Genomic DNA, 48,472 nt, shown 5'->3' on the forward strand with positions numbered 1-48,472 from the left:
CAGCTGCAGCGCGGCGGACAGCGCGCGCAAGCTGCCTGCCGCCGCCCGGCAGGCAGGCGGCCCGGCGGCGAGCAGCTCCTGCGCCTCGCTCAGCAGTGCCGCTCGCCCGCTGAGCCGCATTGCCACTGCGTTCACGAGGGCATCGTCCACTGCCGGCAAATCTTCGAACCCGTTCATATCCACTCTTTCAACACATTCCTGCAAAGATTTGTTCGGAGAACTATTCGCGGCCGCAGCGACGGAACGTACAAGCAGCCGAACAGCTTTGTCATCCCGGTCAACAATGCCGCCCTTACTTCCTATTCTCCAACGCTCGGCAGCATCTGCCGCAATGCCGAGCGGAAGCGGATCCCGCCACAACAGTATTGGACCGGTATCGCCTCCCTCACTCTCTTTGCCCGCTCGTCCTCCCCCAACCTGCCCGCTGCCGACTTTGTGCCCTTTGCCTTTCCCTCCATCATTCGCCTCCCGCTCTTTCCCGCTTCGGTAAAGGTGAATCTCCTCTCTCCCCTCCGCTGGACTTCTCCGCTCTTGCCGCAAGGTTCGCCAATAAGCAAAATCAGCCTCAATCGCAATAGACCAATGAACCTCCCATTTTCCCCGTTCGTGTATAACATACAACCTCGCTCTCATCTGCTAGCCCCTCTCTTCAGAGCAGTTGAACTCATCCATCCGAATCGCATGCCGTGAACGCCGCCATTAACGCCGCAAACGATTCACGTCATGAAACCATCCTTGAATTCGTCCCTGAAACGCCAAAAAGCACACTCCCCCGCCGAATTGGCGTAAGGAGTGTGCTTCACATCCCGTTAATCATAAACTATAGCAACTGCTTTCCCATTCATTGTAAAACAATCCTGCCGAAGCAGCAAGCGCGTTCATCATCCTCAACTTAGAATAACGGAAGCTTCGCAAGATCTTCCGGACGGTTCAAATCAACGAATACCGCATGCCCGGAACGGATAATGGACTCTCCCGCATGAGCATAATGACCGCCTGCACGTTCATGCGAGCTGGAACGGACAATTCGGAATTTATCCGGAGAAGAAGTTTCGACGGGGCAGCCATCCTTGGCCGCGAACCGGCCGACGATCGCTAACGTTTCTTCCGACGCGCCGCAATCGATGACGGTTATGCGGACATCTGTGCCAGAACGATGGGAGAACCAGTGAATCGAACGAATAAACCATTCCATTCGCGTCTCGTTATTTCGCGCGTACAATACATAATGCCGACTACGGCCCGTATTTCTGCGTATTCCATAATAACGGATTAGGTGCACCGACAACGCCGCAAGCACGTAGCTGCCGAGCACAAGCACGATGAGTGAAACCATCTCGGCCACCTCCTTATGCGACAATATATGCGCCGTACTGCCCATCGGTTACGGGCGAACTGGACAACAATCACCGAATAAGGCCGCTATCGGCCTTGCCGCTTCATCCTCATGCTCCTAAGTACGAAATCGAATGTTTGCTAAAGCAAGCTCATGCTCTCTCCATCTCGCAGCAGAAGCGCCTAGAATGATCTAGGCGCCCCATATTCCAGGTACTGCTTTGCATAGCCTTCGCCGAACGTTAACTCATTCCTTCTCTACTGCTCTATCCTTGCGGTCACCGTAACCTCGGCAAAGACAGCTCGTTCGCTACATCTCTTCCCTAGCCGTCTGCTTCCGCTTGCCGCCCAGCATAAGCTTCACTCCGCCCAATATGAACGCCAGCGAAACCAGTCCCGTCTGGACATAATTTTTAATTTCATACGTCAGGGAGAAGTCGTTGTAATAATCTTGAATAAGATCCACGCCTACTTGATCAAATATATAATAAGCGCCCAGCAGCAAAAGTCCGACGCCTACCCAACGCTTGCGGTTCATCAGCCCATCGACGATCGGTCTATCAACTAGCGGTTCATAGCCCGCTTCCGCACGTGATACCTGCTGAAGCGCATCAAACAAAGAGTAGCACCAGAGCAACGGCAGAAACATAAGGAACAGCGACAACCGGAGTGTATCAAGCAAATAGAAGGCCAGGAAAAAAGCAGCCATCAGCTGGAACCCTCTCCGCTGCAAGCCAAGATACATATGGCCGGCTCCCGGCAGAATCGACAATAGAATCGCGACCCAGCGGCTGCGCTTGCCATTCTCACGATGGCGCTCCCAATCCTCCAGCACCGACCGGTCCTCCAGAATCTCGCCCGCTTGCTTGCGCCCCTGCATCCTTACGGCATCGAACATGCTGTAAATCCATATGATCGGAAGCGCCCCCAGAAAGACCAGGAAACCCGATTGGTGCGACAGCACGCTGACGAACAAGATCATCATGAAGAGGCCGAAGAAGCCGACCATGAACGTCATCCCTCTCTGCAGCAGTCCGATTTGGAGATGACCTAGACCCGGCAGGAATGACAGCAATATCGTATAAAAACGTTCATTCGCATGCTGCGCACTGTTTCCATAGGACTGCCCGCCAGCATATCCGGACCAGCCGCCCACTCCACCGAATGCGCCCCCTGCATACGACGGTTCGCCGTTCATCTCCCCAGAACCGGCCCACGAAGCAGCCGTGCCTTCCCCAGCTCCATGCCCTGGCATGGGGCCGTTGCTAAAGCCAGTCCCCGCTCCAACGCCTGCCGCCCATCCCGCCGAATTGCCCGGGCCGTTATACAGTGCTTGTTGTCCGTGTACTCCCAAACCTGGAACCCGAGTGAACCGGAATAAACCGATCATAAGATCCGCCATCTGTACACACCACATGCCGAAGCCGATCAGCATACATACGATAAACGGGTCCCCGTCCCCCGACTCCATTGCCATCAGGATTCCAAGCACAATGAATCCAATAATGATCAGTGGGTATACAACCGTTCTTCCTTTTCTGCCTATCAAATAATGTCCAACGCCCGGAATAAACCCGAGCAACAGAATCGCTATCGGATTCATGATCCCATCCCTTTCTCATTCGAACTGTCTGCTGCACTTCCGGCAGCCTTCTCCGTCCATTGCTCCAGCAAGCCGACCGTATGATTCATCACTCTTTCCGTATAGGTCACTTTGTCCGATTGCTGCAGGGCCGTTTCGCCGTTTCTATATTCATGATGCTGCTCCGCGGATGCAGGAGTTCCCGCATCGATCGCTTTCCACAAGCCAGTCGACATCAGCAACAACGTGACGCACACTGCAATGGCGTAATGCAGAAAAGCTCGCCTGCGTTCACCGTCTCTTGCACGGCTTTTTAATCTTCTCTCATATTCGCCAGGTCTGCCTTCATCCGGCTTGGTGCCGCCTTGGCCATGCCCGGTTGCTGATCCCGTCGGCTTAGCTTCGTTTGCTCCGCATGAATAGACAGGCACCTCAACTACAGCTTCCATTACGGCATTCGTCACGCTGTCCGCACGCAGCCGGTTCATTAACGGGAATACCGCCTCATCAAGCGATGACAAAACATGCTCCCATCGCGCGAGACAGATGTCGCAACCGTACAGATGCTCCTCTGCTTGCTCCCGCTCCGAATCCGTCATCTCATCCAACAGGTATGCCCGCCATTGCTGTTCATCGCGATGCGTCATGTGCCATCCCCTTTCTCCCACTGTGACCGCAGCCACTGTCTGGCCCGGTACAACCGGGACTCCACCGTCTTCAATTCCACCCGTTGAGACGAAGCGATCTCTCTCTGGCTTCGTTCCTCGATATAGTAAGCATGAACCGTATTGCGCTGTCCCGCATTCATCTCCCCAATCAAGCCGTGAAGCCTTCTATCCCGTTCCTTGCGAATGAGCGTCTCCTCCGGTCCATCCGCCTGCGCCGCCATCCACTCTGCAGCTCCTTCCGCTTCCGCCGCAGCTTGCTCCTTCAGTGAAGTCCGCCGCTTTTCCCGGCGGCGCTCATCAATCGCTGCGTTAACCGCTATGCGCGTCATCCACGTCCGGATGCCATCTAATCTGCAATCAGGAAGAGAGAGATAGATACGCAAGAACGCCTCCTGCACAGCATCCTCTGCCTGTTCCTCATTGCGTAGCACCGCATATGCAGCTGCATACATCGACTGGCGATGCCGCTCGACAAGCTGCCGGAACAACGCTTGTTCTCCTTCAAGCACAGCACGAATAATGTCCTCGTCTCGAATCTCTCTCCCCCCTCTCCATTGAATAGACGAACGAGACGGCAAAACCTCTGCATGCCGGCAACATTTTTTTGCCCCATATACAAATAAAAGCCGTCCCCGGACAGCTTGCCTGCCCGTTGACGGCTCTTTACAGCTCTTACATGTACGTTCATACTCTGTGCCTATGTTACAAAGTCACCCAGCCGAACTTGATCGAATGAATAACCGCCTGCGTCCGGTCGTCGACCTCCATCTTTTGCAAAATGCTGCTGACGTGGTTTTTGACCGTCTTCTCGCTAATGAACAAATATTCACCGATCGTCTTGTTGCTCTTGCCTTCGGCCATAAGCCTCAGTACCTCGGCCTCGCGGCGGGTAAGAGGATTATCCTCGCTTGCAACGAACTTCACGCCCGCTTCCTTGCCTGCAGCTGCAGCGGATACGGCTCCCATCTCATCGAGGTACGTCATCCGGCGGAGCTGATTAATAAGCTTGCCCGTTACCTTCGGATGAATATACGAGTATCCGTTCATAACCGAACGAATGGCGTTAATGAGCGCCTCGGCCTCCATATCCTTCAGCAAGTAGCCGGTTGCGCCTTTGCGCAGCGTCTCGAACACGTAGCTCTCATCATCATGAATCGATAAAATAATGACTTTAATTTCCGGGAACATATCGCGGAGCCGCTCGGTTGCCACGACGCCGTTCTCGATCGGCATATTAATGTCCATCAGAACGATCTCGGGCTGCGTATGATTACAGAACTCCAACACTTGAATTCCATTATGGCATTCTCCGATAACTTCTAAATCCTCTTCCATATTTAGAATCCGTTTCAGCCCTTCACGGAAAAGCTGGTGATCATCCGCAATGAGAAGCTTGATCCGGCGTTTTTCGCCCGCTGCTTTCTGGTCCATCGTCATCTTACTCCTTTCTCTCCTGTGCGTTTACGGGAATGATGATCGAAATCTTCGTTCCCTGATCCTTAGCCGATTCGATCTCCAGCCTCCCCTCCAACAGTTCGGCGCGTTCCCTCATTCCGATCAATCCGAAATGGGAGCCTTGGTGCTGCGCAGCCAAATGTTCGCTCGACTCCACCTGGAAGCCGACTCCGTTATCCGCCACGAGAATTTTCACCAATTGCGCCTGATACGTCATTTCGAGGGACACATACGTTGCATTGGCATGTTTGATCACGTTGGTAAACGCTTCCTGGACTAGTCGGTAAATCCCTGCCTCCATTGCCGAAGGCAATCTGATTTCCCGCCCGATCGTTTCGAATTTCGTCCGAATCCGTGTTTTTTCTTCAAAGTCCTGCACGTATTTCCGCAACGTCGGAACTAATCCGAGGTCGTCCAATGCCATCGGTCGCAGATTGAAAATAATTTTTCGGATTTCCTCCAGACCAGAGCGTACCTGTGCCTTCAAGTCTTTTAATTCGTGCTGCACCATCTCAAATTCCTGCTTCACGATCATTCTTTCTGCAATTTCCATCCTAAGCACTAGATTCGCTAGTGATTGAGCAGGACCGTCGTGAATGTCGCGGGCCATCCGTTTGCGTTCTTCCTCTTGAGCCACAATAATCTTCAGCCCGATTAGCTGTCTGTTCTTGGCCGATTCCAATATCCGCGTCACTTGATTCAAGTCGCCGGACAAATATTCGAGCACGACGTTAATTTGGGAATGGATCGTTTGAGCTCTCTCAATAGACATATCGACATTCCGGACCCGTTTTTGCAGATCATCCCGGCGTGCCTTGAGCTGCTGTTCCTTTTCCGCATACATCATTTTCTCGACTTGGATCTGTGTTGCTTTATCATAGGCGTTTTTAATGTCTTGTTCATTAAATTTCACGAAATCGCGGCTAACCTCCGTCAGCCGAATACGGGCCATCCGGTACTGGTTTTCCAGTTCGTCGGCCTTATCGATGACTTCGCCCGTCTCCTGTATTACGGTGTCCAGTTCGAGCTCCAATGCTTGAAGCTCCTGGCGCGCGGATTCGCATATTTCGAATATCTGAACCTTCGAGTCTTCCATGACTCGTATCGCATTGCTAATTACGTTATTAATATCGTGTATTCGATTATCCATCCGCACCGGGGTCCTTTCTATGTAGGAGGGCTAGCTCTATTATAGCAAATCTGCCCCCCTCCTAGAAAACCATATATTCCCTTGCCGTGGCAATCGTGCTTCTTACCTATTGTTGGCCCGTTTGTGCTATGCGTGACATTACTTAATCGTTACCGTCTTCGTCGTTTGCTCCCAGCCTACTGACAATCCGAGCTGCTCCGAGATGAGGCGAAGCGGCACTAGCGTCCGGCCTCCGCGCAGAATCGGCTCCGCAGCCGCGGGCTGCCGCACACCGTTAACGACCAGGTCGGTGCTGCCGATTCGCAGCTCCAGCATCGTATTTCCGCGAATGACCGTCACTTTCTTCTGCGCTTGATCCCATTCGACTTGCGCCCCCATCGAGTCCGCGATGAACCGGAGCGGCAAGTACGTTACACCGCTGAGCGCGATTGGCGCTGCATCCAGTTTCACCGTATTCCCGTTGACTGTTGCTGCCGTTTTGTTAATCGTCAACTTGATCGCTGGACGTACCGTCTCCGGTACAGCCGGCGGGTACAGCATCGTCATATCATCGATGATTACGGAACCTTGAACCGCCCGCTCATCCTGTCCCTGCGCGATATTGGCGACGTACAACCGCTTAACCGTAACTGGCGATGTGAGGCCATAACTGGTCAGATCGACCGTCAACGTTTTCCATCCGGTCCAATCAATCGATTTGGCCAGATCGATATAGCTTAGCTTGCCGTTGGCGTCTTTCACCTCCATACGGAGCCAGTTAAAGCTCTGGTCGCCGTATACGTCAAGCTTGAGGCCGGTCGGCGTTCCGCTTACCGGTCTGCCGCTGTCGCCAAGCGCCGCATAAGCAGCCAGCGTCTTGCCCGAACCGATGCCGCTTGTGAAATCATACGTCAGTTGCAGCCCCTGAGAGGACGCTGCCTTGCCTTCAAGTCCGGTAACAACCACAACGCTGCCTGACGCGCCTTCCGTTCCTTGGAACGTAATGCCGTAGCCGACTTTCTCGAACGTCTCCCACATCGTCGCCGCAGAGCCTTTCGTCAGCGTCAGCATAGCCGGGAACCCGTCATACCGGGCAATGGCATATCCGGCAGCCGCATTGTCGCTCACGCTCTTAACCGTGAAACCGCCGTTGCCCGCTTCAGCAGTGAATCCTTTATACTCCCACTTAACCAATTCGGAAGGAATTGTATAATTATGTCCGTCTTTTGTCGTAATTTTTAACGATGCAGTAATTTTGGCACCTGGGTCTAACGTCGCGCCCGATGCATCGATTGACATGCTCGCAATTTGATCGGCGCCGATGACCGTTACCCCTTGCTCGCCAGTTACGCCTGCCGCTGTCACCTGCACTTTGCCGGATCCAGACTTCAGCGCCGTCAAAGAGCTTCCCGTGAACATGCCCAGCGAGCCATCCGTTTTCCACTGCGCCTGCAGAGTCGAAGCGTCGACTGGATTATAGTAGCTGTCATATGCCTTCACCGAGTAAGGTACGGACTGGCCAATGAACAGAACGGTTGGGCCGCCCGGAAGCAATCCAGCCAGCTTGCCCTGTGGAGCCGTGCTGAATACGCCAATGCCGTTGGCTACCGGACGCAGGTAAGTGCCGCCCGTTGTCGGATGAGCCGTTTTCAAGTCAAATTCGCCAAGAGGACGCTCCACCATCGTCGTTGAGCCGCCGCCGTCCATGTCCACGCCTTTCCAGACGCCTAGCGCAACCATGGACTCCTGCAGCTCCTTCAACGACATGCCGTTGCGCGTAGACGTTCCTTCAGCCGTCAGAATGAGCACCTTCTTCGAATCCTTCGTATACCCGACTGCCGTCCGGTACACGGCACTTGCGCCGCTTACGCCGCTAATATCGCGGGAGAACGTTGCCGCCTTGCCTTGATCGACGAGAATCGTATGGCCGCCGACCATCATTTGGAATGAAGCTGCGTCCGTCTTAGCGCCAGTCGTCTGCGAGACGAGGCTGTAATCGCTCGTAACCGGCGAGCCAACCTGCAGATGCTCGCGGATGAATTTCGCACCTGTTCCATGTGCACGCAGAATATACCCGTCTGCCGGCGGCTGCATCGGCAGCGTGGTACCGTCATCGACAATCTGCTGAACGATGCCGCCCTGCACGAGCACCTCCGTTGGCGTGGAGCTGCTGTCCTGCGGACGCGTAGCCGCTGTCCAAGCGCTTGTATATACGTAAATCGAGTTCGTATGGCTATAGCCTTTATCCGGCTCTGTACGGTAAGCCGATTCGTTCATCCCCCTGATCGGGAATGTCGTACCGTCCGCCGCCGTCACCAAGCCGTCAAAGCTGTACAAATCAATCGACGGCACTTTATCCTTGGTTAGTCCAAAGGCATACATGCCCTTCAGTTCCATCGGTCCCGACATCATCGTGCCGCTCGTAATTTGCGGGCCCATCGGCGAGTGCTCCGTACCGCTGCCCGTCTGGAATACGTCACCGTTAATTGCGGCTACTGCGCCAGTTTCCTTTGCCATATTCAATACGTTGTTTAAGTTGGTTACCGTATTATTTTTACCGCTGATCGCGTTCAATTGAACATAAGGGTTCGTTAGATCAACCTCGATCACATGCAGGTTAACCGTCCCGCTGCCCGTCGAAGGCGTCCACTCGTAGTCCAGCCGGTTAACGCCTGATGCGATCATGTTCTGCTTCTGCAAAGTAAGCTTCGCGTTGGCTGCTTGAATAACGGCCGCCGCCGTTCCGGACGTCGACGCCGCTTGCGATTGCTGGGCTTGCACCGTTTCCGCGTAAACAGCTGGCGTTCCGAATTGGAGCGTCTGCAGCAGCAGCGCCCCTCCCAATGTAACAATAATGAGCTTGGAAGCTCCTCTATTATTCGTCTGACGATTCTCGTTGTTGCTGGATCTCATCTTGATTTCAACTCTCCCATCCTAGAACTCTACTTCATTATAGACTGCCGGCTCGATAAAAAGTTACAGGTGATAGAATAACTCTATCATCCTATTACCCAATATTAGAAAACCTCTATCGATGTTTGTATAAAGAATGACTAAAAAAAGACTATCTCCCATCGATGCCACTAATGCAGCATGTCCAGGAGATAGTCTTGAAGTTCGTTCAGAGAGACAACCGATTAGGATTGCAAGAATCCGACGTAGGTCAGCATGCGTTGAATCATGATCGCCGCTTCCGCGCGCGTCGTATTCGCTTGCGGTACGAACGTCGTCGATGTAACACCTGTCATGAAGCCCGTATAGACCGACTTCGCAACATCTTGCTTCGCCCATGTGCCGATTTGTTTGCGGTCCTTGAAGCGTTGCAAGTACGTATCGACCGACTGCGGCAGCGAGACCGTTGCGCCTGCATAAGTAGCAGCGCGATTCAACATTGCAGCCGCTTCTTGGCGGGTAATAAAGCTGTTCGGCTTGAACGTGCCATCCGAATTGCCCGTCACGATGCCTGCCTTCGATACAGCGCCGATATAAGCGGCAAGCGCCGTACTCGTATTCAGATCGGAGTAGGCTCCGGCTGCAGTCTTGTCACCGGACAAGCCAAGTCCGCGTGCAATAAACATGGCGAATTCGCCGCGCGTGATTGGTTTATTCGGTTCGTACTTCGTCGTCGTGCGGCCTTCAACGATGAACTTGTTCGCAAGCAGCAGAATGCTGTTGCTTGCCCAGTGCGTGCCAAGGTCGCTGTAGCTGACGTTTCCTTTGATGACAGCGAAATCGCCGTTTCCTTTGCGCATGAACGAAACTTTAGATCCGGTGTTGCCGTTCGCCGCTACTTTCGTCGGCACATACGACAGCACATTCGTTGCCGGATCGACCCATACGACAGCTGTCTGGCGCGCCGTCATCGTAGTCGTCGTATTCACGCTGACGGTCACGTACTTGCTGAATGACGGCAGCTCTTTCGCTACACCAGCAACCATTACATTCGCCTCAATGTGTATTGGGCTTACAAACGTAACGACACCGGAACGATTCAGCGCACTTGTCAGGCTCGCGGTCAGATTCGGAGCTGATTGATCAATCTTGATGACGAGATAGCCCGTCGTTCCGCCAACGTTCAGTATCTTCATAATCTGATTGTAATCAAGCCCCGAGCACGGAATCTCATACGTGATTTCGCCGTACTTGATGATGATTACAGGAGATCCGCCAACATTTTTGGCATTTTCCAGCGCTTGCAGCGGAATGGACGCCAATCCCGCCTTCTCCGTAGCCGGAATGCTCAGCAGCACTTTCGGCGAATCCGCTCTTATCGCACGCGCCGCCTTGAAGCCATTATTCAAGCTCTCTTCAATAACGGTATACATGTTCGCCGATTGTCCGCCTGGCGAAGTAGATGAAGTGACTGTGTAATGAGCCGATTGAAGGATGATTGCTCCTTCCGGCGTCGCTTCAAAGTTGCCGTTTGCCGTCCCGCCAGATGATCCAGTGTTGGTACCCGTGCCCGATGGAGTCACATTAATGACAGACAGATTGCTGAACGACCCCATCAGAACGCCGGACGAATTACGAAGCCCGCCTGAATCGGACGTATAGCCAATCGTCACTGAATTCGTCGATGTAATAGCCGTATAAAGCGTCAGAACGACTTCCGAAGTACTTACCGATACGGATGCGACTGGTGCCGACGTTCCGTTGATTTTGACCGAGAACTGGCTCACTTTCGGAACATAAGACGTGTTTAGCGTTTCACCGAATACGATTGTCAGCGAGGAACCATTGATTATCGCCTGTCTTGTGCCCGATGTAGTACCGCCCCCCGACGTGCCATTCACGGAAGCTTGCAGTCCGCTGAAGCCAACCGCTGTATTGCCGTTCAAATCACGCAAGCTGTTCGAGCCCGGAATATAGGACACAAGGACCGTCGCGGTGCTCACAACCGAAGCAGACAACGTCAATACCACCTGATTGTTCACTAGCTCAACTGCCGTGACCGTTCTTGCTTGTCCATTTACGACTACAGAATAGGATGCTTTGCCCGGAATCGCTGTCGTATCCAATCCTTCATTGTATGTCAGCGTCAACTTGCTGCCGCTAACGGACGCCGACTGGACGACCGGGGCCGTCTTATCGGACGCATTCTTCAGATAGAAATCGATGAACGCTTGAAGCGCGTTGCCATTAGAATCCACGACCGGATAGGAGCCTTGCGAATAGCTGATCGATACAGCCGTACCTTCAGTTACAGTCGTCCCTAATGTGAAATAAAGGTAGTTACCTCCTGTGTGGACTTCGGATACATAAGTCGCATAGCCGTTCAGTTTGACCGTGAACTGACTCGTGGCATACGTATTCGGTTCAGCCATCGTCTGATTAAAGTTCAGAATGACGCTGTTGCCGTTCACCGTTCCGCTAACCGGCTTCGGTAATGTCGTATCCAACGTGTTCGTAATTGAGCGCGACGTAAGATTCACTGCCGTATTGCCGGACAAATCTTGAATCGCCTTATCACCTTTCGCATAAGTCAAAGTGACGGTTTGTCCGAACAATACCCCGTTAATTAACGTGAGTGAAACTGTCGTCCCCGACACGGCTGTCGCAATAACTGCGCGTGCCTCGCCATTCACCGTAACATAAAAGCTGCCCGGCTGCGGCACGACGTTCGGATCGAGCTGCTCGTTATACGTCAACACGATTGTGGAAGATCCGGACATCGTTGCATTTGTCAGCGTTGGTGCCGTTTTATCCGTTCCAATCGTGCTGAACGCCCATTGCACTTGATTTTGAATGCCGGCGAACCGATTGCCCGCAAGATCCACAATTGCGTTGTTGCTAATTTCAACGTAATAGCTCGCCGACGAAGCGAGCGATACTTGGGGCGTAATTATTACTTTGCGTGAATCCGTTGCATCCACTGCTATGGTTGCCTCAATTGCAGTTGACTGTGTGCCAGTTTTGCGGATCATGACACTGCCCGCAGGCTGCGCGACACGTACCGGCTCGTTAAACATGATGAAGATCGGCGCTTGCACGCCGACACTGTTCGTCCCGTTGGCCGGCGTTAGCGTACTAATGACCGGAGGTGTCGTATCACTCGATACACGGAACGACCAATCCGTAGCATTCGATATTCCGTTATAATAGTTGCCCGCCATATCACGGAATGCTTGCTCACTAATTTGGACATAGTAGGACGTGTTCGCTACGAATGCCGAATGGTCAATCGTAATTTTGTTCGTCCCTCCGCCCTTCACACTTGGCGATGTGACCGGAATGGACTGGAATACCGCGTTCGTCAGACTATTCTTGATCGTTATCGTACCGCCGCCCGGATATACTGACTCGTTGAATGTCATGACGAGACTCGCTGATTCCGACGCCACGTTGCTGCCGTTACCCGGAGACAATTCATTAACGACAGGTCTCGTTGTGTCGACTGCCATTGCCGTCGAGAACGTCCAATCCGATGCAGATACGATTCCTTGATAGCCTATATTGTTGTCATTCTTGAAGATACCCGGATCAATTAATACATAATAGCTGTTATTCGGTTCAAACTCGCTGTGCCCGATTGAAACGACATTGCCTGCAATCGATACATATCCCGAGTTCACATCGATCTGTTGGAAGACGCTGTTGTCCCCGATACGTTTAATCGTTATGTTGCCCGAGCCGCGCGACAAGGATGTTGCACCTACAACCGTCAATGACAATGCATCTGTACGGTTTACTCCAACCGAATTGTTGGCAGGAATTTTATTTACAGTCATCGGTGCGGCAGTAGTTGTAAAGCTCCAATATCCGCTTCCTGTATAGCTGTTGCCTGCCCCATCCTTGAACGTCCCAGCTGGCACACTAACCGTGTAGGTGCTCGATGCTTGCAAAACGCCTGGATTAATTGTGATCGCATTCGTACCGCTTCCGGTTACGGTTGCGGCGCCTACATCAATCGTTTGCGTGTCGCCGCCCGAGCGGGTCAATGTAATATAACCGCTTGCAGCGTATACTGGCTCGTTGAATGTAATTTTCAACCATGCCGCTGTCGAAACATCGGAAGCTCCGGAAGCCGGTATGAACTCTGTTGCATATGGAGCTGCTGTATCGGTACCTGCAACGTTAAACCGCCATGCGGTAGCATCACTTAAGCCCGCATAGTTCGCGTTATTCGATACATTGACGAAAGCACCTTGATCGATTCTAATGTAATACGATATCCCCACACCTAATGTCTTCGGCATACTGATGTTTGCTACATAACCTGTCGCATCCATCGTTACATATGCAGAAGCTGCCGAGATCGTATTCACTTCTTCGTTCGTATCTACCCGTCTGACATGGATGTACGAAGAGGCAGCACCTTTCGCAACCGGCTCGTCGAAGGTTACTTTCAAGTTCACGTTTCCAGGCACACCAGTTTCACCATTGCCTGGATAGGTGCTTACAACAGCGGGGCCGTTCGATGCCGCCTCCGCCTTGCCCGTGAAACCTGCCCACGCGGAAATCCCGGCAGTCTGCAGCAAGAGTGCAGCAATAAGCAGCATTCCTATCAATCTACGATTACGTTTCAATTATCATTCACTCCCCAGCAAGACAGTCGTATATATTTTGTCGGTATTATTGGGAGTAAAGTTTAGGTTGGATATGAAAAAAGACCGGATCGCGATTCGCGATTCCGGTCTTGATTCGTCCTATAAATTAAGCAAGTGCATCGGCTTTGAGCTTCTCCGATTTGTCGACGCGCTCCCATGGAAGGTCGATATCGGTGCGGCCGAAGTGGCCATAAGCTGCCGTTCTAGCGTAGATCGGACGGCGAAGATCGAGCATCTTGATGATGCCGGCTGGGCGAAGATCAAAGTTTGCCTTGATTACTTCGACAAGCTTCTCTTCGCTCACTTTGCCCGTACCATACGTATCGACGTTGATCGATACCGGCTGCGCTACGCCGATTGCATAAGCAAGCTGAATTTCGCATTTATCAGCCAGACCCGCTGCTACGATGTTCTTCGCAACATAACGAGCTGCATAAGCTGCCGAGCGGTCGACTTTCGTTGGATCTTTGCCGGAGAACGCGCCTCCGCCATGGCGAGCATAACCGCCATACGTGTCGACGATAATCTTGCGGCCCGTCAGACCAGCGTCGCCTTGCGGTCCGCCGATAACGAAACGACCCGTCGGGTTGATGAAATATTTCGTTTGCTCATCGAGCCATTCCGTTGGAACGACTGGCTTGATGACATGCTCACGGATGTCCGCTTGAATTTGCTCCAGCGTTACTTCCTCCGCATGCTGCGTCGAAACGACGATCGTGTCTACGCGAACCGGTTTGCCTTCGACGTATTCGATCGTAACTTGCGTCTTGCCGTCCGGACGGAGATAATCCAGTTGGCCATTCTTGCGCACTTCAGACAAGCGGCGCGCAATACGGTGTGACAGCGCGATCGGAAGCGGCATGAGCTCTGGCGTCTCGTTCGTTGCAAAACCAAACATTAGACCTTGGTCGCCAGCGCCGATATCTTCGTTCTCTTGCTGTACGTCTTTGCCTTCACGCGACTCAAGTGCTGCGTTAACGCCTTGCGCGATATCTGCCGATTGCTCATTAAGCGACGTCAGTACGGCACAAGTGCTCGAGTCGAAACCATACTTCGCGCGCGTATAACCAATATCCTTAATCGTACGGCGCACGATCGCTGGAATATCAACATAGTCTGCGCTGCTGCTAATCTCACCAATAACAAGTACAAGCCCCGTAGCAACCGAAACTTCGCACGCTACGCGTGCGTTCGGATCAACTTCAAGGAATGCGTCAAGCACTGCGTCAGAGATCTGATCGCAAATTTTGTCCGGATGGCCTTCCGTAACCGATTCTGAAGTAAACAAATGTCTGCCCTTCAACGACATCACATTAACCTCCTAAGCTCTTTCTTTACTTTATTATACGCATAAGTACGTTGTGTCTACAAAAAATGAACCTTTTCCGGGTGGAAAAGGTTGTCATAAGCAACTCTTCTAAAACATTATGATACCGGAATGACTACTACCTGTCAATGTAACGAAGAGGAGCCATTCAATACAGCCTCCGCTTGCTGAACCAGTCTGCGCGTAATTGCACCTCCGACTGCCCCTGCTTCTCTAGTCGCAAGCTGCGACCATGGAATATAGCCATTCGCTACTACGCTGCCCCCTCCATTGCCGCCAAATTCGCTCGCAAATTCAGTATCTTCGCCATGTAACGACACAGAATGCTGAACGAGACCTAGCTCCGCTGCGATCTCATACTTCATTTGATTAATCGCTTGTCGGCTTTGCGGCACAACCTTTTGATTCGAACGACCCATAATAAAAGCACCTCCGTTATAAATGTTAAGATTGTTGTTGCCTGTGCTATTATCGTGCGCCTTGTGGCCTATGTTGAAGCGTATAACCTTTTGTCATCGAGGGAAGGATTAGGATAGTTTGGCACCTGGCCTAACGAAAGACGGCCTCCGATTACCGGAGACCGTCTTGGATTAGAAAACCTATAAAAGATTAACAATAGCTGAAGCAACTGCTTATTGACTTACTTCAATTCGTACTGTCCGCGTACAAGAACGGTAAGCCCGTTCTTCTGGGCCGGATCCGGCATGACGCCGCGTCCGCCGCGAGGGAATAAGATCAGATGATTGTTCGGCACGGTTTTGCCGTTCGTAATATCTTTGCCGTCAGTCAGATCGGAAATGCCGTTCACATCAGCGCTGTAGACGACAGCCTTGCCGGCTCGGACGACGAATTCAGCCCCGTCCTTCGCAATCAAAGTCTTGCCTGCAGGTACCGAAACGACCACGACTTCATTCGTGTTCGCTGCGGCAAGTTCCTGTTTCAGCTGATCCAGCATTTGCTGAACTTGTTCCATACTCAAGCCGTTCCCTGCATTAGCGACAGCTTGATCGACATAGCTTTTCGTTACGACTGGATCATTCACGGATCCAGGGCTTGCGCTGTCATCTGCACCGCTTACTTTACCGTCTTGGAACTGTAGACCAATGCCAGCGGCAATAATAACTGCTGCCGCTATACCTGTCATTTGTACGAATCTTTTTTTCACGCTGCTACCTCACTTTAGAGATATAGATTAGAAGGCGCAACATTCATCTTGTACGTTCCGATCAGCTTCTTGTGCCCTTGATATTGATCGTAGACGTTCAGAGTGAATTCACGGAACAGTAGTCCCCACAGCTTCTCGTCGTGGAAAGATACAGACGAATCCACATCGGTACCGAGCTTTAACGCACCGTCGCCCGTTTCCAGTTCAACTGCTTTTTCTACTCTCGTATCTTTATCGACGATCTCGAAGACTACTTGATGTTTGTCCGCCAATTTCTCGTAAGTAATCCATTTGCTTAACGTGTGGTCAAAGTTTAACTTGAAATCATAGATGTCTTCTTGGGCAAGCGACAAGTCGTCCAACGTCAAAATATAAGGGTTGATCTCCATTTTCTCGAGCGTTGTACTAACCTTTGTTGTTTCTGCAGGGAGTTCGTATTGTACCCCTTGAACGAATCCCTCTGCTTTGCCTTCCCCGGTCAGGAATGATCCTCCTGCGATGCTTTGGCCGACCAGGAACTTCATATTCGAAGTGTCGTAGCTTTCTGGGAATTGTGCAGAAGCCATGACTAGCACCTTACCGTTAGGCGTAATCTTAGTGTCGACGTTTTTGAACGTCGTCTCGATATAGTTGCCGGTGTTCGTTTGGAAGAAGGCTGACAGATTCGGCAGTTCCGCAAAGCGTGCTTCTTTGTTCTGAAGCTCGAATTCGGTGTATACAAGCTTCGTCTCATTCGTTTCATTGTGGTATACGCCTGATTGTACAACTTTAAGAGACGACTTTCTGCCCGTACCAATAATATCGTACGTATCGTTCGATTTGATTAGTCTTGGCGCAAATTGGCTTGCGTTAATTTGGATTCGTCCGAGAGACTTCGTATTGGATGCAGTGCCGTCGCCTGATCCAATTTCGCTCAATTCTATCGTTACATTATTTAAGGTCGTAGAATATGGTATCTTGGTCGAGATATAGACATGCGAAGATGTATTCGACTCCAACGCGTTATTCGTATCGGTCTTAATCGATACGATGTTCTTCTCATCGACCTTCAAGCCATTAATAATAAACGTCGCTTTAACATTCGGTATTGTTTTAATCGATGGTTGAACGTTACGAATCGTAATGTCTGCATTGATTAGATCCTCACTGCCCCATGGCAGACGGTCAACCTTGCCTACGGATAGTTCAAACATACCTTGTTCCGTCATTCGAAGAACAGAATTTCCGCTGGCTGTCTCTTGATTCGGCTTAGGAGGAACGCCGAATACACCCAAGATATAGCTATTCTTAGACTCCTCCACCGTCTTGCGAATAATGAGCTTTGCGTTCTCTGCATTCACATTGGACGGAAGCGAGAACTGCAAATATTGCTCCTTCTTGATCTGCGGCGACAATTCAACTGCATCCGTAGATTGATTGATTGCAGGGTACAGGGCGCCATTCGAAGCTAACAGTGTATACGTGTAGCCCGATAGTTTCACTGCAGACTTGCCGGCGTTGTTCAGATCCACATACATAGACAACGTTTGCGTATCACCTGACGTCTCATAATAGGCTTCTCGAATGAGCGTGTCGACCTTCTCGCCTTCGACCGTTATTGGTGCAGTCTTGCCGGCAGGAGTGAAGCTATTATTGCCTGTGATCGGTTTAATCGTATACGTGGCAACCGGATATTCCGTCTTCGATTCTCCGCTTGTTTCTGTGACGATCAACTGCATATTATTATCGATCTTCGTGCCAGACAGAACGCCATACAGTTTAATTTCCTTAGAGACCCCAGTTAAAAGAGTAGTCGTTGTTCCCGCATCTACGTCAAGTTTCACCAACCCGCCGCCAGGGCGCTTCAAGCTGAAAGATAAAGTATTCAGATCAATCGGCGTATTGCTATAGTTCGTAATGCGGAACGTATTCATCACTTCAATCTTTCCTGCAACATTCGTAAATGTAGAATTAGCCAGAATGGTGCTCAGCTTCTTGCCGCTATTCAGTTTGACAACCTTCCCTGTTACAGCCGGAACAATTGGATTGTAACCGCTTGGAACAGATACTTCCGACACTTTCAACGTATAATCGGGTTGGCTGAAATCCCACTTGATCAAAGAAAACTTAAAATCAGATAGATTCGACTGATAATTGACACTTGCAGAGAAATGCAGGTCTTGATATGTATTCGGCGACACTTTCCCTTTCTTCGCGTCGCTTTCTTGAAGCGTCAGTTTATATTTTGTACCGGTCTTGGTGTACAGTTCTAGATTATAATCGTTAAAGTCCAATTCCTTGTTGTCGCCATTATAGATGGTAGCCGTAAAATATAACGTCTTCTCATTGACGCCATAAACAAATTGAAAATCTTGAATTTGTATGCTGCTTTTGCTCGATACTTTCAACTTCGGAATAGCTGTAACAGCTGCGCTCGTTTTGACAGTCGCCGCTTGTGCGGTCGATGGTACGAATTGCAGCGGGGTCGTAATACTTAATGCGGTTAATGCAACTGCGATACCGAACTTCTGTGCCTTCTTCATTCTTGCACCCCTTTAGTTAAATGTTCCTACTTTATTTGACGCTTCAATCTGCCAAAATGTTTCTCTTTCCTGCTGCATTCCTACGATTTCCTATACAATTCTTATCATTTATTTTACAGCGACTATATGAACGGAGAATGAACAGAGGCCTTGCTAAGAATATAACGACTTATTTTGAGCAAAATAAAACAGCCTGCAGGTCTGATCCTGCAGGCTGTTCTTAGAAATGGATTTGACTTCATTACTAAAACAAAACAAAAAGAACCGAGCAAGCTCGGTTCTTTTTGCGAATCAGTAGCGGTTATTAAGCCGTTACGATTACTTTGAAGGAGATAGCGATACCGTTGTTGACAACCGTTACGTTGAACGTGTCGCCAGCTTCGATCGTACCTACCGTTTTGTTGGCTGGCAGGTTCGTAGGAACTGGAACAACTACATCATTCGTCAGTTCAACGCCGTATTGGTCCGTCGTTTTCACTGCGTCTTGTGCAACTGCTGCCAGGCTAGCACGAACATCAGCTTGCGAAGCGGAGATAACGTTCGTGTCAACTTTCTTAGCTTTACCGTTCTCAACAACTTCAAGTTTAACCGGTGCAGGAGCAGCCGTGCTTACTTTAACTTGTTTTGTTACAGTTTCAGGACCGTTAGCACCATCAACGATAGCCGTAACTTTAACTTCTTTGTTACCGTTATCGAAGCCAGTGTTACCAGTTGCTTGAAGTTTACCTGCATTGTTAATGCTTACGCCATCACCCGAAACGAAAGCTTGGTAGTAACCAGCTGGTACAACAACTTTCGAGCCGTCAGCCAGTACGCCGTTAACCGTCAGAGCTTTGTCGTAGCCAGCAGCATAGCCGCTTGCTGCGCTGTACAGCGTTGCAACGTCAGCGATTTCGTACGAGGAAACGTCTGCTTTTTCAACTACTTTCGAGTTGAACGTGTATTGGCTGCCTTCTACGTCAGTGCCGTCTTTTTGGAGCGTCAGCGTGATCGTAGCAGCGCCTTTACCTTTTGCATTGAGGCTTGCGCCGTTAGCATCAGATACGTTGTACACGTCGTCTGCTACTTTAACGCCGCCCAGTACCACTTTGCTAGTGTCGGACGATTTAACCGTTACACGGTACGAAGCGTCGAGCGAGAAGTCACGACCGTATTGGTCTTTAACTACAACGTTACCTGCTTTGAGCGTGCCAGTTGCGTCTTTCAAGAAGTCTTTCGTGAAATCTTTCGTGCCGGAGATTACTGCGCCTTTAGCTGCCTCAACCAACGTGAAGCTAATGCTTTGTGCAACGTTCGTCGACGAGATCAGGTTGATCGTTACAAACGTTTTTGCAGCAACATTCTTCGTGTCGAGTACGAGTTTAGCCGTACCTTTAACATAGTCTTGCTCGAATGCCAGTGTACCGGACGAAGTTGCTTTGAGCAAGAATGCATCGGATGCGTTCAGGTCTTTAGCGTTTTTCATAGCGTTGCCGAATTGGTCAACAGCCGTGAAAGGAATTTCGATTTTCTCGCCAGCTACTGCCAGAGCAGGTTGGGAGAGCGTGATGTCTTTCGTTTTTGCTTTGTCTTTAACTACAACGTCGAACGCTGCGTTTTTGCTGGAGAACGGAGTCAGGAACGTGAACTTAGCCGTACCAGCCGTCAGAGCAGGCGTCGTGCCGTTCGTACCTGGAGCCAGTGCAAGAACCGTAGCGGATTTACCGTCGATCGTTTCAGACGTGAAGTTTGCGTACGTTCTTTGCGCAACAGTCAATTCAGCGTACTTAGCAACATAAGAGTTCGTGTTCGTAACGATCAGATCTTCACGCAGTACGTTGAGATCCGAAATAACGTTACCGTACTGGTCTTTAGCTACTACAACCAGTTTGAAGTCGCTAGCTGTCGAGTTAACGTTCAGCGTAGCCGAGCTGTCGGAGTTGTACAGTTTCGATACTTCGATGTCGTAAACGCGAGCTTGATCGGAAACCGTCAGCGTTGCGCTTGCGAACAGTGCTGCACCGGAATGCAGTGCCGTAACCAGGATTTTGTTGTCGATTGCAAAGTCGTTACCAGCCGTCGTGATTACCAGCACGCCGCTGTTGTCTTGTTTTTTAGCAACCGAGATGCCCGTTTGAGCGTTGAAAGTTACACTGCCAATTTGGTTCGACGTTACGTCTTCACCGTATTGGTTGCTGATTTTAACTGCAGCCGTTACTACTTTCTTGTTGCTGCGGTCAAGAGCTGCTTTGTCGGAAACGAATTCGATTTTAGCTACTTTTTCGTCTTCAGCCGTGAATTTAGCAACAACTTCTTGGCTCAGACCGTTAGCTTTAACCGTGTACTCGCCTTTAATGAGTTTGGAAGCGAGCTCAAGCGTGTAAGTCGCTTTGTCATCGGAGTTCGTTACTTTAGCAACGTTAACTGGAACGTTCGTAGGGTTATAAACTGCGAACGTTACTTTCGAAGCGTCAACGCCTTGGTTGAATTTAACTTCAACTTTTTTAGCGCCTGCTGCTTTAGCTTCAGCTGCAACAACGCCAAGCGTTACTTCTACAGTGTACGATTTGCCGTTGTATTCAACCGTAACTTTAGTAGCTACGCCTGCTTTAAGAGCTTCGGAAAGCTCTTTCGTTACAACTTGATCGTCGGAGAACGTTACTTTAACCGTTTTAGCATCAACTGCTACAGCGGATTTAACCGATACTACGCCGCCAACGAATGCATACGTTGCGTCAACGAGTTGACCGCGCGTAGCTGCTGCTTTGTAGTTCGTAGCGGATGGAATGATTTTAGCGTCAAGAGCCGCTTGTACATAACCAGCTGCCCATGCGCTTGCGCCTGCTACCGTTGCGCCTTCTACAGGCTCAAGATCCAGTGCGCGAACCAGCGTCGTTGCCAGTGCTTCGATCGTTACGTTGCCGTTAGGATCGAATTTGTTAGCGCCTACGCCTTGCATCAGAGAAGCTTTCGTTACTGCACCGATTTCGCCGATTGCCCAGTGTTTAGCTGGAACGTCAACGTATTTCGATGCTGCAGCTGCGTTCTCGAGGTTGTTTACGCGTTTCAGTACTACTGCGAATTGAGCGCGCGTCATGTTTTTGTCAAGACCTGCGCTACCATCTGGATAACCAGTGAAGATGCCTTGTTCTTTAAGAGCGTCGAACTTTTGTTGCGTGCTCGGTTGTGCTGCGTCAGCTGCGAATGCTACCGATGCGAACATCGAGAACACCATGCAGACAGCTACGAGCAAAGATAAACTTTTTTTCATAACCTTTTTTTCTCCTCCTCTAAATTGCTTCGGTTGTTGAGAGTGTTGAGTGTATTGCTCGTTTCCCTCATGGCCGATTCACCCCCTTTCTAGAGTTGAGCAGTAATTTGTTATAAATGATGTCTGCAATCATGTTAAACCCATTATGTAAAAACATGTCGCAGAAACTCGTAAACTAGGAAAGAAAATTCTGGTAGAGAAGCTAGGCCACTATAACATTATACAGTAGTCTACTTCTAGCGTAAAGAGGGCGATGAGAATATGTACCACTTCTCATATTAGAAGATACACACTGTTTATTGCCTTGTTCCTTACTGTTAGACGCGCTGGGTGCGGAAAAGTTGCGGATGTTCCGAAACTTTTTTCATTTCTTGGCGCCTCACCGTTTGCGTTGTGTGTCTCTCCTGTGGGACTACCTTAGTATAACTTGCGAGTATTAATACCGTCGATGCAAAAGATTTTCCAAAACGCTGTAAGTTGATAGATGTCGAAAAAGCGAGTTTGCCAGGAGTGCAAGAAGAAAGCGGCTCCCGGATTATCCGGGAACCGCTTCCCTGTGTGCTTCTAACTCAATGCTCTTCTAGTTCAGCTTCGGAAGCTTCTTCAGATCAATAAGCATCTTGCCTACGATGATCGCCGCATCCGAACGGAGCAGGTTGGAATTCGGTTCGAATACATAACCTTTCTTCAGATCAGAAGGATCGACTGGCGAGCCTTTGATATAGCCCTTCTTCGCAATCGCAGCAACAGATGCTTTCGCATAGTAGTTGATGTTGCCGTGATCCTTGAATTGCTTCTCCAGATCCGCCGCGATCTTGACCGGATCGGTAGCAAGCTTCAATTCGAGCGCTCGGGCCAGAATAACGGCTGCCTCTTCCCTCGTCAAGTTGCCGCTCGGATCGAATGTACGAGGCTGCGTTCCGCGGATGATGCCGGCGCGGGCCGCCGTTTCGATATAACGGTAGTCCCAGATAGCGTCAGGGTTGACGATCTGCGGCACATCGTCGAAGGACGGGTTGCCCAGCTCATAGTTAAGCGGAATGTCGAGCGCTTTGACGATCATGCGTGCGAATTCGCCGCGTGTCGTGTACATATCGGCTCCGAAATCGTCATAACCGATCGAGTTCGAGATCCCTTTGGAGAAGATCGATTCCATATAGTTGCGTGCATAAGGGTGACCCGTAATGTCGCTGAACGAGTAAACCATCTTAGCCGCTACGTAATAACCGAATTTGGTGAACGGAACGGTAACCGTGTTTTTCTTCAAATCCACGACGCCGCCGACGTTCTCCCAATACTTATTCTGATTGTCGTAACGGTACACCGTAATCAAAGTGCCTACCGCGTCCTTCATGTTCGGATCGAAGGACAGCGTCAGCTTGCCCGTCTTCGAAGCGATCAGCTCGCGGTCCGAAGCGCGGTTGTTGAAGGAAGGCACGCCGCTGTTCGGGAATTGGTACGGCTCAAGGCCATACTTCACCGGATCGTACAGTCTGCCGTTCGTCGTGTCGTCAGCCAGACCTGCGTCAATCCAGTACACCGGACTTGCCTTCGCGAACCGGGTCGGGAACGAGAACTTGAATTGCTCGCCGCTCGACGTCACGATTCGATCGAAATCGGCTGGCCATCCGTCGAATTCGTGACGGTCTACGACACCGTCCTCGGAGTTCGCAATGGAGTACAGAAGGTTATGGCCGGTGAATACTTGGTTCTTAAATTCTGCCGGAACGTTATAGTCGCTGCGAATGAGCGTCGTCCCTTTCGGGAACGAGAGCGTCAGCGCACCGTCAAACACCTTTTGCGAAGAAGCCATTTGTTTCATATACTGTGCGCCAGGGATATTCGTAGGCGCGTAAGTGACATCAATTGAGCCCGTTGTTGTATCGTTCGCGCTCTTGATCGTAAACTTGATCGTGTTCTTGCCTACCTTCAGATCTGTAACCGTCGCGCGGTAAGCATCGTACCAGTCGACCGTTCCGTCGTAGTCCGCATCGAACTGCGTCTTCTCGGCATTGATTTTGTTAATGACGACCGATTGAGCGCCTTTCGCATTAATAATCACTTCGACGAAGTTCTGATTCACGATGCTCTTCGCCGGAAGAATTGGACGAACGATGTCGTAAGGAAGCGCGGTAGGATCGACCTCCATACGGTAGCTTGCTTTCGGTCCGTATAGACCGCTGTTATATACGTAGAAGTTGTATACGCTGGAGCTTCCGTCCGAATTCAAATCCTGATCCTTCAGAATGAAAGAGAACGACTGCGTCGCGATATCGTAGCGTACAACCAGCAAGCCGGAAATGCCTTTGCCGTTCGGATCATAGATCGCATTGACGTTCGCATCTTCACTGCTGTAGATAACAAACGGCTGAGACAGATCCCATTGATACACTTCTTTCGAAGCGGAAGACGTGATCTTCAGAATATAATCCGGGGCAACGTTCGCCGGCGGCATAAAGTTGTCTACGTCCACCGTTCTGCCCAGATCGATGAAATCAAACGTACCGAATACGTTCATCTTCGACTTGGACGTCGTATAGATAGAGCCGGACATCGGGAAGTTCGGATCGTTCGGAATCGGAATGATTTCTTTATCGTTAACCGTTGGTGTGTAAGTGAACGGGAACACGCCCGCCGAGCCGTCGACCGGAATAACCGGCAAGTTCGTCGGCACCAGATTCATCTTCACCGAACGTTCGTAGAACGTTGATGTGCCTTGGAAGACGAACCGGATCGTATTCTCGCCTGCGAACATGACGTCGAAGATATCTTCCGGATCGACATCGATAGTGCCATCATCATCGATATCACGGTCAAGCTCGAAATTCGTATCGTGAATATCGGTGCTTTTCGGCTTGAGTTGGAACGCCACGTTATTCACATAGAAGAAGATCGACTGAACACCGATCGTCTTGCCGTTAACGTCCTTCTCCGGCTCATACCGGATTTCGTCCGTATCGTTTACGTTCTGGATTGTGCCTGCGAACGACTCGAGTTCGTTCACGATAATTTCGCTGGCTGTCGTCTGCGAAGTCGTATCGTTTTCCAGAATCATGCCGTCGAACAGTTTGTTGTAGCTGACATACGGACCGAACAGCATCGTTACCGTTACCGTCTTGGTAACAACTGCTCCAGATACGTTCTTAACGCTAAATTGGATCGTTTGCTTGCCTTCGAACGGAAGTTTGTTCACTTCGAGGAAAATACGTTTGTACGTTCCTGTTTTGCCGTTCACGGTCAGCAGCTCTTCCGATTCTTGCAGTACCTTAACGTCGTAGCCCGTTGTTGCGGTTTTACCTGCGTTATTCGTAATTTTATCGATAATCAGTCCGCTTGTTGTACCATTAGCATCAGCAAGACCGCCTGATGTGTCCAGATTCGCCGGGTTGCCGATGAGCACCTCTACGCCGATCGGCATGCCGTACAAGCTTTTGCCATCAAGCGAGTCGGAATCAAGGCCAAGGAAGTTGCCAGGCCGATAACCAGGCAAATAATTCACTTGCTCAATAAATGGCGTATCCGTATCGACGAGAGTAAAGTAGAGAGCATTATTCCCTTCTACCGTAGGCGTCGTTCCGTTCGCGATGTTCACTTCGTTATTCGCCTGCATGCGTACGTTATAACGCTGGTTAAAGTTCAACGCATTGCTGACATTAAAAGACAGGTCGTATATGAAAAAAGCGTCTGTTTCCGTGTAAGGCTGTACAATTGCAGATGTCATCGTGGCACCGGAAATTGTAGCTACCGGCGTGCTGCTGCCAACTGCATAAATTTCGCCCTTCAGCGAAGTAAGCGGAATTGTTGGATCCGGATGCGGACGGTTCGTCGGATCTGAACCTACCTTGCCATAGTAGTTCGGCACGATTACTCGGCCCGTCACTTTCATACCCGTCTTGTCGGTAATCAAGCTTGGACTGTATTCCATCGAGACCTTATTGCCCGCAGCATCGCTAAGAGACATATCGTAGAACGTTACGGCACCGTTGTAAAACGCGACTTCGCGAGTCGTTTCGATCGTCTGGGTGCCGTTGCTTACTTTGATCGTCACCAAGTTTTTGCCCTTTTGGACTGTAATCGGCGAAGCGACGAACGAGTAGTTGTTCGTGCTGTTCACGCTGAACGTACGGCTGCTGCCGTTCACTTCGACCGTTACGCTTTGCGCATTCGGCGCTTTACCCGAAATCGAAATCTCGGTCTGAGCTTTACCCTTTGTCGCATTCGCATACACGACAGTGGTCGACGATTCGTTCATCGGGAAGCTGTTGCCGAACAAGGAAGCTTCAAGATCGTACAATGTCGGGCCATCGTGATAGTCGATGTAGATGGAGTTCTCCACAAGACCGCCGCCTTTGGAGCCCTGGAACGTCAGTTTATTTAACCCTGAGAACAACTGGATGTTAAACACCTGCAGCGAGTTGCCGTTTACATAGATGTTACTCGTTAGGCTTTCCCGCTTGGAACCAATTTTCTCTTTGGTCGGGTCAGTCGGGTCCGTATTCACAACCTGCAATACGCTGTAAGAGATGGTGGACGGGTTAACGCCATTAAGCGTACCTGTAATGGTTACCAATCCGTTAGTCGTTACCCTTGCGTTAGCCGGCGTATCGAACTCGCTCGGGAACGCGAAATTGCCGGAAGTCGCAGCGATCGCCCGTTCGCTTCCAGTCAACTGCAGCAGGCCGATTAAGAGCGACAGGACGACAAACCAAATACTACATTTCTTAGCCACAATAAGCCTCCTCCAATAACCTTAAGTCTCGAATAATTCATGTACTTTTGTTATCGGAGACGAGAACGGAAAAGTTTAGGCCGTTCCGCCATTTCATTCATCCCTCGGCAATCCTTAAACAAATCAGTCATATAAAAAAGCCCCGGTTCCCTAAGGATACCGGAGCTTGTATTCATGTATAAGAGCTGGATTATTTTGAACGAGTATCAGCTTGCGCTTTGAGACGGTTTCGGAACAGAAGATCTAATACCGGACGTTTCGACTTGTCGACGATGCCGATAAGCTCAGCACCGATCTGAAGGAAGAACATCAGCACGCATATGACGACGAAGGTTACCCAGTTGGCCGCATGCGAGCTCGTAAGCGTCGATTGTACGATCGCACAGCCTCCGAAGAAAGCGGCGATCGCCCAAATGATCAGTACCGTGCGGCGATGGCCGAAGCCAAGCTCCTGCAAGCAGTGATGCAGATGGCCTTTGTCAGGCGCGAAGATCGGCTTCTTGCTGCGCCAGCGGCGCACGATCGCGAAGAACGTATCAGACAACGGCACTCCGATGATGAGCAAAGGCGTTACGAACGATACGATCGCAACCTGCTTGAACCCAAGCATCGAGAGCGTCGCGAGACAGAAGCCTAGGAACAAGGCGCCCGAATCACCCATAAATATCTTAGCCGGGTGGAAGTTATAATACAGAAACCCGATAATGCCGCCGAGCAGAATCGTGCTGAGCAGAATAACCGGTACGAAGCCCATAATCGCAGCCATTACTAGAATGGTCGCGATTGCGATGCCCGATACGCCTGCCGCCAAGCCGTCGAGCCCGTCGATCAAATTGATCGCATTCGTAACACCTACGATCCACAGAATCGTTAGCGGAATACTGAGCCACGAGGCAACAGGCTGCATCGCATCGCCGAACGGAATGTTCAGCAGATCGATCTTAACCCCGAAGCCGAATACGACGACGCAAGCAGCTGCGATCTGTCCGATCAGCTTCACCTTAGCCGACAACTCGAACCGGTCATCCAAACCGCCGACGAGCACGATAATCGTGCCGCCGACTAGAATGGCCCGAATCATGTTGTAGTCATAGCCGCGAAGCGTCCCTTCTGGAATGAACGGGAGCGCAATGAGAACAGCGCCGACGAACGCGACATATATGGCAAGACCGCCTAGCCGCGGCATAATACGTGTATGCACTTTTCGATAGTTTGGTTTGTCGATTGCACCGACCGCGAACGCGAATCGTTTGACGAGCGGCGTCATGACGAGCGCGAGCACTAATGCAATTGCGAATGAAATGCCATAGAGAATACCCACAGGCGTATCCAACTCCTCTTATTTTCTACCGGAAATGATTATACTCCGACCTGAAAATAATCGCCATCCTCGATTTCTGCCGATTTAGCCGATTTTCAGCAATTTTCACGATTAAGGACTAGTTTTAGTCACCTTTTCTTTCTCGCGAATCACTTTGATGACGAATTTCGGCAAAACAAGCATCCGCTTATAGCGCGCAGGCTCCTGCAGAAGCCGATAAAACCATTCGAGCCGCAGCTTCTGGAACAGTTTCGGGGCACGTTTCAGCTTGCCCGCAATAATGTCGAAGCTGCCGCCGACTCCCATAACAAGCGGAACATTCAGCTCATGCTTATAGCGCGAAATCCACGGTTCCTGCGTTGCAGCGGATCGTGCGACGAACAGGATATCGGGCTTGGCCTCGCGGATAGCCGCAATGACTTCCGCATCCTGCTCCGGTCCGAAATAACCGTTACGGACGCCGACAATCCTTGTGCGCGGGAACTTGATGCGCAGATTGTCTGCCGATTGATCGATCGTCTGCTGATCCGTACCGAGCAGGAAGACGCCCCAACCCTTCGATTGGCCGACGTCCATCAGCCGATGAAGAAGATCGAAGCCCGGTACGCGTTCCGCGACAGGTTCGCCTACATAATTAGCCGCCCACACGACGCCCGTGCCGTCCGGAATAATGAGTTCCGCCGTCCGCATCATCGCGTGGTAACCAGGGTCGTCAACTGCCGTCATGACCATGATAGGATTCGCGGTTATGACATGTGTAACGGAACGGCGTTCGATAGCCCCGGTCAAGTAGCTGACCGTATCATCCATATTTAATTTACTAAACGGCAGTCCGTAAATTGAAACGGTAGGAACGCGATTCGGCAGTTCCCCCGCTGCTGCCTTATTTGGCAATATTGATGTCGTCATGCGAGTGTTCACCTTCTTGTGATTTAACGAAGCAGCGCGGCGATTTGTTGCGCCGGTCGCTGTGATTCGCGCTTCAGCCTATCGATCGCTTCTCCGTGCTTGACTCGCCAGCCATCCGGATCGTCCAGCAGCGCTTCCGCGCAGTCTGCGAACGTCTTCGGATCCAACTGATCGGTCGTACCGACCGCAGCAAGCCCAAGACGTTTCAGAAATTGATCGATCTTCGGATCATAGGACAACCCAATCATCGGCACCCGTTGGTTCGCCGAGTAGATCAGCGCATGCAAGCGCATGCCGAAGAGCATGTTGCAGCGGCTAACTTCGAGCAGCATCTGCTGCGGATCATCGCCCGGCGAGACAAGCTCGACGCGGCTTTCGCCCGTTCCGAGCGCTGCGAGCCGCTCCATCACGATGGACGAAGTCTCTGCATCGTCCGGCGTATGAAACGGCAGGAAACGCAGGCGCACCGCACGACGTTTCGCCAATTCGGCGAGCGCTGCCGCTGCGCGCGTAAGGTCAGCGCCGTCCTTGCGCCAATGCCTAAGCGACACGCCGACGATTGGCAATCCAGGTTCGCCTTCCGCGGCAGCACTGGCTTTATCCGGGAGGGGCAGGCCCATAACCGGATCCGGCACGACCTCAATACGGTCGCGAGGCACGCCTATCGATGCGAGCAGCGCTGATGATTCGTCATCACGTACAGATACGTATCGGCTCCGCTTCATAACGCTGCGTATTGGCGAGAATAACCAACGCCGGGTAACCGGTCCGACGCCCTGCGAATAAATAAACGTAGGCTTGCCTAGAAACTGCGCCAGCTTAAGAACACCCGTGTAATAGGGAATAGTCTTCCACCCTGTCGCATCCTGCAGCAGGCTTCCGCCGCCGCTAATGAGACCGTCACAGCGGCGAATTTCGCGAAGCAGTACAGACGGGCTCATCCGAGGCACCGCCTCGCAGCCATACATCTTCGTCGTCCATGCCGGATCACCGGACAAGACGACTGGCTCAATCGTAACGCCCTGCGCTTCGCCAACCTCGCGAAGCGCAATCAGAATCGATTTCAACACCGCCTCGTCGCCGCTGTTATGGAAACCGTAGTAGCCGGAGACGATTATTCGGCGGACGGACTGATTTTGGCGCGAACCCATCGATGCCATACTATCTCTCCGATCTGCCATACAGCAATGAATACACAACCGATAATCGCTCCGATGCCAAGTCCAAGCAGGTCGCGGATCATCGAAATATGCAGCGGCGTATGAATGTGGGCGAACGTATCGACCATCGACAGCTGCCCCATTGAGCCTATGATCATAAATACCCATGCCGCCCGGTAACGAAGCGACAGGAACAAGCCGAGGAGCAGCAGCGGATGCGCGATTGCGAACTCCTTGAAGCGCGGCCTTACGCCGAATGTCGTCTCAAGCGTATTGCGGAGCATCATCTCAACCGAGGATGCCTGTCCTTCATTACCCGTGCGGGACAAGTAATACAACCCGACTACACCCAATACGCCAGCGGCAACGACCATCAGGATATTAATACGGATCGACAGCAGTCTGCGCAGGCTCGCCCATACGGAAGATCCCATGTACAGGAACAGATATACCGCGACGAGAAAAATCGGCACAAGATGCAGCAGGCTAACGCCGCGGAACTGCTGTAAAACGAGCGTATAAGTGATGTTGTTCAGAAGTCCGAACACATACGGAACGCCCAGCACCGAAATGAGCGATGTAACGATAAACAACACGATCGCGTTGCTGAACCGGCTCTTTGCCGACAAGCCCTCGAACACCCACTTCACACGGCCGACGTTGAAAATATCACCGACCATGGCACTCCAGCCCGGTGCAGCGTTCTCCGCGCTTGCGGCAGCATGCGTCCGGCTGTTGTTGGCAGTCCACTCTGCGCCCCCAACTAGGCGCCGGCTTCCTTCCGTCCGCCTGCGGATGACGTGCAGCACCCAAATCAACGCGAGCGTAGGTGCACTGATCGACGCGCCAAGCGCCAAGCCTTGCTCCAGCATAGGCTTCGACACAACATACAAGCCAGCGCTGCCAATCAGGCCAATTGCGAATGCCGGAATCGTCAACCAGCCCGCGAACGCGCCGATCAATAGCGCGATCAGACTGACGGCGCCGAGACATACGATAGCTTTGGCCGCCTTCGCCCAGCCTGGTCTTTCAACATCGAAAGGCTGAGCAGGACCTGGAGGGAATCCGAAATCCTTCAGCTTCTCAATCGTGCCGTCAGGTCCTTTCAATGCGCCTGCCAGCGTATCCAGCGGATGGACGACGCCGCCCTTGTCCAGGCTGCGGCTTGCTCCGACATTCAAGTAGAACATCCGGATGCTGCGGTCCTTGGCTGCAAGCAGGAACCGGTCCTTAAGGGTTTCCGGCGATATTGTCGCTGCAAGGCTGTCTGCGATCGAATGCAGACGAACGACGTTGTAATCGGTCAAATAAGCAAGGGTATTAAATCCGAGCTGCGGCGCTTTCAAGCCCTCAATGGCCGCAATACCGATGCCTCCTTCCTTCAACAGAGCTGCGAACGAACTTAAGCTGCGAAGCTCAGAATTGTCGTTATAGCCTTTGACAGCATCGCCGTCGAACAGAATGCGGTCAACCCCGTACCCTTTGAGCTGCTCCAGCAGCCCGCGCGTCTCTGCTTCGTTATACGGACGAATCCGGTCCGACAAACGCGGCAGAATGCGGAAGCCTGCATTATGAATTTGTTCCAGTGCAATCGGATCAGGATTCATCGAGATAAGCGTAGCCGTCTCGATCGGCGCGCTTATCTTGAGACCCGCGCGGCCGTTCAACGACCAAGGCTCGACCGCAATGCCAGCACGCTCGAACGAACTCGTAATGAGCGGGCTCAGCATACGCTCCTCCTCGGAGCCGGCGAACAGCACGAACGTTTCGTTGCGGCCCGGCACAGGCGTGCTTCCTTCCAGCAGCGACAACTGCGAATTGCTGAACACGTTCAGCCGCTTCGCCATGACGAGCTCGTCCAACGTCGCTTCGAATACCGCCATTGTCGTCACGCCAGCTTCTTTCATGCTTACGAGCTGTTCCTCGACGAACGCGTGCGGATCATATTGGTACGAAGCTACCAACTCGATATCTTTGAAATCCATCACATATTCAACTTGTTTCGATGTTCCTTCCATCTGCCACCGCAACGCTCCTAGCGGTATCGCAGCGATCACGCCAACGAGCGCGAGCGCCCACAATACAACCTTGAACTTACGGTTCCATAGCTGCCATTGAAGCACGTATGTCCTCTCCTTACGCTTGTTGATCGACACGATTCATTACGACGGCCGTCAGCTGTTCCAGCGCCGACGAAGCATCTTGCTGCGATTGTCCCCGAACGGCGAAATACACTTTGATCTTCGGCTCCGTGCCGGATGGCCGGAGGCAGAACCACGAGCCGTCTGCAAGCATATATTTCAACACGTTCTCAGGCGGGAGACCGTTCAGGCCCACGCTGTAATCGAGTACGCTATTCACTTTGATGCCTGCAATCTCAACCGGCGGATTGATGCGCCAGTCTTCCATGATGGCACCGATCTTCTGTACACCGTCCAGCCCTTTAAGCGTCCGGGACTGAAGGCCTTCCAAATAGGTGCCGTATTGCGCATAAAGCTCGAGCAATACGTCGTATAATGTTTTTCCTTGATTTTTATAGTATGCCGCAGCTTCGCAAATCAATAAGGAAGCGACTACAGCATCTTTATCGCGGGCATAAGTGCCGGTCAGATAGCCATAGCTTTCTTCATAACCGAACAGGAACGTATTCTCCCCGGTCGCTTCGTACTGCGTCATTTTCTCGCCGATGTACTTGAAGCCCGTCAGCGTATTCACGACGTCTACGCCGAACGACTTCGCGATATCCGCTCCCATCTCGCTCGTCACAATCGTCTTGACAACGATCCCGTTCGCTGGAAGCTTGCCCTTCTCTTTCAGCTGGCTGAGCGTATAGTACACCATGATTGCGCCGGATTGGTTGCCCGAAAGAACGACATACTCGCCTTGGTTATTCTTCACGACTGCGCCCATCCGGTCAGCATCGGGGTCCGTACCGATTATAATGTCGGCATCCACCTGCTTCGCAAGCTCGATCGCCTTCGTGAACGCTTCGCGCTCCTCCGGATTCGGCGATTTGACCGTACTGAAGTAGCCGTCAGGCTGCTCCTGTTCCGCCACGATATGTACGTTGCTGAATCCCGCCTTCGCAAGCACGCCCCGAACCGGCAAATTACCGGAGCCATGAAGCGGCGTGAATACGACGGATACGCGCTCGCCTAGTCCGCTCTTCAGCAGTTCGGCATTCAGACTGCACGACGCTACCGTATCGATGAACTGCTCGTCTTCAGCTTGGCCCAGCCATTGCAGCAGTCCGCCTTCTTCCGCCTTCTCGCGGCTGATGGTGCGCACTTGACCGAACGAAGTGACCTGTTGAATCTTCGCAATCGCTTGTTCCGCTTCATGCGGCACAAGCTGGCAGCCGTCTTTATTATATGCTTTGTAGCCGTTATATTCTGGAGGATTATGACTGGCTGTAATGACAATGCCCGCAGTCGCCTTCAGCGCGCGTACAGAGAACGACAGCTGAGGCGTCGGACGAAGCGACGGAAACAAATAGGCTTTAATGCCGTTAGCCGCCAGCACCAACGCCGCATCCAGCGCAAATTCCGGCGAATTATTACGGGAATCGTGAGCGATAACGACCGATGGGCTGTCTGCCCCTTGCGAGAGCACCCAATCCGCCAAGCCTTGCGTCGCTTTGCCGACCGTATAGGCATTAAGACGGTTCGTTCCGGCTCCCATTACGCCGCGCAAACCGCCCGTACCGAACTCCAGATCCCGATAGAACCGGTCAACGATTTCATTCTCATTGCCAGCGATGCCGCGGAGTTCCTCCTTGGTCGTTTCGTCGATCGACGGATCGTTCTTCCACTCCTCGTACTTCGCTAGCGCCGCTTCATTCACTGTCATCGTCATCCTTAAACCATTCCTCTCTCCCATGTTCTCGCTTATCGCGTTCTCATCTCTATCCGCCAAACTTATGTCTAGTCTAAGATATTGTCTATGGATGCTTATGCTGATCCCTATGCAATAACCCGCTTAGGACGGATCGGACAGCGCGAACATGATGCCGCCTTCGGCTACGACCTTATCGTTCACCTTCGCAACGGCATGGCCTTTGCCCACTTTGCCTTTCAGGCGCGTAATTTCGACCTCTAGCCGCAGCGTATCGCCCGGCGTCACCTGTCCACGGAAGCGGAACTCGTCAATGCCAGCAAAAAACGCCAGCCTTCCGCGGTTCCCCTCGATTTTCAAAATCGCGACAGCGCCGACCTGTGCCAATGCTTCTACGATCAATACCCCCGGCATAACCGGATGCCCTGGAAAGTGTCCTGCAAAAAAAGGCTCGTTCATCGTTACATTTTTGATCCCGACGGCACGAACGCCTTCTTCCACCTCGAGAATACGGTCCACAAGCAGAAACGGCTGCCGGTGCGGGATAATTTGTTGAATTTCGTTAATGTCCATCATTACAATTCCTCCTACAAAAAATAATGCCGGCCGGAAGCATAACCTCCCCCGATCGGTGACAACCTAATACTATCCTTCGCGGAAACTGCAGTTCGCGCAGGTTAAGATAAGGGAGCTCGAATGCCGCAAGCTTTAAGCGAAGAGGTGTCGAGCTTCTTTGTATTGCGGTTATAATTCGCGCGCGCTGCCCGATTGTCCTGACATTCCGCCGCTGCCGCCGTCATGAGGTTTGTCTTCATCGCGGTTAATCGCAAAAATCTTAATCATGTACATAATTGACGTTACGAATGAAAAGACGACTACACCCCACAAATAGCTTTTGGCGAAGGGCGCTTCGAAGAAGATGAACAGGATCGCAATGTAATACAGCACCGTCGTCAGCTTGCCCATCCAATTCGCCGGAACGGTTTTTCTCCCGCTGAAATGAAACACAGCCGACCCCGCAATCATCCCGAGATCGCGAGTGAACATTAGAATCGCCGCCGCCAGCGGAATATGATCGGTTAGAAGCAAAGACAAAATGACCGTAATAAGCATCAGCTTATCCGCGAGCGGATCAAGCATTGCTCCCACTGCCGTAATTTGCCCTCGCTTGCGCGCGATATATCCATCCAAAACGTCCGTCAGTCCGGCAAGCACAACAACGCCGAACGCCGGAATCATTCGTTCTCCGCCCTCGAAAACAACGATATAGATCGGTATGAGTAGAAATCGCAATGAAGTGAGCAGATTCGGAAGATTCAAACGTTCACGTCCTTTGCCGGCACGAATTGGATACTGCTTCAAAGTTACCCAACCATTATACCTCTACCTATTAAAAAATAAAACTGTTCCGCCAACACTCCGCCTCACTCGAAAAGTTGTCCTCTTAGCGGTGCAATCGCCGTCATGATGATCAAAAGTTGCTTCCGGTATTCATTATCGCTCCCTTGAAGCCGTTATTATTAAAGAGAAACTAACAGAGTAAATTACGAAAGCGAGGTACTTTCTACTCCATGCAGCGACATCCTTTGTTCCCTAAGAAGACAACGGCGCGTTCCTTCATTGCTTTGGCGCTAGCCGTCATGCTGTCGATCACTTGGCTCTCGGACCGTTCTTTTGCCGCCGACACGGTGACTAATCTTGAATTCGACACGTCTTCATCCGAAATTTCGATCTATGCCGCCGACGACATTTACAACTTAAATTTATACGCTACCCTTTCCGGTGTTTCTTCACGGGTGGACGTAACGGACACCGCGTCCTGGAAGTCCTCCAACACGGCAATCGCCAAAGTAACTCAAGGCTCCATTACAGGCGTTGCCAAAGGAACGGCGAAGATTAGCGCTACCTATGGCGGCTATACAAAATCAATTACTGTCAACGTCGAAGAGCTGTATGATGACGTGACGATTCAATCTGGCGGCAGCTTGGCGCCAAGCGAAGCATCTTATTCGTTAGGCCAGAGTATCAGCTATACGCTCAGCGGTTCGAAGAACGGCGCAGCAAGCGACCTGACGAGCAGCGCTAGCTGGAGCAGCTCCGATACAACCGTCGCGTCCGTAGAAGCAGGCAAGCTTAAGCTCAATGGCGCGGGCACGGCAACCATTACGGCCAGCTACAAAGGCAAGTCCGATTCGATCAAAATTACTATTGCTTCTCCTTATCAATCGATCGTCATCTCCGGCTCCGACCCGCTCGAGATGGAAGTCGGCGAAGCGGATGTCTCCTTAACCGCGCAAGCGCAGCTTCAAAGCGGCGGAACGGAATCCGTTACGGATAAAGCAGACTGGACGAGCTCTAACGCTGCAGTCGCAACCGTAGAAGACGGGGTCGTCAAGGCGATTGGCGCAGGAACAACAACGATTGCAGCATCGTATATGGGCGTTACCGATACCGTTACGGTAGCTGTACGCCAAGGCGCGCAAGATTTGAAGCTGACGCCAGGAACGGATCTGAACTTCCAACTGCATGACCAGCCGGTCTCTCTGACCGCTCAAGCGCTCGATTACAATAATACGGTGATCGATGTAACAACGACTGCCGAGTGGTCTTCTTCGAACATTTTGGCAGCAACGGTTTCCAGCAACGGCGTTGTCACTCCGAAAGGACAAGGCATTACGACGGTCAAAGCAACGTACAAAGGCATTAGCCGTTCGATTAAAGTAACGGTCATGCCGTCTGTCTCAACGATGACGATTAGCGATACAGCCAAAACGATCGATACGTACCCTGGACAGACCGGATCGCTCCCTCAAGTACAAGCGACTTCGTTCGGCGGCGATTCGATCAGCATCTCATCGCTGATTACTTGGCAGTCCAACAACGCGGACGTTATTTCGATAGCGGACGGTAAGTGGAAAGCAGTGTCGGCAGGTTCTGCCGTACTGAGCGCCTCCGTTAACGGACTGACGGTCAGCGTCAATGTTACGGTTAATGAAAAGCCGCTTCTGCTCACGGCAGCAGTAGACAATCTGAGCATGATTATCGGCAAGGAATACGCATTCCCGCTCGTAACGGTTGTGAACGAGAACGGTACGGAAATGGACGTAACTGAGAAAGTGACGTGGAAATCGACTTCCTCTAACATTCTCGTTCAATCGTCCGGCATCAAAGGACTTGCAGCAGCGAATGCTACGCTGACCGGTACTTACTTGAACAAAACAGTTAAAGTAGCCCTCGCAGTGGAAGAAGAAGCGGTGAAGTTGGTCGTCGATCCGGCAAGCCTGACTCTCAATCCGAAACAATCCAAGTCGCTGAAGGTTACTGCTACTTATAAGAGCGGCAAAACAGCCGTCGTAAGCACGAAGGTGAACTGGAGCATCAGCGACGAGACGATTGCTGCATTCTCGGGCAAGAACACGATCAAAACCGTGAAGCAAGGAATAGCAGTCATTACGGGCACCTACCAGAACAAATCGGTCACGATTACGCTCAAGGTCGTTCCGAAGCTCAAAACGCTTGTTGTGTCTGAATCGTCGCTTAAGATGACAATTGGCGGTGCGCAGTCCGTCGTACTGAAAGCATTCTACGACGACGGCACGATGGTTGAGCAAACTTCCGCAGCTGTATGGTCATCGTCGAATGCTAACGTTGCAGCGATTGTGGATGGCGTCATCGTAGCGAAAGCGAAAGGCACCACCTCGATCAAAGCGAAATTCGGCGGCAAGACCGCAACCGTTCGCGTAACCGTCAAGTAACTCAAAACGGCGTCTCCCGGGAAGCAACACCCTGGAGACGCCGTTTTGAGTTACTGCACTGTTTAGATGCCGTCGAATCGGTACCTATTGAAATACCTCTGCCGCCGGCCGGTCTGTATGAGGCCCCTTGAGCCAGACAAACAAAAGACAAGCCCGGTCGATTGACCAGGCTTGTCTTCGTTCCATGCTTCGGTTACGCCTTGGAGAACATAAGATCATACAGATGCTTCCAAGTTTCCATCTGGAACGCTTCGCCGCCGGATTGCTTGCCGAACACGCTGTAGCCAACGTACAGTCCAGCGACGATAGAGCAGAGCAGCAGAATCGGCACGACGGTCATTCGCAATAACCTGAGCCACAAACTGCGCTTCTTTCTGCGTCTCGGCTTCTTGCCTGACGATGGAGACGTACCGCCTCGCTCGGACCGCTTAGGCCCCGCCTGTCCGCGTCCTGCTGCCGGCACATCCCGCCGAATATCGTCCGCTGCCGGCGACTCGGCCGTACTTGCGGCTCCGCTTCTGCTGCCCTGAACCGTCGATTGCTGCCAGTTCGTATTCATCTCGATACATTCAACTCCGTTTATGCGCGCAAACTATTGGCCAGTCCCATCATCGTATCGCTGGAGGTCAGCGCACGGGCGCTCAACTGATAAGCACGCTGCACGTTAATGAGTTCCGTCATCTCGCTCGTCAAATCAACGTTCGATTGTTCGAGGAAACCTTGGCGGACAGAGATGTCGCTGCCTTCGCCAGCCGTTACGGTTCTCAACACATCTTCTACATTAACACCATCCGCCACTGCATACAAGTTATCTGCGACAGCCGTTAACATCATCGGGCGCGTAACTTGCATCAGTTTCAGCTTACCGACCGTCGTAACCGTATCGTCCTGCGCGATGGCCTGGACGGTTCCGTCCGCAGTTACGCGCATCTCATGATTGGGCGGAATCACGATCAGCTGATCGTTCTCGCTCATGACCGGATAGCCGTCGCTCGTCGCCAGCAGCGCTCTGCCGTCGGCTTGCAGCGACAGCTGGAACGCACCATTGCGCGTATATGCCATTCCTTCAAGCGTTTGGACCTGATACAAAGCATTGCCTTCAATAGCGATATCAAGCCCATTGTCCGTCGGCTTCAGCGGACCTTGCGTCAGATCGGGCTGAATATCCACCAGCCTTGATCCCCAGCCTTGCGTATAGTTCATCGGCGACAAACGTCCCGGCTCCTTGAAATCGGCCGTTTGCACCTTCATATTCGTCAACAGGTCTTGGAAAGTCGCATCCTTGCGCTTATAACCGACCGTGTTCACGTTCGCAATATTGTCCGCCATAATGTCGAGCTTCTGCTGAAGCCCGTTCATCGAGACCATGGCATTAATCATTGAACCGTTCATCGAGCAACCCTCCGTCAAAGGTACACTTGTGTCTTATCGTCCGTCAGCGGTTATACCCGTCCGATTTCGTTCACCGCTTTGTCCAAGCTTTTATCATAAAATTGCACAACCTTCTGATTCGCCTCGTAAGCTCGAAGAGCCGACATCAGATCAACCATCGATTGGGCCGAATCCACGTTGGAACGTTCGTAATAGCCCTGGCGGACCTCAACGCCGTCTCCAGCCGTTACCGGCACGGCCAAGCTCTGGTCGCCTTCAAGCCTGAATGTGCCATTGCCTTGGCGCACTAGCAAGTTCGGATTGTTAACTCGGGTAAGCAGCAGCCCGCTTCCCGTATCCGCGCCTGTCAGCCGATCGACGAAACGGAAGTCGCTCGTCAATACAACGTCGTTCAGGCTCGCGCCGGCAGGGAATTGAACCGGCTGTCCGTTCGCGCCAAGGACGCGCTCTCCGCCCGTCGTCACGAGGTAGCCCTCTGCATTCAAATCGAACCGGCCGTCACGCGTATAGCGGGGTTGTCCGTCTGATCCTTCCACCGTAAAGAACGCTTGCGGCTGGAATACCACTTCCCCGTCTTGCGTGAACCCCTTGCCCGACCCGTCGAACTTGACGCCCGGAATCTGAATGCTGGACGATAATGCAAAGTCTCCCGACCGGCCGGACTCTGTCAAATCACCTTGTACCTGCAGGGATATGCTCTCCTCTGCGAATACGCCCGTCGCCACGCGTCCGATCGTCTTATCCGAATGATCACTCGTGCCGGTCAGCGCCATCAGCATGTCCGGGAACGACCGCGTTACTTCGTTCGCCTGCTTGTACCCTGGCGTATTAACGTTGGAAATATTGTTCGTAATCGTGTCGTGGCGCCGCTGCTGTGTCGTTAATCCGGCAGCCGCGGTGTACAGCCCTCTTAACATTCGATATCCTCCCAGCTTGTCCGATTCGTGCTCAGAATACGGTCAGTTGTTCATCTTCTATACTCTATATCGGCACAACGGGCCATACCTTTAATAAGTCTTAGGTATGACCCGCGTGAGAAATTCGCTATTGCCGGCCTCGGCGCGTTCCCCCCGAACGCCCTACCCGCCGCGCTTTTTTATTTGTTATAGCCTGTTTTTCTGTTCCCGATCACCTTGTCAAGGTTGTCCAGCATAATGCCAGTCCCTTTCACGACGCAATGCATCGGATCTTCTGCGACGAGCACTGGCACCATCAGCTCTTCCGAGAGGAGCGTGTCCAGTCCGTCAAGCAGCGCGCCGCCGCCGGTTAGAATGACCCCGCGGTCGATAATGTCTGCCGACAGTTCGGGCGGCGTACGTTCCAGCACGGTCTTCGCCGCAGTAACGATCTGCATAACCGAATCCCATAACGCCTCGCGCACCTCTGCTGAACGAATCGTAACCGTCTGAGGCAAACCGCTGACCATGTCGCGTCCGCGAATATCGATATCCCCGTCGCGCCCGTCCAAATTCACGGTACCAATCTTAATCTTGATGTCCTCGCTTGTCCGTTCGCCGATAAGCAGCTTGTACTTGTTCTTGATGTACTTCATGATCGCGTCATCGAATTTGTTGCCTGCAACTTTAATAGACGAAGACGTAACGATATCGCCCATGGACAGTACGGCGATATCTGTTGTGCCTCCGCCGATGTCGACGACCATGTTGCCGCTAGGCTGGTAGATGTCCATGCCTGCGCCAATCGCTGCCGCTTTCGGCTCTTCTTCCAAGAATACCGCACGAGCGCCGCTGCGCTCCGCCGCCTCGCGAATGGCCTTCTGCTCTACGGAAGTAATGTCCGTCGGCGCACAGATCAGAATACGCGGCTTACCGAACATGCTTCGGCCGCCAATCCGATCGATGAACGCTTTCAACATGATTTCCGTAATCTCGAAGTCCGCGATGACGCCGTCCCGCAGCGGACGGATCGCTACGATATTGCCGGGTGTGCGCCCGACCATCCGGTGCGCTTCATCTCCGACAGCCAATACACGCTTCGTGTCGCTCTCGATCGCGACAACAGACGGCTCGTCAAGGACGACGCCTTTTCCCTTCACATGAATCGATACATTGGCCGTTCCCAGATCGATTCCGATATCCTTGCTGAACATAAGGCGAGAGTCCTCCAACGAATAAAAATATATTGCAACGATCGCGTAAGCTCTGAAATTAACAGAGACTTCCTACGATTTATTATTCGCTGAAATTCTCGAAATCCCTCTATTTTTGTAGAAAAATTTATTCCGATCAGCTCTTGGAAGCAGCGAACACTTCGCGCTTCTTGCTGCTTTTCTTATACTTAATCTTGGTCGCTTCTCCTCCCCTCAAGTGCCGGATCGACTTGTGATATTCGAGGATGTGCTTCACCTGATCCGCCAGGTCGGGATTGATCTCAGGCAACCGCTCGGTCAAATCCTTGTGAACCGTGCTCTTGGAAACCCCGAACTCTTTGGCGATTGTCCGAACCGTGTGCTTCGTTTCCACGATGCAGCGGCCTATTTTAATGGTTCGCTCTTTGATGTAATCGTGCACGTTCCCGCCTCCCTACTCGAGATAGTTTGGTACATTATATGAGGGGGTCGGTTATATATTCTTTAAGGCCAAGCGTGACAAGCCGCAATGGCCAATTATTTTCAATATTTCGTATTCGGAGTAGGACTAACGCCCCAACAAAGAATAAAACGCCTGCTCTCCTCGCGGAGAAGCAGGCGTTATAGCTGCGTTATTCTTTGATCAAATCGTTCGGATTAAGCACTTTGCCGTTCTGGCGTGCCTCGAAGTGAAGGTGAATGCCTTCGTCCTTCTCCAGATCGTTGCGGCCGGCTTTCGCGATTGCTGTGCCTTGCTTCACTTCATCGCCTTCTTTGACCGTAACGTCGCTGAGGCTTTGATAAATCGTCACCAGGCCGTTGCCGTGCGAAATTTCCACCGTATCGCCGTTCGTCGGATGACCTTTCTCCACATGCGTTACTTTGCCGCTTAATGCTGCCAATACGTCGAACGTCGTATTGTCCGGCTTAGCCAAGTCCAAACCTACATGCGCGGTGTAAGTAGACGTGTTCGTCTGCAGTACCATCGCTGCTTGCTTCTCCTCATTCGTGCCATTGGCATCGTAATATTGGAGAGCGACTTCCAGCTTGTCGTAATCAACGACCGGCCACTGCATTTCTTCGCCATCGGCCATTACAGCAATCGTATCGTCTGCAGGCTTCGTCGTTTCGTTCCCTTGACTGACTTCCGTATCGGTCGCTGTAGTTGTTTGTTCTGGTTGCTCTCCCCGATAGAGCCACATTAAGGTTACGATAATTGCCGCTGCTGCCATGAAAGCCGCCGGTGTCACCCATTTTTTAGCGAGCAAACTGCGTAAGCCTTTCGATTTGGCCGCTGAGCCCCCCGGTATGGTTTTGGGAGTTTCTTTCGGCTTGTTGTTTTGATCATTCATTGTCGATCACCTCATCAGCCATTGTTGCCAGAACAACTCTGTTTATACGTGAGGTGACGCTATTTTCATAAATTTTGAGATTCGCCGCAGATCAAGCCTTCCGGGGGACATTATCAACTCCCAGCGTCAGGTAGCTTATAAGCTTGTTCCACCTTCACTCCGGTATAATAGTGAAGTAAGATTTGCTTAGCCGTCGCACCTTCCTTCGCCATACCGTTCGCCCCCCACTGGCTCATGCCGATGCCGTGGCCAAGGCCGTAAGTTGTAATCGTGGCGGTACCGCCTTGGATTGTCCATTCAAACTGCGATGAAGCTAGATCAAGCTTCTCTCTGACTTCGCGCCCCGTAAACGTTTCGCCCCCAACGACAATCTCCTTAATTCGATGCCCTTCCGTCGTCTCCAGGATGCGCGGCGGCTTTCCGTCGTCCTTCGCGCCGAGACGGCGGTACAGCTCCTTCTCGCTCATTTCGACCGTCTGTTTATACCGCGGAGATATGTTTTTGTCCCAAGGGCTCGCTACGCTTTGCAAATAAGGCAATGACAACTGCCAGTACTCATCAGCATTTTCCGTATAGCCATTGCTCGTGGAGAAAAAGGCTGCTTCAATCGGTGCGCCTTCATACGTCAGCACCATTCCTTTCGTTTCCTGAACCGCCCGCTCCAGCTTGCCAAGCGCCGCCTCCCGCTCCGGGCCGGCCGGCCACTTGTCGATGAGCTTCTTCAGCGGGATATACACCTGGTGATCGACCGTATCGGTTACGTCCGCCTTGCCGCCGGGCACGCCGCTCTTGTCTTTGGACGCAAGACGGCGGACGATATAGGTTCGTGCAGCAACCGCTTGCGCCTTGAGCGCTTCAAGCTCAAAGTCGACCGGCATCTCGCCCGCGAGCACGCCTCTGACGTATATCTCTAGCGGCACTGTCTCTATGCGCCCAGTCCCTGTCATATATACGCGCACCCTGAGCTTATCCAAATCATTATACGGCTTGTCCAGATCGGACTCACCGGAAGCTTCTTCTGAGCCCGCGGACGGCTCTTGCCCGCTCTTTACGGATACCCGCTCCAGGCGGCGGGCAAGCTGCTCCATCGCCATATCATCAGGAGTAGACTTAGATTGCCCGTTCTCCGGCTTATCAGGCTTATCGGATTCATCCTGGCCGCTTGTGCCGGAATCGGCTGGAACAGTCGGCAGACCGTTCTTCACGGCGGATGGTATTGCTTGTTGTCCACTGCCGACAACTCCCTTTGCGCCAATAAGCACAACCGCTGCTCCGATTACAATGCCAGCCGCGAATGCCCCCCACCATAAGGGGCCTCCCCATAACCAAAGCGCATGCTTCCGCCCCCATGCCCTTCTATGTCTGCTTGCCCGCAATTTCCGCAACCAATCTACCATGTCCCTCTCCTCTCATTCCGCGTAGTGAAGACAAAAGCCCGCGCACGGGCGCGGACTTGTCTTGTCCCTATAGCTCTACTATATGAACGGGAATGATAGGCTAGAAGAAATTCAGTCAAAAATTTGCGGTCCGCAATGGTCCTCCGTTAATCGTGCCGCAGTGCATCGACCGGCCGCAGCCGCGCCGCCTTGTTGGCCGGGAATATACCGAATATGACGCCGACGCCAGCCGAGAAAGCGAATGCTTCCCACACCATGTCGAGCGAGACTGCCGTCTCCGTACTCATGACGATGCCAATAATGCGGGAGGCAATATAGCCGATGGCGATGCCGAACGCACCGCCAAGCCCGCTGATCGTGATCGCTTCAACAAGAAACTGGAGCAAAATATCGCGCCTTTTCGCGCCGAGCGACTTTCGAATACCGATCTCGCGTGTGCGCTCCGTGACCGAAACGAGCATAATGTTCATAATTCCGATGCCGCCTACGACAAGCGAGATAAGCGCAATGCCGGCCATCATCGAGGTCATCGTCTGCGTAATAGAACCGACCGTCTCCATTGCTTCCTGCTGGTTAATGACGCGGTATGCGTTCGTGGCATTCTGGAACTTCGCGGACAGCCTTGCCTCCAGTAACGCCTGTACTTGCTCCGACTTGTCCATATCGTCTACCTTCAGGTAGATCGAGCGTACGCCGTTCGACTGCAAGAGGCGCTCCGCCGTCGTTAGCGGTATAAGCACTTTGTCGTCCGCAGAGCCATTAATGGAATCGCCCTTCGTCTGCAGAATGCCGACAATCAGATACCGGTTGCCGTTGAGTTGAATGGTTTTGCCAAGCGGATCTTCCGATTCGAACAGCGTCGTCGCAACGTTCGCGCCAATCAGAGCGACCTTGCTGTAGTTGACGTTGTCCAGATCGACGATGTAACGCCCTTTGACGAATCCGACTTCGCGAACGGATTCATATTCCGGAGTAATGCCTTCAACCGTATAGGATTCGCTAGTCGTTCCATACTTGACCGTTGCATTCCCATTGACGATGGGCGATACGCCCTCAACGTTCGGAATATCGGCGAACTCCAGCGCCTCTTCCTTGGTCAATGAGGTCGTCAGCCCCCGGCCGGTAATCGTAACCTGCAGCATATTGGCTGCACCTAAACTTTCCACTTGTGACTGCACCTGCCGGGATGAGCCTTCGCTCATCGAGACGAGCGCGATAACGGTGGCAACGCCGATCAGCATGCCGAGCATCGACAACGCAGTCCGAAGCTTGTTCGCCCAGATGCTCTTAAACGCCATTCGGAATGCTTGCGACAGCTTCACGCCGATTCCTCCTTCCACTATCGTCCTCTGTCAGCACGCCGTCCTTCATTCGGACGATGCGCTCCGCCCGTTCGGCGACCTCCATGTCGTGTGTAATTAGGACGATCGTATGGCCGTTTCGGTGCAAATTCTCCATCAACGCGAGCACTTCCTGTCCGGTGCGTGTATCCAGTGCACCGGTTGGTTCATCAGCCAGAAGAATCGGCGGCTCGCCTGCAAGCGCACGGGCTATCGCGACACGCTGCTGCTGGCCGCCCGATAATTCGCTCGGACGATGGTGCATCCGATCATCCAGACCGACGGTGCGTAGAGCTTCCTCCGCCCGGGCACGCCTTTCGCGCCCAGCCAAGCCCCGATATATAAGCGGGAGCTCCACATTTTCGATTGCCGTCAACTTCGGCAGAAGCTGAAAGCCTTGAAAGATGAAGCCGATCTTCTGATTGCGGATCGCCGCCAACTTATTGTCGCTCTGCCCCTTCACTTCGACGCCATCCAGCTTATAGCTGCCGGATGAAGCAATGTCGAGGCAGCCGATAATGTTCATCATAGTCGACTTACCCGAGCCGGACGGACCAACGATCGCGACGAATTCGCCTTGATACACCGTAAGATCGACATCGTGCAGGACGTTCATCGATTCTTGGCCCATACGATACGTTTTGACCAGCTTCTCGATCTCGATCAGCTTGGCTCTGTCCGCGCGGCTCATCGGTTACCGCCTCCGCCGCTTGCTCTTACAGTGCCGCCACCGCCGCCGCCGAAGTTGCCGCCGCCGCTAAATCCGCCGCCTCCGAAACCTCCGGCCGGGAATGCCCCGCCGCCGAATTGGAACTGCTGCTGTTGGCGGGAGCTTGATGCCGTCGCCGTATTAACGGCCGGCGTCGGCAGCAGTACCGTATCGCCTGCGTTCAAGCCAGATTTGATTTCGACGAACGTCTCGTTGCTGAGCCCGATCGTCACTTCAACCATGCGTCCCGCCTCTGCCGGGCCGAACCCTGCCGCACCTCGTTGCTGTCCTTGGCCTGTTCTATTGCCGGCTCCATAACCGCCGCCTTGTCCATAGCCGCCTCTGCTGCCTTGCGGCGCGCCGCTGCCAGTTCCTGTGCCGTTTGCGCCAACTGCTCCGTTAGCTGCGCCGCTTCCTGCGCCTTGACTATTGCCATTGCGGTTTGCGGTTGTACCGCCGCCAGCACCGTTGCTTGCTGGCACCCCATTTCCTGCGCCATTACCCGCACCGTTGCCTGCTGCATACCCACCTGCGGCCGAACCGCGAGCTGCTCCGGTGTCCCCGGCCGTACCTTGGCGGTTGCCGCCTTGACCTGCAACTGCACCGTTGCCCGCTGAATTGCCTTGTCCAGCCGTACTTGTCTCCGGTACCCGTACGAAGCTTCTGCCGCCGAACGTACGCACAGCTGCGATCGGAACCAGCAGCGTATTCTCGCTTGATGCAGTTACGATAGATCCCTCCCCGGACATGCCGGAAATGACGTTGTCAATTTTATCGAGCGATACGACAACCGCATAAGATGCTGAGCCGTTCGACGACGAACCCTCTTTAGCAATCTCAAGCACCTTGCCTGTGAGCGGCTGCGTCGGCAATGCGTTCAGCGTAATGTTGGTCGCCATGCCTACCTTGACCTTCGGAATGTCCAGCTCATCCACGTTCATGCTGAATTGGAGCTTCGAATAGTCGACCGTTTCGGCAACCACCTTCGACTCGTTCACCTGATCGCCGACGACGACATTTGCTGCCGTCACCGTTCCGTCGGACGAAGCAACGACGCTCGGCGTATCAGCAGCCTGGCTGCGCAGATCTTCCAGTTCTAATGCGGCGGACTCCATGTCCAGCTTCAAGCTGTCGATCTGCAGCTTTACTTCGTTCTGTTTGTCCTCGTCACCGCTTGCTTCTACAAATTGTTTCTTATAATTGGTGAGCTGAAGCTCTTGCTTCTGGATGTTGATTTCCGCACGTTTGATTTGCGAGGTGTAATCCTCCTGCTCGAACTCAACGAGCACTTGCCCTTTTTTTACAACGTCGCCTAGCTTGAAATTGACCTTGCTTACCTTACCTTGAACGCCAGCCATGACGGATACCGTCTCCGTCGTCGAAACGGAGCCGTTGCCTGTCAGCTGAACGCTAATATTGCCTTGCGTGACTCTTGCTGTCTGTTGCTCCGCCGCTGCCGTTTGTTTCTCTTCATCCCGGTAGTTATACCAATAAAATGAACCAGCACCGGCGACGATTACGAACGCCAGTAGTGTGATAATCCACTTCTTCATTGCCTACGGCCACCTTCCTGAGTATGTGCGCTATTTTGACTACAAATTATCACACCTTCATGAACGGAACATGAACATGCTTATTCATATTCCGTTCACGGTTGTGTGCTAGGATGACCTTATCTAATTGCATGTTAGGCATGGGAGGAATAACAGGATGAATAACAAATGGACTGCAGGATGGAAAGCTGCGGCCGTGCTTCTATTAGGAGCCTCGCTGCTTGCGGCGTGCGGTTCTAAAGATTCGACGAATACGGCAAACGGAGCCGGAGGACAGGAGAACAGCCAGCAAAACTGGGGAGGACCTAACGGAGGAAATGGCGGAGGCTACCGGCAAATGGCTTCCGCGCCTAATCAGCCGGAGCGGCAAGCGGATCTATTCGCTAAGATCGTATCGATTAACGGCAACTCTATCGTCGTCAAACAAGCCGACATGAGCAGCATGCCCCAAGGGGGCTTCGGCGGCAGTCGGAGAGGTGCAGGCAATGGACAAAGCGGTGCCGCAGGCAACGATGCTGGACAATTGCCTGCGGCTGGCGGCGGACAGCTTCCGGCGGACGGCGGCGGACAGCCGCCAGCGGACGGACAAGGCGGCGGACGGCAAATGCCGGATCTGTTCACCGGGGAAGAGACAACGGTGAACATCCCTGAAGGCGCCGCCATTTATAAGCTTGTCCGGGCGGACGACGGCAGTATGAACTACGAGCCCGTTCAACCATCCGATCTGGCGGCCGACGACATTATTAACATTTGGCTGAAAGAAGGAACGACCGACGCGGAATACATTTCGCTTCGCGGCGGTTTTGGGGGCTTCGGCGGCGGTTTCGGCGGAGGCAATGGCGGCGGACAAGCAGGCGGCGACGCACCGGCAGACAACGGCGGCGTGGCACAAGCAGGATAGTGAGAGTCGTATCGACGACAGACGGCTTAGGAGCGCGGACCGCTCTCCGCC

Annotated in this window: 34 protein-coding genes; 2 read left to right on the plus strand and 32 right to left on the minus strand. The window is 52.3% G+C overall.

All coding sequences use genetic code 11. The annotated features are described in order from the left end of the window. From PKO01S_RS21360 to PKO01S_RS21465, 22 genes are all read right to left on the minus strand, one after another. The coding region (locus tag PKO01S_RS21360; protein WP_164779703.1) for a hypothetical protein at positions 1-633 on the minus strand (633 nt) is incomplete at its 3' end. A 259-nt stretch (positions 634-892) separates the two neighbouring features. Continuing rightward, positions 893-1,336, minus strand: a complete 444-nt coding sequence (locus PKO01S_RS21365; RefSeq protein WP_127533470.1) for a hypothetical protein — start codon at positions 1,334-1,336, stop codon at positions 893-895. 309 nt (positions 1,337-1,645) lie between these two features. Then, positions 1,646-2,938, minus strand: a complete 1,293-nt coding sequence (locus PKO01S_RS21370; RefSeq protein ID WP_127533471.1) for a hypothetical protein — start codon at positions 2,936-2,938, stop codon at positions 1,646-1,648. Beyond that, positions 2,935-3,564 carry an anti-sigma factor gene (locus PKO01S_RS21375; protein WP_127533472.1) on the minus strand — a complete coding sequence of 210 codons (630 nt, stop codon included), beginning with the start codon at positions 3,562-3,564 and terminating at the stop codon, positions 2,935-2,937. Before PKO01S_RS21375 ends, PKO01S_RS21370 begins: the two co-directional genes overlap by 4 nt. Continuing rightward, positions 3,561-4,073: an RNA polymerase sigma factor gene (locus tag PKO01S_RS21380; RefSeq protein WP_127533473.1), complete on the minus strand. Its 513-nt coding sequence runs from the start codon at positions 4,071-4,073 to the stop codon at positions 3,561-3,563. Before PKO01S_RS21380 ends, PKO01S_RS21375 begins: the two co-directional genes overlap by 4 nt. A 214-nt stretch (positions 4,074-4,287) precedes the next feature. Beyond that, positions 4,288-5,016: a response regulator gene (locus tag PKO01S_RS21385; protein WP_127533474.1), complete on the minus strand. Its 729-nt coding sequence runs from the start codon at positions 5,014-5,016 to the stop codon at positions 4,288-4,290. A 7-nt stretch (positions 5,017-5,023) separates the two neighbouring features. Then, on the minus strand, positions 5,024-6,190 hold the full coding sequence (locus PKO01S_RS21390) for a sensor histidine kinase (RefSeq protein WP_127533475.1): 1,167 nt from the start codon (positions 6,188-6,190) through the stop codon (positions 5,024-5,026). A 138-nt stretch (positions 6,191-6,328) separates the two neighbouring features. After that, positions 6,329-9,082 carry a stalk domain-containing protein gene (locus PKO01S_RS21395; RefSeq protein WP_127533476.1) on the minus strand — a complete coding sequence of 918 codons (2,754 nt, stop codon included), beginning with the start codon at positions 9,080-9,082 and terminating at the stop codon, positions 6,329-6,331. Positions 9,083-9,306: 224 nt separating this feature from the next. Beyond that, entirely contained in the window at positions 9,307-13,695 is a 4,389-nt protein-coding gene (locus PKO01S_RS21400; RefSeq protein WP_127533477.1) for an Ig-like domain-containing protein, read from the minus strand. 127 nt (positions 13,696-13,822) lie between these two features. Continuing rightward, the gene (gene metK, locus PKO01S_RS21405; RefSeq protein WP_127533498.1) at positions 13,823-15,025 is read right to left on the minus strand and encodes a methionine adenosyltransferase; all 1,203 of its coding nucleotides are present in this window, start codon (positions 15,023-15,025) and stop codon (positions 13,823-13,825) included. A gap of 143 nt (positions 15,026-15,168) precedes the next feature. After that, the gene (locus PKO01S_RS21410; protein ID WP_127533478.1) at positions 15,169-15,462 is read right to left on the minus strand and encodes an alpha/beta-type small acid-soluble spore protein; all 294 of its coding nucleotides are present in this window, start codon (positions 15,460-15,462) and stop codon (positions 15,169-15,171) included. 221 nt (positions 15,463-15,683) lie between these two features. Next, positions 15,684-16,208 carry a hypothetical protein gene (locus PKO01S_RS21415; protein ID WP_246070673.1) on the minus strand — a complete coding sequence of 175 codons (525 nt, stop codon included), beginning with the start codon at positions 16,206-16,208 and terminating at the stop codon, positions 15,684-15,686. A 14-nt stretch (positions 16,209-16,222) separates the two neighbouring features. After that, positions 16,223-18,730, minus strand: coding sequence for a hypothetical protein (locus PKO01S_RS21420; protein WP_127533479.1), 2,508 nt, complete (start codon positions 18,728-18,730; stop codon positions 16,223-16,225). A 304-nt stretch (positions 18,731-19,034) separates the two neighbouring features. Continuing rightward, complete coding sequence (locus PKO01S_RS21425) at positions 19,035-21,980, minus strand: S-layer homology domain-containing protein (RefSeq protein WP_127533480.1); 2,946 nt, start codon at positions 21,978-21,980, stop codon at positions 19,035-19,037. Between the two features lie 580 nt (positions 21,981-22,560). Then, positions 22,561-26,709, minus strand: coding sequence for an S-layer homology domain-containing protein (locus tag PKO01S_RS21430; RefSeq protein ID WP_127533481.1), 4,149 nt, complete (start codon positions 26,707-26,709; stop codon positions 22,561-22,563). Between the two features lie 190 nt (positions 26,710-26,899). Beyond that, the gene (locus tag PKO01S_RS21435) at positions 26,900-28,030 is read right to left on the minus strand and encodes a glycosyltransferase family 4 protein (RefSeq protein WP_127533482.1); all 1,131 of its coding nucleotides are present in this window, start codon (positions 28,028-28,030) and stop codon (positions 26,900-26,902) included. Between the two features lie 111 nt (positions 28,031-28,141). After that, entirely contained in the window at positions 28,142-28,939 is a 798-nt protein-coding gene (locus PKO01S_RS21440; protein WP_127533483.1) for a WecB/TagA/CpsF family glycosyltransferase, read from the minus strand. Positions 28,940-28,962: 23 nt separating this feature from the next. Then, positions 28,963-30,090 (minus strand): polysaccharide pyruvyl transferase CsaB, encoded by a 1,128-nt coding sequence (gene csaB / locus PKO01S_RS21445; RefSeq protein WP_127533500.1) that lies wholly within the window; start codon positions 30,088-30,090, stop codon positions 28,963-28,965. Continuing rightward, on the minus strand, positions 30,054-32,222 hold the full coding sequence (locus PKO01S_RS21450; protein WP_127533484.1) for a DUF5693 family protein: 2,169 nt from the start codon (positions 32,220-32,222) through the stop codon (positions 30,054-30,056). Before PKO01S_RS21450 ends, csaB begins: the two co-directional genes overlap by 37 nt. Positions 32,223-32,235: 13 nt before the next feature. Continuing rightward, positions 32,236-33,948 (minus strand): phospho-sugar mutase, encoded by a 1,713-nt coding sequence (locus tag PKO01S_RS21455; RefSeq protein WP_127533501.1) that lies wholly within the window; start codon positions 33,946-33,948, stop codon positions 32,236-32,238. 129 nt (positions 33,949-34,077) lie between these two features. Then, a complete protein-coding gene (gene fabZ / locus PKO01S_RS21460; RefSeq protein ID WP_127533485.1) occupies positions 34,078-34,509 on the minus strand; it encodes a 3-hydroxyacyl-ACP dehydratase FabZ in 432 nt (143 codons plus the stop codon). 168 nt (positions 34,510-34,677) lie between these two features. After that, positions 34,678-35,253, minus strand: a complete 576-nt coding sequence (locus PKO01S_RS21465; protein ID WP_127533486.1) for a CDP-alcohol phosphatidyltransferase family protein — start codon at positions 35,251-35,253, stop codon at positions 34,678-34,680. 251 nt (positions 35,254-35,504) lie between these two features. Between PKO01S_RS21465 and PKO01S_RS21470 the strand changes: the two genes are divergently transcribed. Beyond that, positions 35,505-37,688, plus strand: a complete 2,184-nt coding sequence (locus PKO01S_RS21470; RefSeq protein WP_127533487.1) for an Ig-like domain-containing protein — start codon at positions 35,505-35,507, stop codon at positions 37,686-37,688. Between the two features lie 193 nt (positions 37,689-37,881). Here the strand turns inward: PKO01S_RS21470 and PKO01S_RS21475 are convergent, their stop codons facing one another. The 10 genes from PKO01S_RS21475 to PKO01S_RS29095 all read right to left on the minus strand — a co-directional run bounded on the left by PKO01S_RS21475 (position 37,882) and on the right by PKO01S_RS29095 (position 47,520). Beyond that, the gene (locus PKO01S_RS21475) at positions 37,882-38,247 is read right to left on the minus strand and encodes a DNA-directed RNA polymerase subunit beta (RefSeq protein ID WP_127533488.1); all 366 of its coding nucleotides are present in this window, start codon (positions 38,245-38,247) and stop codon (positions 37,882-37,884) included. Positions 38,248-38,267: 20 nt separating this feature from the next. Then, a complete protein-coding gene (locus PKO01S_RS21480; protein WP_127533489.1) occupies positions 38,268-39,080 on the minus strand; it encodes a flagellar hook-basal body protein in 813 nt (270 codons plus the stop codon). 50 nt (positions 39,081-39,130) lie between these two features. Then, positions 39,131-39,997, minus strand: a complete 867-nt coding sequence (locus PKO01S_RS21485; protein ID WP_127533490.1) for a flagellar hook-basal body protein — start codon at positions 39,995-39,997, stop codon at positions 39,131-39,133. A 179-nt stretch (positions 39,998-40,176) separates the two neighbouring features. After that, positions 40,177-41,190: a rod shape-determining protein gene (gene mreB / locus PKO01S_RS21490; RefSeq protein WP_127533491.1), complete on the minus strand. Its 1,014-nt coding sequence runs from the start codon at positions 41,188-41,190 to the stop codon at positions 40,177-40,179. Between the two features lie 136 nt (positions 41,191-41,326). Further along, entirely contained in the window at positions 41,327-41,611 is a 285-nt protein-coding gene (gene spoIIID / locus PKO01S_RS21495) for a sporulation transcriptional regulator SpoIIID (protein WP_110041929.1), read from the minus strand. Positions 41,612-41,801: 190 nt separating this feature from the next. Further along, positions 41,802-42,521 carry a M23 family metallopeptidase gene (locus PKO01S_RS21500; RefSeq protein ID WP_127533492.1) on the minus strand — a complete coding sequence of 240 codons (720 nt, stop codon included), beginning with the start codon at positions 42,519-42,521 and terminating at the stop codon, positions 41,802-41,804. 113 nt (positions 42,522-42,634) lie between these two features. Then, positions 42,635-43,918, minus strand: coding sequence for a stage II sporulation protein D (spoIID, locus tag PKO01S_RS21505; protein ID WP_127533493.1), 1,284 nt, complete (start codon positions 43,916-43,918; stop codon positions 42,635-42,637). A gap of 146 nt (positions 43,919-44,064) precedes the next feature. After that, on the minus strand, positions 44,065-45,240 hold the full coding sequence (locus PKO01S_RS21510) for an ABC transporter permease (RefSeq protein ID WP_127533494.1): 1,176 nt from the start codon (positions 45,238-45,240) through the stop codon (positions 44,065-44,067). Further along, positions 45,206-45,949, minus strand: a complete 744-nt coding sequence (locus PKO01S_RS21515; protein WP_127533495.1) for an ABC transporter ATP-binding protein — start codon at positions 45,947-45,949, stop codon at positions 45,206-45,208. The genes PKO01S_RS21510 and PKO01S_RS21515 overlap by 35 nt, the downstream gene beginning before the upstream one ends. Next, positions 45,946-47,520 (minus strand): efflux RND transporter periplasmic adaptor subunit, encoded by a 1,575-nt coding sequence (locus PKO01S_RS29095; RefSeq protein ID WP_127533496.1) that lies wholly within the window; start codon positions 47,518-47,520, stop codon positions 45,946-45,948. Before PKO01S_RS29095 ends, PKO01S_RS21515 begins: the two co-directional genes overlap by 4 nt. Positions 47,521-47,677: 157 nt before the next feature. On the opposite strand from PKO01S_RS29095, the gene PKO01S_RS21525 reads away from it, so the two are divergent. Next, positions 47,678-48,421: a hypothetical protein gene (locus PKO01S_RS21525; RefSeq protein WP_127533497.1), complete on the plus strand. Its 744-nt coding sequence runs from the start codon at positions 47,678-47,680 to the stop codon at positions 48,419-48,421. The last annotated feature ends 51 nt before the right edge of the window (positions 48,422-48,472 follow it).

This window comes from Paenibacillus kobensis NBRC 15729, assembly GCF_004000825.1.
GTDB lineage: Bacteria > Bacillota > Bacilli > Paenibacillales > Paenibacillaceae > Paenibacillus_T > Paenibacillus_T kobensis.

Bases quoted from the DNA above. Each gene is read 5' to 3' on its own strand.
- PKO01S_RS21390 (WP_127533475.1), bottom strand. From the start codon at position 6,190: ATGGATAATCGAATACACGATATTAATAACGTAATTAGCAATGCGATA.
- PKO01S_RS21375 (WP_127533472.1), bottom strand. From the start codon at position 3,564: ATGACGCATCGCGATGAACAGCAATGGCGGGCATACCTGTTGGATGAG.
- PKO01S_RS21425 (WP_127533480.1), bottom strand. From the start codon at position 21,980: ATGAAAAAAAGTTTATCTTTGCTCGTAGCTGTCTGCATGGTGTTCTCG.
- mreB (WP_127533491.1), bottom strand. From the start codon at position 41,190: ATGTTCAGCAAGGATATCGGAATCGATCTGGGAACGGCCAATGTATCG.
- PKO01S_RS21385 (WP_127533474.1), bottom strand. From the start codon at position 5,016: ATGGACCAGAAAGCAGCGGGCGAAAAACGCCGGATCAAGCTTCTCATT.
- PKO01S_RS21370 (WP_127533471.1), bottom strand. From the start codon at position 2,938: ATGAATCCGATAGCGATTCTGTTGCTCGGGTTTATTCCGGGCGTTGGA.
- PKO01S_RS21525 (WP_127533497.1), top strand. From the start codon at position 47,678: ATGAATAACAAATGGACTGCAGGATGGAAAGCTGCGGCCGTGCTTCTA.
- PKO01S_RS21420 (WP_127533479.1), bottom strand. From the start codon at position 18,730: ATGAAGAAGGCACAGAAGTTCGGTATCGCAGTTGCATTAACCGCATTA.
- PKO01S_RS21475 (WP_127533488.1), bottom strand. From the start codon at position 38,247: ATGAATACGAACTGGCAGCAATCGACGGTTCAGGGCAGCAGAAGCGGA.
- fabZ (WP_127533485.1), bottom strand. From the start codon at position 34,509: ATGATGGACATTAACGAAATTCAACAAATTATCCCGCACCGGCAGCCG.
- PKO01S_RS21470 (WP_127533487.1), top strand. From the start codon at position 35,505: ATGCAGCGACATCCTTTGTTCCCTAAGAAGACAACGGCGCGTTCCTTC.
- PKO01S_RS21365 (WP_127533470.1), bottom strand. From the start codon at position 1,336: ATGGTTTCACTCATCGTGCTTGTGCTCGGCAGCTACGTGCTTGCGGCG.
- csaB (WP_127533500.1), bottom strand. From the start codon at position 30,090: ATGGGTTCGCGCCAAAATCAGTCCGTCCGCCGAATAATCGTCTCCGGC.
- spoIID (WP_127533493.1), bottom strand. From the start codon at position 43,918: ATGGTAGATTGGTTGCGGAAATTGCGGGCAAGCAGACATAGAAGGGCA.
- PKO01S_RS21485 (WP_127533490.1), bottom strand. From the start codon at position 39,997: ATGTTAAGAGGGCTGTACACCGCGGCTGCCGGATTAACGACACAGCAG.
- PKO01S_RS21410 (WP_127533478.1), bottom strand. From the start codon at position 15,462: ATGGGTCGTTCGAATCAAAAGGTTGTGCCGCAAAGCCGACAAGCGATT.
- metK (WP_127533498.1), bottom strand. From the start codon at position 15,025: ATGTCGTTGAAGGGCAGACATTTGTTTACTTCAGAATCGGTTACGGAA.
- PKO01S_RS21480 (WP_127533489.1), bottom strand. From the start codon at position 39,080: ATGAACGGTTCAATGATTAATGCCATGGTCTCGATGAACGGGCTTCAG.
- PKO01S_RS29095 (WP_127533496.1), bottom strand. From the start codon at position 47,520: ATGAAGAAGTGGATTATCACACTACTGGCGTTCGTAATCGTCGCCGGT.
- PKO01S_RS21395 (WP_127533476.1), bottom strand. From the start codon at position 9,082: ATGAGATCCAGCAACAACGAGAATCGTCAGACGAATAATAGAGGAGCT.
- PKO01S_RS21515 (WP_127533495.1), bottom strand. From the start codon at position 45,949: ATGAGCCGCGCGGACAGAGCCAAGCTGATCGAGATCGAGAAGCTGGTC.
- PKO01S_RS21500 (WP_127533492.1), bottom strand. From the start codon at position 42,521: ATGAATGATCAAAACAACAAGCCGAAAGAAACTCCCAAAACCATACCG.
- PKO01S_RS21455 (WP_127533501.1), bottom strand. From the start codon at position 33,948: ATGACAGTGAATGAAGCGGCGCTAGCGAAGTACGAGGAGTGGAAGAAC.
- PKO01S_RS21440 (WP_127533483.1), bottom strand. From the start codon at position 28,939: ATGACGACATCAATATTGCCAAATAAGGCAGCAGCGGGGGAACTGCCG.